Source organism: Rhodococcus sp. Q1, assembly GCF_004153645.1.
Taxonomy (GTDB): domain Bacteria; phylum Actinomycetota; class Actinomycetes; order Mycobacteriales; family Mycobacteriaceae; genus Rhodococcus; species Rhodococcus gordoniae.
In genome coordinates, this window is the sequence record NZ_SDMJ01000001.1 from 575,220 (window position 1) to 632,890 (window position 57,671).

54 protein-coding genes (2 of these 54 cut by a window edge) are annotated in these 57,671 nt (G+C 64.4%); 29 read left to right on the forward strand and 25 right to left on the reverse strand.

Features of this window, described 5'->3' with window-relative positions; all coding sequences use genetic code 11:
- Positions 1-356: the 3' portion of a helix-turn-helix domain-containing protein gene (locus EQ874_RS02745; protein WP_129975404.1), read on the forward strand. It extends 679 nt beyond the left edge of the window; the window shows 356 of its 1,035 coding nt (coding positions 680-1,035); its start codon lies off the left edge, out of view; the stop codon is at positions 354-356.
- Between the two features lie 77 nt (positions 357-433).
- Here EQ874_RS02745 and EQ874_RS02750 read toward each other — a convergent pair whose 3' ends face one another.
- Entirely contained in the window at positions 434-1,504 is a 1,071-nt protein-coding gene (locus tag EQ874_RS02750) for a Zn-dependent alcohol dehydrogenase (RefSeq protein WP_129975406.1), read from the reverse strand.
- Between the two features lie 472 nt (positions 1,505-1,976).
- Between EQ874_RS02750 and EQ874_RS02755 the strand changes: the two genes are divergently transcribed.
- From EQ874_RS02755 to EQ874_RS02815, 13 genes are all read left to right on the forward strand, one after another.
- Entirely contained in the window at positions 1,977-3,014 is a 1,038-nt protein-coding gene (locus tag EQ874_RS02755) for a Rieske 2Fe-2S domain-containing protein (RefSeq protein ID WP_242496611.1), read from the forward strand.
- The gene (locus EQ874_RS02760; RefSeq protein WP_129975409.1) at positions 3,011-4,168 is read left to right on the forward strand and encodes an acyl-CoA dehydrogenase family protein; all 1,158 of its coding nucleotides are present in this window, start codon (positions 3,011-3,013) and stop codon (positions 4,166-4,168) included. The genes EQ874_RS02755 and EQ874_RS02760 overlap by 4 nt, the downstream gene beginning before the upstream one ends.
- Positions 4,169-4,177: 9 nt before the next feature.
- The gene (locus EQ874_RS02765) at positions 4,178-5,260 is read left to right on the forward strand and encodes an acyl-CoA dehydrogenase family protein (protein WP_129975411.1); all 1,083 of its coding nucleotides are present in this window, start codon (positions 4,178-4,180) and stop codon (positions 5,258-5,260) included.
- Positions 5,257-6,060: an enoyl-CoA hydratase gene (locus EQ874_RS02770; RefSeq protein WP_129975413.1), complete on the forward strand. Its 804-nt coding sequence runs from the start codon at positions 5,257-5,259 to the stop codon at positions 6,058-6,060. The genes EQ874_RS02765 and EQ874_RS02770 overlap by 4 nt, the downstream gene beginning before the upstream one ends.
- Entirely contained in the window at positions 6,057-7,631 is a 1,575-nt protein-coding gene (locus EQ874_RS02775) for an AMP-binding protein (RefSeq protein WP_129975415.1), read from the forward strand. The genes EQ874_RS02770 and EQ874_RS02775 overlap by 4 nt, the downstream gene beginning before the upstream one ends.
- A gap of 45 nt (positions 7,632-7,676) precedes the next feature.
- Positions 7,677-9,575 carry an NAD(P)/FAD-dependent oxidoreductase gene (locus EQ874_RS02780; RefSeq protein ID WP_129975417.1) on the forward strand — a complete coding sequence of 633 codons (1,899 nt, stop codon included), beginning with the start codon at positions 7,677-7,679 and terminating at the stop codon, positions 9,573-9,575.
- Positions 9,576-9,607: 32 nt separating this feature from the next.
- Positions 9,608-10,528: a TIGR03619 family F420-dependent LLM class oxidoreductase gene (locus EQ874_RS02785; protein ID WP_129975419.1), complete on the forward strand. Its 921-nt coding sequence runs from the start codon at positions 9,608-9,610 to the stop codon at positions 10,526-10,528.
- 359 nt (positions 10,529-10,887) lie between these two features.
- Positions 10,888-11,781, forward strand: a complete 894-nt coding sequence (locus tag EQ874_RS02790; RefSeq protein WP_129975421.1) for a cyclase family protein — start codon at positions 10,888-10,890, stop codon at positions 11,779-11,781.
- 30 nt (positions 11,782-11,811) lie between these two features.
- A complete protein-coding gene (locus EQ874_RS02795; RefSeq protein ID WP_129975423.1) occupies positions 11,812-12,279 on the forward strand; it encodes a VOC family protein in 468 nt (155 codons plus the stop codon).
- A gap of 116 nt (positions 12,280-12,395) precedes the next feature.
- On the forward strand, positions 12,396-14,240 hold the full coding sequence (locus EQ874_RS02800; protein WP_165369180.1) for an NAD(P)/FAD-dependent oxidoreductase: 1,845 nt from the start codon (positions 12,396-12,398) through the stop codon (positions 14,238-14,240).
- Positions 14,241-14,333: 93 nt separating this feature from the next.
- Complete coding sequence (locus EQ874_RS02805) at positions 14,334-15,128, forward strand: hypothetical protein (protein ID WP_129975427.1); 795 nt, start codon at positions 14,334-14,336, stop codon at positions 15,126-15,128.
- Entirely contained in the window at positions 15,125-16,066 is a 942-nt protein-coding gene (locus tag EQ874_RS02810; RefSeq protein ID WP_242496612.1) for an NAD(P)-dependent oxidoreductase, read from the forward strand. The genes EQ874_RS02805 and EQ874_RS02810 overlap by 4 nt, the downstream gene beginning before the upstream one ends.
- Before the next feature lie 40 nt (positions 16,067-16,106).
- On the forward strand, positions 16,107-16,970 hold the full coding sequence (locus tag EQ874_RS02815; protein WP_165369181.1) for an alpha/beta hydrolase: 864 nt from the start codon (positions 16,107-16,109) through the stop codon (positions 16,968-16,970).
- Between the two features lie 21 nt (positions 16,971-16,991).
- Here the strand turns inward: EQ874_RS02815 and EQ874_RS02820 are convergent, their stop codons facing one another.
- The 5 genes from EQ874_RS02820 to EQ874_RS02840 all read right to left on the reverse strand — a co-directional run bounded on the left by EQ874_RS02820 (position 16,992) and on the right by EQ874_RS02840 (position 20,684).
- A complete protein-coding gene (locus EQ874_RS02820; RefSeq protein WP_242496613.1) occupies positions 16,992-17,801 on the reverse strand; it encodes a TetR/AcrR family transcriptional regulator in 810 nt (269 codons plus the stop codon).
- Positions 17,802-17,924: 123 nt separating this feature from the next.
- Positions 17,925-18,398, reverse strand: a complete 474-nt coding sequence (locus EQ874_RS02825) for a hypothetical protein (protein ID WP_207213462.1) — start codon at positions 18,396-18,398, stop codon at positions 17,925-17,927.
- On the reverse strand, positions 18,395-18,529 hold the full coding sequence (locus tag EQ874_RS23345; protein ID WP_277986173.1) for a hypothetical protein: 135 nt from the start codon (positions 18,527-18,529) through the stop codon (positions 18,395-18,397). The genes EQ874_RS02825 and EQ874_RS23345 overlap by 4 nt, the downstream gene beginning before the upstream one ends.
- 39 nt (positions 18,530-18,568) lie before the next feature.
- Positions 18,569-19,192, reverse strand: a complete 624-nt coding sequence (locus tag EQ874_RS02830; RefSeq protein WP_165369182.1) for an HD domain-containing protein — start codon at positions 19,190-19,192, stop codon at positions 18,569-18,571.
- A 115-nt stretch (positions 19,193-19,307) separates the two neighbouring features.
- The gene (locus EQ874_RS02840; RefSeq protein ID WP_242496614.1) at positions 19,308-20,684 is read right to left on the reverse strand and encodes an MFS transporter; all 1,377 of its coding nucleotides are present in this window, start codon (positions 20,682-20,684) and stop codon (positions 19,308-19,310) included.
- 490 nt (positions 20,685-21,174) lie between these two features.
- Between EQ874_RS02840 and EQ874_RS02845 the strand changes: the two genes are divergently transcribed.
- Entirely contained in the window at positions 21,175-21,939 is a 765-nt protein-coding gene (locus EQ874_RS02845) for a class II aldolase/adducin family protein (protein ID WP_165369203.1), read from the forward strand.
- Positions 21,940-22,022: 83 nt separating this feature from the next.
- Entirely contained in the window at positions 22,023-23,273 is a 1,251-nt protein-coding gene (locus EQ874_RS02850) for an amidohydrolase family protein (RefSeq protein ID WP_129975431.1), read from the forward strand.
- A gap of 39 nt (positions 23,274-23,312) precedes the next feature.
- Here EQ874_RS02850 and EQ874_RS02855 read toward each other — a convergent pair whose 3' ends face one another.
- The 5 genes from EQ874_RS02855 to EQ874_RS02875 form a co-directional block, all read right to left on the reverse strand.
- The gene (locus tag EQ874_RS02855; protein WP_129975433.1) at positions 23,313-24,140 is read right to left on the reverse strand and encodes a GntR family transcriptional regulator; all 828 of its coding nucleotides are present in this window, start codon (positions 24,138-24,140) and stop codon (positions 23,313-23,315) included.
- Between the two features lie 248 nt (positions 24,141-24,388).
- The gene (locus EQ874_RS02860; protein ID WP_165369183.1) at positions 24,389-25,855 is read right to left on the reverse strand and encodes an MFS transporter; all 1,467 of its coding nucleotides are present in this window, start codon (positions 25,853-25,855) and stop codon (positions 24,389-24,391) included.
- Positions 25,852-26,733 (reverse strand): VOC family protein, encoded by an 882-nt coding sequence (locus EQ874_RS02865; protein WP_129975436.1) that lies wholly within the window; start codon positions 26,731-26,733, stop codon positions 25,852-25,854. The genes EQ874_RS02860 and EQ874_RS02865 overlap by 4 nt, the downstream gene beginning before the upstream one ends.
- A 16-nt stretch (positions 26,734-26,749) precedes the next feature.
- Positions 26,750-27,913 (reverse strand): acyl-CoA dehydrogenase family protein, encoded by a 1,164-nt coding sequence (locus EQ874_RS02870; RefSeq protein WP_129975438.1) that lies wholly within the window; start codon positions 27,911-27,913, stop codon positions 26,750-26,752.
- Positions 27,914-27,945: 32 nt separating this feature from the next.
- Positions 27,946-28,782 (reverse strand): alpha/beta fold hydrolase, encoded by an 837-nt coding sequence (locus tag EQ874_RS02875; RefSeq protein ID WP_129975440.1) that lies wholly within the window; start codon positions 28,780-28,782, stop codon positions 27,946-27,948.
- Positions 28,783-29,045: 263 nt separating this feature from the next.
- Here EQ874_RS02875 and EQ874_RS02880 point away from each other — a divergent pair, with 263 nt between their 5' ends.
- The 3 genes from EQ874_RS02880 to EQ874_RS02890 all read left to right on the forward strand — a co-directional run bounded on the left by EQ874_RS02880 (position 29,046) and on the right by EQ874_RS02890 (position 32,138).
- Positions 29,046-30,734 (forward strand): class I adenylate-forming enzyme family protein, encoded by a 1,689-nt coding sequence (locus EQ874_RS02880; protein ID WP_129975442.1) that lies wholly within the window; start codon positions 29,046-29,048, stop codon positions 30,732-30,734.
- Entirely contained in the window at positions 30,731-31,456 is a 726-nt protein-coding gene (locus EQ874_RS02885; RefSeq protein ID WP_129975444.1) for an SDR family NAD(P)-dependent oxidoreductase, read from the forward strand. The genes EQ874_RS02880 and EQ874_RS02885 overlap by 4 nt, the downstream gene beginning before the upstream one ends.
- Positions 31,457-31,550: 94 nt before the next feature.
- Positions 31,551-32,138, forward strand: coding sequence for an HD domain-containing protein (locus tag EQ874_RS02890; protein WP_242496615.1), 588 nt, complete (start codon positions 31,551-31,553; stop codon positions 32,136-32,138).
- 111 nt (positions 32,139-32,249) lie between these two features.
- Here the strand turns inward: EQ874_RS02890 and EQ874_RS02895 are convergent, their stop codons facing one another.
- The 7 genes from EQ874_RS02895 to EQ874_RS02925 are packed head-to-tail and all read right to left on the reverse strand — an operon-like array spanning position 32,250 to position 38,835.
- Positions 32,250-33,428, reverse strand: a complete 1,179-nt coding sequence (locus EQ874_RS02895) for a lipid-transfer protein (protein ID WP_129975448.1) — start codon at positions 33,426-33,428, stop codon at positions 32,250-32,252.
- The gene (locus EQ874_RS02900; protein WP_129975450.1) at positions 33,421-33,837 is read right to left on the reverse strand and encodes a MaoC family dehydratase; all 417 of its coding nucleotides are present in this window, start codon (positions 33,835-33,837) and stop codon (positions 33,421-33,423) included. Before EQ874_RS02900 ends, EQ874_RS02895 begins: the two co-directional genes overlap by 8 nt.
- A 35-nt stretch (positions 33,838-33,872) precedes the next feature.
- Positions 33,873-34,277 carry an OB-fold domain-containing protein gene (locus tag EQ874_RS02905; protein WP_129975452.1) on the reverse strand — a complete coding sequence of 135 codons (405 nt, stop codon included), beginning with the start codon at positions 34,275-34,277 and terminating at the stop codon, positions 33,873-33,875.
- A complete protein-coding gene (locus tag EQ874_RS02910; protein ID WP_129975454.1) occupies positions 34,270-34,806 on the reverse strand; it encodes a MaoC family dehydratase N-terminal domain-containing protein in 537 nt (178 codons plus the stop codon). Before EQ874_RS02910 ends, EQ874_RS02905 begins: the two co-directional genes overlap by 8 nt.
- Positions 34,803-36,548, reverse strand: coding sequence for an AMP-binding protein (locus EQ874_RS02915; protein WP_129975456.1), 1,746 nt, complete (start codon positions 36,546-36,548; stop codon positions 34,803-34,805). Before EQ874_RS02915 ends, EQ874_RS02910 begins: the two co-directional genes overlap by 4 nt.
- Positions 36,549-36,550: 2 nt before the next feature.
- Entirely contained in the window at positions 36,551-37,657 is a 1,107-nt protein-coding gene (locus EQ874_RS02920; protein WP_165369184.1) for an acyl-CoA dehydrogenase family protein, read from the reverse strand.
- Positions 37,654-38,835, reverse strand: a complete 1,182-nt coding sequence (locus EQ874_RS02925; protein WP_129975460.1) for an acyl-CoA dehydrogenase family protein — start codon at positions 38,833-38,835, stop codon at positions 37,654-37,656. The genes EQ874_RS02920 and EQ874_RS02925 overlap by 4 nt, the downstream gene beginning before the upstream one ends.
- 200 nt (positions 38,836-39,035) lie before the next feature.
- On the opposite strand from EQ874_RS02925, the gene EQ874_RS02930 reads away from it, so the two are divergent.
- Positions 39,036-39,587, forward strand: a complete 552-nt coding sequence (locus EQ874_RS02930) for a MarR family transcriptional regulator (protein WP_129975462.1) — start codon at positions 39,036-39,038, stop codon at positions 39,585-39,587.
- Positions 39,588-39,614: 27 nt separating this feature from the next.
- The gene (locus EQ874_RS22815) at positions 39,615-39,773 is read left to right on the forward strand and encodes a hypothetical protein (RefSeq protein WP_165369185.1); all 159 of its coding nucleotides are present in this window, start codon (positions 39,615-39,617) and stop codon (positions 39,771-39,773) included.
- A 186-nt stretch (positions 39,774-39,959) separates the two neighbouring features.
- Here the strand turns inward: EQ874_RS22815 and EQ874_RS02935 are convergent, their stop codons facing one another.
- Positions 39,960-41,567, reverse strand: coding sequence for an ABC transporter substrate-binding protein (locus EQ874_RS02935; RefSeq protein WP_165369186.1), 1,608 nt, complete (start codon positions 41,565-41,567; stop codon positions 39,960-39,962).
- Between the two features lie 527 nt (positions 41,568-42,094).
- Here EQ874_RS02935 and EQ874_RS02940 point away from each other — a divergent pair.
- Genes EQ874_RS02940 through EQ874_RS02955 form a run of 4 tightly spaced genes read left to right on the forward strand, consistent with a single transcriptional unit; the run spans position 42,095 to position 46,206 of the window.
- Positions 42,095-43,048, forward strand: a complete 954-nt coding sequence (locus EQ874_RS02940) for an ABC transporter permease (protein ID WP_129975464.1) — start codon at positions 42,095-42,097, stop codon at positions 43,046-43,048.
- A gap of 22 nt (positions 43,049-43,070) precedes the next feature.
- Positions 43,071-44,147 (forward strand): ABC transporter permease, encoded by a 1,077-nt coding sequence (locus EQ874_RS02945; protein WP_242496617.1) that lies wholly within the window; start codon positions 43,071-43,073, stop codon positions 44,145-44,147.
- 23 nt (positions 44,148-44,170) lie between these two features.
- Positions 44,171-45,217, forward strand: coding sequence for an ABC transporter ATP-binding protein (locus EQ874_RS02950; RefSeq protein WP_242496650.1), 1,047 nt, complete (start codon positions 44,171-44,173; stop codon positions 45,215-45,217).
- Positions 45,217-46,206 (forward strand): oligopeptide/dipeptide ABC transporter ATP-binding protein, encoded by a 990-nt coding sequence (locus tag EQ874_RS02955; RefSeq protein ID WP_129975470.1) that lies wholly within the window; start codon positions 45,217-45,219, stop codon positions 46,204-46,206. Before EQ874_RS02950 ends, EQ874_RS02955 begins: the two co-directional genes overlap by 1 nt.
- A gap of 163 nt (positions 46,207-46,369) precedes the next feature.
- Here the strand turns inward: EQ874_RS02955 and EQ874_RS02960 are convergent, their stop codons facing one another.
- The 5 genes from EQ874_RS02960 to EQ874_RS02980 form a co-directional block, all read right to left on the reverse strand.
- The gene (locus tag EQ874_RS02960) at positions 46,370-47,032 is read right to left on the reverse strand and encodes a TetR/AcrR family transcriptional regulator (RefSeq protein WP_129975472.1); all 663 of its coding nucleotides are present in this window, start codon (positions 47,030-47,032) and stop codon (positions 46,370-46,372) included.
- A 78-nt stretch (positions 47,033-47,110) separates the two neighbouring features.
- Positions 47,111-48,259 (reverse strand): acyl-CoA dehydrogenase family protein, encoded by a 1,149-nt coding sequence (locus EQ874_RS02965; RefSeq protein ID WP_129975474.1) that lies wholly within the window; start codon positions 48,257-48,259, stop codon positions 47,111-47,113.
- Positions 48,256-49,926, reverse strand: a complete 1,671-nt coding sequence (locus tag EQ874_RS02970; protein WP_129975476.1) for an AMP-binding protein — start codon at positions 49,924-49,926, stop codon at positions 48,256-48,258. The genes EQ874_RS02965 and EQ874_RS02970 overlap by 4 nt, the downstream gene beginning before the upstream one ends.
- Before the next feature lie 26 nt (positions 49,927-49,952).
- Positions 49,953-50,684: an SDR family oxidoreductase gene (locus EQ874_RS02975; protein ID WP_129975478.1), complete on the reverse strand. Its 732-nt coding sequence runs from the start codon at positions 50,682-50,684 to the stop codon at positions 49,953-49,955.
- A gap of 31 nt (positions 50,685-50,715) precedes the next feature.
- Positions 50,716-51,510, reverse strand: a complete 795-nt coding sequence (locus EQ874_RS02980; protein WP_129975480.1) for an enoyl-CoA hydratase-related protein — start codon at positions 51,508-51,510, stop codon at positions 50,716-50,718.
- A gap of 297 nt (positions 51,511-51,807) precedes the next feature.
- Here EQ874_RS02980 and EQ874_RS02985 point away from each other — a divergent pair, with 297 nt between their 5' ends.
- Together EQ874_RS02985 and EQ874_RS02990 are read left to right on the forward strand one after the other, a co-directional pair.
- A complete protein-coding gene (locus EQ874_RS02985; RefSeq protein WP_129975482.1) occupies positions 51,808-52,581 on the forward strand; it encodes a PASTA domain-containing protein in 774 nt (257 codons plus the stop codon).
- 941 nt (positions 52,582-53,522) lie between these two features.
- Positions 53,523-54,137 carry a YdcF family protein gene (locus tag EQ874_RS02990; RefSeq protein WP_242496651.1) on the forward strand — a complete coding sequence of 205 codons (615 nt, stop codon included), beginning with the start codon at positions 53,523-53,525 and terminating at the stop codon, positions 54,135-54,137.
- Between the two features lie 85 nt (positions 54,138-54,222).
- Here the strand turns inward: EQ874_RS02990 and EQ874_RS02995 are convergent, their stop codons facing one another.
- Entirely contained in the window at positions 54,223-54,684 is a 462-nt protein-coding gene (locus EQ874_RS02995; protein WP_129975484.1) for an amphi-Trp domain-containing protein, read from the reverse strand.
- A gap of 305 nt (positions 54,685-54,989) precedes the next feature.
- Between EQ874_RS02995 and EQ874_RS03000 the strand changes: the two genes are divergently transcribed.
- Together EQ874_RS03000 and EQ874_RS03005 are read left to right on the forward strand one after the other, a co-directional pair.
- Positions 54,990-56,705 carry an acyclic terpene utilization AtuA family protein gene (locus EQ874_RS03000; RefSeq protein WP_129975486.1) on the forward strand — a complete coding sequence of 572 codons (1,716 nt, stop codon included), beginning with the start codon at positions 54,990-54,992 and terminating at the stop codon, positions 56,703-56,705.
- Positions 56,702-57,671, forward strand: the 5' portion of a protein-coding gene (locus EQ874_RS03005; RefSeq protein WP_064064276.1) for a carboxyl transferase domain-containing protein. Its footprint extends 629 nt past the window's final position; 970 of the gene's 1,599 nt are visible here — the first part of the coding sequence; its start codon is at positions 56,702-56,704; its stop codon lies off the right edge, out of view. The genes EQ874_RS03000 and EQ874_RS03005 overlap by 4 nt, the downstream gene beginning before the upstream one ends.

A 57,671-nucleotide genomic window follows, 5' to 3' on the forward strand; every position in this document is an offset into this window, starting at 1 on the left:
TCGACAACTCCATCGGCGCCGATCTCGACTCGGGTCAGTTCGGCCGGATGTTGATGTGGTCGATCTTCGAAGGGATCGAGCCGGATCGGCTGCTCGGAGAAGCACGGTCGAACGGTTATCGCGCGCAGATCGACGCACTCTGGGAGAACCCGGTCGAGCCGGATGTTCGGGCCGAGTTCGATTCGAGTGTGGTGGCGGGACTTCTCGGTGTCGTCGGTTCGGTATGGGATCTGTACGAGCCGTACATGATCGAGCTCGCCGACAATCGGTGGCGTAGCCGGGACGATCTCCGGCAGGAGGTCACCGAGCTGCTCAAGCTTCTCGTGTACGCAGCCCGGCCCGACCGCGACGGGTGAGGCGTTCAGGGCGTCGACGGTATCGGAGCAGGCGGAAGACCTGCGAGGTCTTCCGCCTGTTCTCGTCGTAGGGTGTATCAGGACGGCATCAGCAGCACGCCGCGGTCGAGCTTCCCGGCTCGGGCGTCGTCCACGAGGGACTCGAAGTTCTCCAGCTCGTAGGTCTTGGTGACGAGCTCGTCGAGGAGGAGCCGGCCGGACAGGTACATCTCCACGTACTTCGGGATGTCCGCGCCCGGGCGTGAGGAGCCGTAGCGGCATCCCAGCACCGAGCGGTCCATGTAGAAGGTGGTGGCCGGGACCGACAGCTTGGCCTCGGGCCCGGCGACACCGAGCATGATCAGCTGCCCGCCCCAGTCGAGCATCTCCATCGCCTGGCTGGTGATGGCCTCACCGCCGACGCAGTCGAAGACGTGAGCGGCGCCGCCGTCGGTGAGTTCCCGGATCGCGGCGACGGTGTCGCCGGCGGTCGCATCGACGAAGTGGGTGGCGCCGAACAGGCCGGTCTTCGCCTCCTTGTCGAGGTTCGTGTCGATGGCGACGATCGTCGTGGCGCCGGCGATGCGGGCGGCCTGGATGACGTTGAGACCGATGCCACCGGCACCGATGACGACCACCGAGTCGCCGGGGGCGACACGGGCACGGTTGAACACCGCCCCGGCCCCGGTGAGCACCGCGCAACCGATCAGGCACGCCGTCGACAGCGGGACCTCCTTCGAGATCGGCACTGCCTGTCCGGCCTTGACGACGATGCGCTCGGTGAAGGTCGACAGGGCCGCGTAGTTGTGGATCGGGGTGCCGTCGAGTTCGAAAGGGGTGTCCCGGTTGCCGAACGACGCGCGGCACATCGTGGGACGTCCGGAGGTGCACGCAACGCACTGGCCGCATGTCGCCAGCGTCGACAGCACGACGTGGTCGCCGACGGCGGGCGTGCTCACACCCGGCCCGACGGCCTCGACGATGCCGGCGCCTTCGTGTCCGAGGATGACGGGGGTGGGGAACGGGATCTTGCCGTTGACCACGCTCAGGTCGCTCTGGCACAGACCGCTCGCGACGATGCGGACCTGAACCTCACCCGGACCGGGAGCACGGACGGTGACACCGTCGACCAGCTTGTTGACGGTGCCGTCGAAGACGATCGCTTTCAATTCTCGACCTCGCTGTCGATGCGAACCCACCCGCACGAAGCGCGGAAGCGTAGTGCGTGGGGCGGGAAACGAAGGGATGGTAGGAAATCCGGGCCACCGCGGTGGCACCTGTATCGATGCTGGTGATGCTAGGGCCGGCGGGTTCGACCGTCAAGCACTCGGCGTGTGCGTCGCGAGCCTGCCCCGGTACACCACCGCGACGCGTCGGCGCCCTCTCTCATCTGCTGAAACGTCGTATTCCGATCGTCTTGTTGACGCAACCGTAGCCAGTGGCTACAGTGATGCCAGTCACGGCATACGGTTGCAGTGACCCCGGCTACCGAGTGGAGGATGCTCCGCCGGGTGCCGGTGAACGGGTATGCCGACGCATGCCTGCCGAGTGCGATCCGTGAAAGCCTTCGTCGTGGATAGTCTTCCGCGAAAGTCCGAAAGTGCCTCTGTTGCAACAGTTCAGGAGGATGAAGTGTCAGCCATGGCGTTATCGATGAAGCCGACGGGATGGTTCCAGATCGGTTGGTCCGACGATATCGGAGCCGGCGACGTCAAGCCGCTGCGTTACTTCGGCCACGACCTGGTCGCCTACCGCACCGAGAACGGCCGCCTCGTGGTCCTGAACGCCTACTGCGAGCACCTCGGTGCCCACATGGGCCACGGTGGCACGGTGGCCGGCGACGACATCCGATGCCCCTTCCACGGATGGCAATGGAGCCCGGAAGGCCGCAACACCTGCATTCCGTACCAGAAGGCCACGAACCGGGTCCGCAGGATCGGTACCTGGTCCACCGCCGAACGCGACGGAATCATGTACCTCTGGCACGACGCCGAGGGCCGCGACCCGCAGTACGACGTTCCCAGCATCTTCGATCTGTTCCCGACCTGCGGTACGGCGGACGACTACCACGAGCTCGGGGAGGCCGGCCGCTTCGAAAGCGACGAGCTGCCGATCCACCCGCAGTACGCCGCCGAGAACGGCGTCGACTTCGCGCACTTCAAGTACGTCCACCGCGCCGACGAAATCCCGACCGTCGTCCACCGCGAGTTCGGCGACACCGACTTCAAGACCGAGCTGGCCCTGAACTTCAAGCGACGTGGCGTCGACGGCGCGTACGAACTCGTCGAAGGCCGCACCCGCGCTTCGCTTCTCGGCCTCGGGCTCGGTTTCTCCCACGCCGACGGCGTCGGCTCCATCTGCTCGCTGACCGCCGTCACCCCTGTCGACGACGAGCACTCGATCGTGCGGTTCTCCGCGTGGGCGAGCAAGGAGGACGGCGAGGACGAGACCCGAGTGGCCAAGCGACAGCGGAACGCCGTCGGACAGTTGAAGGCCGACATCGCTATCTGGGAGCACCAGCGCTACACCGAGCCCCCGGGTCTCGCGACCGCCGAGGCTGCGGGCTTCCGTGACATCCGTCAGTGGGCCCGCCGCTTCTACCCCGAAGGTCACCTCGGCAGCGGTGCCGCCGAGCAGACCGCGGGAACCGACGAATTTCAGGCAGGAAACGCCTCATGAGACCGACCCTGACAGAAGAGCACGAGGCCTGGCGCGCCGAGATCCGGGAGTTCCTCGACGCCGAGCTGCCGAAGGAACACGCCTTCAACCCCGAGTTCGACGACGCGCCCGAACAATGGGCCATCGCCGTCGAATTCAGCAAGAAGATCGCCGCCAAGGAATGGATCGGCCTGACCTGGCCGAAGGAGTACGGCGGCAAGGGGTTGACCCCGATCTTCAATCAGATCTTCCTCGAGGAGCTGTACGCGGCCGACGCGCCTCTGATCAACTCCGTCGGCATCTTCCTCGCCGCCGGCACCATCTTGGTGGGTGGCACCGAGGAACAGAAGAAGCGGCTGCTGCCCGACATCGCGAACATGCGCACCCTCTGGGCCGAGGGCCTGACCGAACCCGGAGCCGGTTCCGACCTCGGCTCGCTGCGGACCAAGGCCGTCAAGGACGGTGACGATTGGGTCATCACCGGCGAGAAGGCATTCACCTCCTGGGGACCGATGTCGGACGTGCTGTACGTGGCCGCCCGCACCGACCCCGAGGCGAGCCTGAGCGCCGGCGTCAGTATCTTCGTCGTCGGCCTGAACACCCCTGGCGTCACCCTGCACCCGATGCGCAACTACGGCGGCGGCGTCCAGTCGAGCACCTTCCTCGACCACGTCCGTGTGCCGGCGTCCTCGCTGATCGGCGAGGAGGGCAAGGGCTGGCAGTACATCATGCGTGCCTTCTACGCGTCGGGGACCGTCGAGCCGATCTACGCCATGCAGGAAGCGCGGCTGCGCGACCTGCTCGAGTACTGCAAGGCGATCCCGGGCAAGCTCGACGACCCGCACGTGAAGGCAGACCTGGCCGAACTCGCCGGCATCGTCCAGACCCAGCGCCTGCTCGCCTACGAGATCATCGGCGACAACGCCCACGGTCGCCAGACCCCGTGGGGCGGTGGTGTCCAGCAGGTCGCCGCCAAGGAGTACGAACCGCTGTTCGCCCAGATCTACGACCGGGTGCTCGGCCCGACCAGCCAATTGCGGTCGGGATCGTCGTACGCCCCCCTCAACGGAAAGCCCGAGGCGTGGTACCGGCAGTCCTTCGCCAACCACGCCGGAGGAACGTCCCAACTCAAGCGGATGGTGCTCGCGACGCGGGGCCTCGGCCTGCCCCGATAGGAGCTGAAGATGGAATTGGCATGGGGCGAGGACTTCGCTGCCCTCGCAGATGTGAGCAAGTCGGTGTTCGCGCGGTACTCGCCGCTCGAGGACCGATCCAACACGGTTCCGTTCGCGGACCAGGTCGCGCAGTTCGCCGAACTCGGCTGGCTGCAGCTCGGTGACCCGACCGGCGCCGACGCCGACAGCCCGTCACTCGCGACGATCGCCGGCATCTTCGTCGAGGCGGGACGGGCGCTGGCCGCCACTCCGCTGCTCGAACTGACGATGTCCCGCGACGCCGCGCTGGTGATCGGCACCGACGAGGCGACGGGCCTCGCCAAGCGCATCGGCAACGGTGAGGCCGTGGTGGTCCCGGTGTTCCCGTCCCCCGAGTGGGGTTCGTCGGTGACCTACGAGAACGGCACGCTCGACGGGGTTGCCCTGGCCGTGGACCACGCGGGCGACGCCGACAGCTTCCTCGTGTACGCACCCGGCGAGGAAAGTGTTGTGGCAGTGGTGCAGGCGAGCTCCGCAACCGCTGTCGGCGCGATGCCGAACATGGGCGGATACCCGATGTTCGCAGTGACTTTCGACAAGCTGCCGCTGCCGGACGGTGCCGTGCTCGCCCGCGGCGCCGACGCCGACCGTGCCGTGGAGGTCGCCGAGCAGCGCGGAGCGGTGCTGCGCGCGGCGCAGCTCTACGGCGCCGGGCTGAAGCTGCTCGACATCACCGTGCTGTACGCGCAGCAGCGGCACCAGTTCGGTGGACCGATCGGCCGCTTCCAGGCGGTGCAGTATCTGTGCACCGACCTCGCGATTGCTGCGCACTTCACCTCGGTGCACGCCCGGTCGGCAGCTACCGCCCTCGACGCCGGTCTCGATCCGCAGCCGCACATCGGTCTGATGCGCAAGCAGGCGGCGAGGGCCGCGCAGGAGATCGTCCACTCGGCGCACGAGGTCCACGCCGGCATCGGATACATGATCGAGTCGAACGTGCACCTGTTCACCGACGCCGCCAAGCGCTGGCAGTTCGATTTCGGTTCTGCCGCACGCAACGACGCGGATATCGTCGAGGCTCTCGACCGCATCTACACCGGGACCGGCCGATGAGCTACATCGACTACCGCGTCGACGACGCTGTCGCCGTCATCAGCCTGAACCGTCCGGACCAGCACAACGCGCAGGACGCATCGCTGTTGCAGGACCTCGACGCCCGCTGGCAGGATGCCGCCCGCGACGATGCGGTCAAGGTGATCGTCGTGCGTGCCAACGGCGACAATTTCTCCGCCGGCCACGATCTGAAGACCGTGGCCCCGGGGTACTTCAAGGAGGGGAAGACGACCCTCGAGAGCGCCTACGGCTGGGAGACCGAGCACTATCTCGGCTTCTCCCGCAAGTGGCGCGACGTGCCGAAACCGTCGATCGCAGCCGTTCAGGGTGCCTGCGTTGCCGGGGCGCTGAACGTCATCTGGCCGTGCGACCTGATCGTCGCGGCCGACAACACCTATTTCAGCGACCCCGTCGTGAAATTCGGTGTCGGTGGCGTCGAATACCACGCGCACACATGGGAACTCGGCGCCCGGCGCGCCAAGGAGATGCTGTTCACCGCCCGGAAGCTCACCGCGGCCGAGGCGTTCGACACCGGCATGGTGAACCGCGTCGTCCCGCTCGACGAACTCGACACGCAGACCATGGACCTCGCGCGGGAGATCGCGCAGATGGACCCCTGGGGACTGGCCACCGCCAAGCGTGCCGTCAATCAGACCCTCGACATCATGGGTCAGCAGTCGGCGCTGCAGTCGGCCTTCGACATCCACTGGCACGGGCACGCGAATGCCCTGTTGCGCACCGGATATCCGCTCCTGACACCCGGCCCGCTTTCCTCGAAGACGAAGGAGGAGAACTCGTGAACTCGGACATCGCGCCGAACGACGCAGTCTCCCTGTGGGATCTGCTGACCCTGCGGGCCGAGGCCACCGGCGACGCCGTCGCCCTCATCGACGAGCACGATCGCCGCACGACCTTCGCCGAGGTCGTCTCCGTGGCCGAACGTGTCGCGGCCGGTCTGCTGGCCCGCGGTATCGTACCCGGCTCCACGGTGAGCTGGCAGCTGCCCACCCGCATCGAGACCGTCGTGCTCAGCCTGGCGCTGTCGCGTCTCGGCGTGACCCAGAACCCGATCATCCCGCTCTACCGGGCACGCGAGGTCGGGGCGATGCTTACCCAGTGCGAGTCGGAATGGCTGATCACCCTGGGAGAGTTCCGCGGCTTCGACCACGGCGCCATGGCCGAGGAGCTGCGTGCGGCGAGCGGTGGCCGCCTGAATCTGCTGATCGTCTCCTCCGAGCTGCCTGACGGCGACCCGGCCGGCCTTCCTTCCGTGCCGGTCGGCTGCGACGAGGTGCGCTGGATCTACACGACCTCCGGAACGACGTCGGCGCCCAAGGGGGTCTGCCACACGGACGGCACGCTCATCGCCGGCGGCGTCTCCCTCGCCGATGCGATCGGCGCGACGGCCGAGGACGTCGGCACCATCTTCTTCCCGTACGCGCACATCGGCGGCCCCGACCTGCTGATCGCCTCGCTCAACACCGGCATGACGCTGACGCTCATGGAGGTCTACGAGCCGCGTGCCGCAGTGGACCTGATGCGTCGTGCGGGCGTGACCATCACCGGCGGTTCGACCCCGCACTACGCCCTGCTGCTCGAGGAACAGCGGAAGAACCCGGGCGCTCGCGTGGTTCCGACCCTGCGCATGCTGACCGGCGGTGGAGCGCCCATGCCGGAGAAGCTGTTCCGCGACGTGCTCACCGAGATGGGCATCCCGATCCTGCACGCCTACGGCATGACCGAGTGCCCGATGATCACCTCGGCGCGGATGAGCGACAGCATCGAGCAACTGGCCACCACCTCCGGTCGTCCCGTGCTCGGTTGCGAGGTGCAGATCCGTACCGAGGAGGACGACGTGCTGCCCACCGGAGAGGTGGGCCGGGTGTGGCTGCGCGGCCCGATGTTGTTCAAGGAGTACCGCGCCGACGGTGAGATCATCCGTCCCTTCGACGCCGACGGCTGGATGTTCACCGGCGACACCGGCAGGCTCGAGGCGGAGGGCCATCTGGTCCTCGTCGGCCGGGAGAAGGACCTGATCATCCGCAAGGGCGAATCGATCAGCCCCACCGAGATCGAAGAGGTGCTCGCGGCGCATTCCGCGGTCGCGGACGTCGCCGTCATCGGCCTGCCCGACGACCGGTCGGGTGAGCGCATCTGCGCAGTGCTGCAACTGCACGAGGGTGCAGCCGATCTCGACGTCGACGAGATCCGTGCGTACTGCCGGGAGGTCGGTATCTCGCCGGCGAAGTTCCCCGAGGACGTCGTGATCGTCTCGGAGATGCCGAAGACCCCGACGATGAAGATCCGTAAGCAGCACCTCCGGCAGTCCGTCATCGACCAGCGGGCGCTGTCCGGCGCGGCCCTCGACTGACACGGCCCCCGTGCCCGCCCCCGAATCCGAGAATTGGAAGTTCCCATGCCAGGACGTAGCTTCATAGAGCGCGCCGTCGAGTGCGCCGACACCAATGCGTTGCGGATGGCGCTGTACCAGGCGACCCGTGACGCGGAGATCGCCGCGATCACCCCCGAACGCGTCTTCGGCCCGACGACGGACGCGGTCGTGTTCTCCGACGAGGACACCGCGCTCATCCGGGCGAAGTCCGTCGAGTACCTGCTCACCGAACCGGACGAGTCGGCGCTGCCGGTCCCGTCGCGGGACGAGATCGTCGAGCTGCTCGAGATGGCGGAAGCCCGCACTCTCGGACCCGACGATCTGATCATGCGGCACAAACTCCCGGCCTTCCCCGACCTGCCCTATCAGGCACAATGGCACGGGGAGAAGGTGATTCCGGAGGGCTACCACGTCGCGATCATCGGTGCGGGCTTCGCCGGTATCGCCATGGGTGTGCAGCTGGCGAATCTCGGCGTCCCGTTCACGATCTACGAGCGTCGCGCCGAGGTCGGCGGGGTGTGGAGCATCAACACCTACCCCGACGTGCGCGTCGACACGGTGAGCTTCACCTACGAGTACGCCTTCGAGAAGAAGTACCCGTGGACCGAGTACTTCGCCCGCCAGTCGGACGTGCGCGCGTACATCGACCACGTGGCACGCAAGTATGGTGTGTACGAACATATCCGGTTCGGCTCCGACGTCACCGAGGCTCGTTTCGACGAGCCGACTCAGCGCTGGACACTGACCGTGCAGGGCGAGGAGTCCGTCACCGAGGTCGAAACGAATGTGGTCGTCGCTGCCAGCGGTGTGTTCGCGACGCCGCGTGAGCTCTCGGTGGAAGGCGTCTCCGACTTCACCGGCCAGATCGTGCACACCGCCCGGTGGAACGAGGACGTCGAGTACGCCGGCAAGAAGGTCGCCGTGATCGGCAACGGCTCGACCGGCGTGCAGTTGTTGTCGAAGATCGCCGAGAAGGCCGAATCCGTGACGGTGTACCAGCGCACACCGCAGTGGATCTCGCCGCGAACCAACTACGGCGTGCCGATCTCCGACGAGCTGCAGTGGCTGATCCAGAAGATGCCGTTCTACTGGAACTGGAACAAGTACGTCGCCGGCCTGGCCACCATCGACCTGCGCAACGTGCTCATGCCGGACGCGGAGTGGATCGCGAACGGCGGGCAGATCAGCAAGCGCAACGACATGCTGCGCGAGATCCTGGTCGGCTACATCTCGGCACAGGTCGACGGCCGGCAGGATCTCATCGACAAGCTGATCCCGGACTACCCGCCGATGACGCGACGCCCGGTGGTCGACAACAACTGGTACGCCTCGCTGACCAGGAACAACGTCGAACTTGTGACGACCCCCATCGAACGGATGACCGACACCGCGATCGTCACCGCCGACGGGGAGACGCGCGAGACGGAACTGGTCATCGCCGCGGTCGGATTCCAGACCGAGAAATACATCTGGCCGACGCAGTACCTCGGCCTCGGTGGTGTGACCCTCGAAGACGTCTGGACCGCGCAGGGTGCGCAGGCACACCTCGGCATGACCGTGCCGGGTTTCCCGAACATGTTCATGCTGTACGGCCCCAACTCGCAGCCGGTGGCCAGCGGTGCAGGTCTGCCGGTGTGGTTCGAGGTCTGGACAGGGTACATCGCCGAGTGCATCGTGGGGATGCTCGAGAAGGGCCGGGCGTCGATGGTCATCCGCAAGGACGCCTTCGACGAGTACAACGAGCAATTGCACGAAGAGGCCAAGAAGCTCATCTACCTGATGCCGAACTCGGCGATGGAGAAGAACTACTACGTCAACGAGTTCGGCCGGCTGCAGATGAATGCACCGTGGAACGGTGAGAAGTACTACGAACTGTGCGAGAGCCCGGACGAGTCGCACTACGACTTCACCGAGGCGCCGTAGGGCCCCGGGTCCACGAACGAAGGACCACCGAGATGCGGTTCACTCTGGAGTATCCCGGCGACGTCGCAGGTGCGGCTCCCTGTTTCCGTGAGGGTCCCGTGCTCGCTCGGATCAGCAGGGAAGCGCAGGATCACGGCTTCGAGGCGCTGTGTCTGGCCGATCATCCGGCACCGTCCGCGAAGTGGTTCGAGGCCGGTGGGCACGACAGCTTCGAACCGGCGGTCGCGCTGGCGTACGCGGCGGCGGCCACCACATCGTTGAAGTTGATGACGAACCTCTACGTGTTGCCCTTCCGCAACCCGTATCTCGCCGCCAAGGCGCTGACCACTCTCGATCTTCTGTCCGGGGGACGCCTGGTCGTGGGGGTGGGGGCAGGTTACCTGCGATCGGAATTCGCCGCGTTGGGTGTGAGCTTCGACGACCGCGCCGCACTCTTCGACGAGGCCATCGATGCACTGCGGCACATCTGGTTCTCGCCGTCGACACCGGTGACCGGTGAAAGGTTCGGCGGTACCGGGGAAATGCGTCTGTACGGTCCTGTGCAGCAACCGCATCCGCCGCTGTGGATCGGTGGCAACAGTCGTGCCGCGATCAGGCGGGTGGTGAGCGCGGGGGAGGGGTGGTGCCCGGTCATCGGGTCCGAGCGGATGACGTCCTCCGTTCGGACGGCTTCGATGGCGGGCGTGGAGGATCTGCGTCGGGGCGTGGTGCGCCTGCGGGACGAGCTGCTGCGCGCCGAGCGCGACCCGGCGCAGATCTCGATCCAGGTGGGCGCCCCGCCGGTCGATCTCGCCGATTCCCGCTCCGTGATGCGGTTCGTCGAGCAGGCCGGCGAACTGGCGGAGGTCGGTGTCACGCATCTGTGTGTGCATGCCGACGCTCGGTCGATGAATGCCGCGTCGGAGTTCGTCGCCGGATTCGGGGAGCAGATCATCCGGCCGCAGTCGGGTTGACGTCGAGGCCGGGGATCTGCGTCGCGTTCTGCGGCCCGTCCCCGCGTGGACACGTGGACGCAGATATGTCAATGGGAAATGTGCGGCCTGTTATGCCAGGTGGATTCTGAATCCTTACTTGTGACCGCTCTTTCGCGGTCCCGTGCTACGCAGTGGCGGAATCCCGCTCGAAGCCGAACCGAATTCGGGCCGAGTTGTTGACGCAAACGTAGCCGGTGGCTACAGTGAGTCCGGTCACAAGTCGTGTGGGTAGATGTCGTCGTTCATGGATTCGATTCGTACTTGCTGTCCGGCACGTCCCGAACCGACCGACAACCACCCCCGAACCTCGTTACCGAGGACCCGATGTTGAGGAGTCGATGTTGAGCACGCGTAAGTCGAACTGGGGCCGCTGGGGCGAAGCGGATGAGCTGGGCGCCCTCAACCACCTCACACCGGAGCGGGTCCTCTCCGCCCTTCGCCTGCCCAAGACGGGCAAGACCTACAGTCTCAGCATCCCGATCCAGCGATCCGGCGTGCCGAACCTCGAATACCGCGGAATCCCGCAGCGGCTGACCCTGACCAACCATCAGGACGAGGCGATGGCGCGCGCCAACGGCGGTGCCCCGGGCGTGGGTGCCAACGAGGACCAGCTCGTCATGCCGTCGCACACCTCGACGCACATGGACGCACTGTGTCATGTCTACGCCGACAACAAGATCTACAACGGCTACCCCGCCGATCAGGTCACCCCGTACTCGGGTGCGGCCAAGTGCAGCATCGACAAGGTCGGCGGCATCGCCGGCCGCGGCGTCCTCATCGACGTCGCCACCTCGAAGGGCGTCGACCTGCTCGAACCGGGTTACGTCATCACCGTCGCCGACCTGCAGAAGGCGCTGGACGATCAGGACGTCGAACTGCAGACGGGCGACCTGGTGCTCATCCGCACGGGATGGCTGGAGGACTATCTGGTCAACCAGGGCGAGATGATGCCGCAACCAGGAATCGGCCTCGAAGCGGCTGCCTTCCTCGCCGAGAAGGACGTCGCGCTGGTCGGTTCCGACAATGCAGCGATCGAGCCGATCCCCTTCGATCAGAATGTCTACCTCGGCGGACACATCATCCTGCTCGTCGAGCACGGCATCTACCTGGTCGAGAACATGAACCTCGCAGAACTCGCCGCCGACAGATGCTACGAGTTCCTGCTGACCATCGGCGCCCTGAAGATCACCGGCGGAACGGCGAGCCCGGTTACCCCCGTCGCCGTCGGCTGACCGCACCCCTCACACGAACAGGACCTCCGGATGACTGCGAACACCGAAGCCACCGTGCACACGTACCGCACTTCCCATGTCGGGTTGTGTGTCTCCGATCTCGCCAAGAGTCTTCGCTTCTACTGCGACGGACTGGGTTTCATCAAGATCATGGAATACGACATCGACGAGCAGATCCCTGAGGTGGATGCACCGTGCAGCCTCACCTCGACCTTCCTGGAGAAGGACGGACTGCGCATCGAACTGCTGTCCTACCGGCAGCCCGGTGTGATCGGTACGCCTCCCACCCGTCGTAACCATCTGGGCATGACCCACCTGTCGTTCTTCGCCGACGACATCGACGCCGCGGCCGACGCGCTGTGCGAATACGGCGGCACGCTGGTGCCGGAGACCCGCGCCGGTCTGGGCGATCCGACCGCGCCGCAGTTCGTGTTCGTGGCCGACCCCGATGGCAACCGCGTCGAACTCATGCACATCCCTGCCGGCACCCCCTGGTGACCGGGCCTGCGCCGGACTACGGCTTCCCCTCGATACCTCGCTGAATGCGTCACAGCGACGAATCCCCTCCGCCGCCGGATCGCGCACTTCGACGCAGTGACGACCAAAGGACTTTCATGACCGCTCCTGACACCACCGCACGCGACCCACACCTCTGGGAACCCCAGCGCAAGGTCGACGACCTCGAATGGTTCCGCGCGAAGTACGCCGAAGAGCGCGACAAGCGCCTGCCGAACACCGGTGCCGATACCTTCCAGGCGATCGACTTCGAAGGCAAATTCGCGGACTACGACGCCGACCCGTACGCGGACGGTCCGCGCACCACGCCGCCGCAGACCGCCGACCTGGACATGCTCGTCATCGGCGCGGGCTTCATGGGCATCAGTACCGGCATCGAGCTGAAGAAGATCGGCGTCACGAATTTCAAGATCCTGGACGTCGCAGCAGATTTCGGCGGCACCTGGTACTGGAACCGTTACCCGGGCGTGCGCTGCGACATCGAGTCGTACATCTACCTGCCGTACCTCGAGGAGACCGGTTACATCCCCACCGAGAGATACACGCGCGGCAGCGAGATCTTCGCCTACACCCAGTCCCTCTGCACGCAGTTCGGCCTGTACGAGCACGCCCTGTTCCAGACTCGGGTCACCGAGATGGAATGGGACGAGGACACCGCGCGGTGGACGGTGCGCACCGACGGCGGCGATGTGTTCCGCGCCCGCTTCGTCTCCACGCAGAGCGGCCTGTTCAGCCGCCCTCAGCTGCCTGGCATTCCGGGCATCGAGAAGTTCGCCGGCCACAGCTTCCACACCAGCCGGTGGGACTACGACTACACCGGCGGCGACACCACCGGAAATCTGACCGGGCTCCGCGACAAGCGCGTGGCCATCATCGGCACCGGTGCCACCGGCATCCAGGCCATCCCGCACCTCGCCGAGCACGCGAAGTCGCTGGTCGTCTTCCAGCGCACGCCCAGCCAGATCGCGCCCCGCGAGAACGCCCCGACCGACCTCGAATGGTTCAAGTCCCTGCCCGCGGGGTGGCAGAAGGAGCGTCGTGTCTCCTTCGACAAGTGCGCGATGGACCGCGCCACCGTCGACTGCGACGTCGACGACGGCTGGATCAAGTTCGCGAAGTACCAGATGCGTAAGATCTACGAGGCCGGCGGTGCGGAACCGACCCTCGAGCAGTACATGGACGCGATGGAGCGCTCGGACTACGAGTGGAACGAGATGTTGCGCGACCGGGTCGACGCCATCGTCAAGGATCCGGCCAAGGCCGACAAACTCAAGACCTACTACCGCACCATGTGCAAGCGACCGGGCTTCAGCGACGACTTCCTTCCGGTGTTCAACAAGGAATCCGTCCACATCATCGACACCTCCACCACGCCGATCGACCGGATCACCGAGGAGGGCATCGTCGTCGGCGACCGCGAGTACGAGGTCGACCTCATCATCTACGCGACGGGCTTCCAGCAGGGACGCACCTGGACCGACAAGGCCGGCTACGACGTGCTGGGCCGCGACGGCAACCGGCTGTCGAAGAAGTTCGCCGAGGGCGCGAGCACCTACCACGGCTTCCTCAGCAAGGACTTCCCGAACCTGTTCTTCCTGGGGTTCGTTCAGTCGACCCAGGTTTCGAACATCTCGAATCTCATCGACAACCAGGCCCGGCACATGGTCTACATGGTCGGCAAGTGCCTGAAGGAGGACATCCGGGCCATCGAACCGACCGCCGAGGCCGAGGCAGGTTGGAACGCGACCATCGCCGAACACGCGGAGATGCGACGGGAATGGAACCTCTCGTGCACTCCGGGCCACTACAACAACGAGGGCCGTGTCGACGACAAGCGCAGCACCCTTGCGGGCGGTCTGTACGGACCCGGCTACGAATATTTCGAGATGCTCGAGAAGTGGCGTGAGGACGACACCTTCGACGGCATCGCCGCGACCCGCTGAGCCGGCGGCATACCGACAGGAATTCTCGAGGACTGCGGGCAGCCGACCTTCCGGCTGCCCGTGCGTCCGGTTCACGAAAGTCAGGAGAGAGTAATGACGTTGACTCCGGTGCGACTCGGTTACGCACTGTTCACCATGGTGGATCCGTCGCGCGGTCATGAGGTCGAGTACAACCGCTGGTACGAGCGCGATCACCGCTACTCGGGCTGCATGGTCGGTCCGGGCTGGTTCACCGGCAGCCGTTGGGTCGCCACGAAGGCTCTGAAGGACCTGCGCTTCCCGGAGACCGGACCGGTCGCGACGAAGACCGAGAATGGTTCGTACCTTGCGATCTACTGGGTACACGAGCCCGATGCGGAAGTCGCAGACGCGTGGGCGCAGAAGCAGGTCGGCGAACTGTACGCCGCCGGCCGCGGCTTCGCCGAGCGTGAGCACGTCCACACCGGCCAGTACCTGCCGGACTCGACCGTCTCTGCGCAGGAGGACGGCGTCCCTCTCGAACTCGCACACGATCACCATTACGGCGGCCTCGTCACCGTGATGATCGAACCAGCAGAGGGCGTCGACCGCGCCGCCGCTATCGACATGATCGACAACGGACCGGCCGAGACCCTGGTCGGCAAGGGTGCCGTCGATCTGATCAGCAGCTGGCGAATGAAGCCCTGGCCCTCCGACCACAATGTGCCGATGAAGATGGGCAACGACGGCGGAACCACCGACCGCATCCTTCAGATGCTGTTTCTCGAAGACGAGCCGACCGCGAGCTGGCAGCACATCGTCGACTACGCAACGGATATCGAGAAGTCGGGTGCGGGCACGGTCACCTTCGCGTCGCCGTTCATCCCGACTGTGGTCGGTACGGACAAGTACACCGACGAATTGTGGTGAGACCTGTGTTGAGCGGTGAGAAGATCCTGGTGACCGGGGTGACCGGTCAGATCGCGTTCCCGATCGCGAGGACGCTGGCGGCCGAGAACGAGGTGTGGGGACTGGCGCGTTACAGCCGGCCCGACGACCGGCAGCGGGTGAGCGAAGCGGGAATCGTCCCGATCACCTGCGATCTCGGCAACGGCGACTTCGACGGTGTACCCGAGGATTTCACGTACGTCGTACATCTGGCGGCGAGTCTGGCTCCGGGTTGGGATTACGACGCCGCGATCCGCGCCAACGCAGAAGGCACCGGACTTCTCCTGCAGCACTGCCGGTCCGCCAAGGGCGCACTCGTGATGTCCACCCATTCGGTCTACCGCCCGCAGGACGACCCGATGTACCTGTTCACCGAACAGTCACCGCTGGGCGAGTGCAACAGCACCCACACCCCGACCTACTCGATGTCGAAGATCAGCCAGGAGGCCACCGCGCGGTTCGCCGCCCGCGCCTTCGGTGTTCCGGTGACGATCGCTCGGATGAACGCGTCGTACGGGCCCAACGGGGGACTCCCGGCCATGCACGTCGACGCCATCGCTGACGGCCGGCCGATCACCACCCGCTGGGATCCGTGCATGTACAGCCCGATCTACGAGGACGACATCAACACCCAGGTCGGTGCCCTGCTCGAGGCAGCCTCCACACCTGCTCTCATCGTCAACTGGGGTGGCGACGAACCGGTGAGCGTGCAGGAGTGGGCGGCCTACGCCGGCGAGTTGATGGGGGTCGAGCCCGTCGTCGACGTGACTCCGATCGAGGGAACGCTGCGCGGATCCATCGCGGACACCACGCTGCGTGCCTCCATCACCGGGCCGTGCACGGTGGATTGGCGTGAAGGCATCCGCCGGACGGTTGCCGCTCGTCATCCGGACAAGCTCATCGAGACCGTCCGCTCGTGAGCATCCTTTCGTAGAACATCATTTGGGAGACGACATGCCGATGACAGTGCACGAGTCGCTGCCTGCCGAACGGGCCGGTAGGCCGGCGGGTCCGGAACTGCTGGACCGCCGCGCGATGTTCGCCGCGACCGAGATCGACCCCGCGCTGGGGGTCACGGCCGGTGATGCAAAGTTCGCGGGTGTGCCGTGCCGGACTCTTCGGGCCGGCGACCGGGCCACCATCCTCTACCTGCACGGGGGTGGATACCGGATGGGTAGTCCGGAGGCATACAACGCCTACGCGGCGAAGATCGCGGCCGGCGCCGACGCCACGGTCGTCCTGCCGCGGTATCGGCTCGCGCCGGAGAACCCGTTTCCGGCCGGGCTGCGCGACGCCATCGCTGTCTACGAGGCACTCACGTCCGCGGCGGAGGGACCGATCGTTCTTGCCGGTGACTCGGCAGGCGCCGGTCTCGCCGCTGCGGTGATCGTCGCGGCAAAGACGGGCGGTCTGCGCACTCCTGACGGGCTGATGCTGCTGTCGCCGTGGCTCGACCTGCACTGCTCGTCGCCGTTCTACGAGACCGCACCCGACGTCTTCTTCCCGCTGGCGACGGCTGAGTCGGCACGCGAGGACTACCTGCAGGGCGCCCCTGCAAGTGACCCGCTGGCGTCGCCGTTGCTGGCCGATCACACCGGATTCCCGGCCACCCTGATCCAGGTCGGCGGCAACGAGGCGCTGGTCGGTGATGCACTCGGGCTGGTCGGGTCACTCGCGAAGGCGAATGTCACCTGCACGCTGGAAGTGGTTGCGGATCAAGGACACACTTGGCCCTTGATCTACCCCGACCACAGCGTCTCCGTCGCGTCGATCGAGTCGTGTTCTCGGTTCGTCCAGTCGATCGAACGGACCGGACAGGGCTGATGACTGTGTGGGCCGAGGGTTCTACCTGTCCGTAGAACCCTCGGTAGTGGTGTCATCGGTCGTGTCGTGCTCTGTGGACAACGTCTCCATAAGGCTCCGCATGGCACGCATGTCGGAGCGCAGTTCGTCGAGTTCGGAACGAAGGCCGTCCAGTGTGTCGGCGGGTGACTCCGGACCGGTACTCGTAGCCGGTACCGGTTCGCGCCGCGCATCCGTCGACGACGGTGGCGTCGGCACATCGGATGAGCCGGTTCGTTCCGGAGCGAACCCGTCGAGGAACACCGAGGTGACGGTAGCCGTTATAGATTCGATGTCGGCTGCGAGCGTGTCCCGGTGCCACCTGACCGACTGGAAGACGCACTCTCGCATCATCCGCTGGAATTCGAAGACGTCGATACCGGACTTGAATTCACCGCCACGCACGCCTTCATCGACTACATCGAACCACACCCGGTGGGAGGACTCTACGGCTCCGGCGATCTCCGCATACTCGGGAAGTGCACCGAGGTTGTCGAACTCGTTCTGATAGATTTCCGTAGCGTAGGGGTGCTGATTTGCAACTTCCAGGGAAACCCGGACTATGAGTTCGAGACGGCCACGGGCCGTTCCGGTGCTGGTCAAGGCGTTTGTGTAACTGCCTACCAGGTCCGTCAGGAAACTCCTCAGGATCTCGGAGACGATCGCGTCCTTGGAGTCGAAGTAATGATACAAAGTCCCGGAGTTCAGGCCCACCGCATCGGCGATCTCGCGGATCGTGGTGGCCGAGATGCCTCGTTCGGAAAATAACCGAGCCGATTCGGCCAGGATCATCTGACGCCGGCTGGCTGTCACTGTTTACCTCTCGTATGCGGACGATTCGTGTAGGTGCCGCCACGAGGCTATCAGCGGGTCAGGGCTGTTTTACCTCGGTGGCGGCGCCGGGTTCCTCGCTCCCGAATGGGGTCGTTGCGTGGCTCAGTCGGCGGGGGGAGGGGCCAGGGCTATCGGAGGGGCGATCTCTGCGGCGGCGTCATCGCCCGAATCGCTTGCACCGCAAACGTCGTGGTCCGCACACTCGCGCGCATCCTCGACCTCCGCTCCTCTGCCGATCTCGGTTTCGAAGGTGGATTTCCACTGGGCGAGCTGCTCTGCGGTCCAGCCGAACTGTGTACGTTCACCGAGCAGGCGATCGGCGATCCTTACAACCATTGCTACCCGGGCCGCGCGTCGCGACTCGACCTGCCCGAGAATGTCTGCCGGGGTCAAGGGTCGTGTGCTCGTGCGGTAATGCGCCCAGGTGGTTTCGAGGGCGTCGGATTCGGAACAGTCCCTGAGGAGTTCGGCCCAGTAATACTCACCGAACCCCTCCGGCAACGCGTACTGTTCGATTCCGGACCGGATCCGCAGGATTTCCCGGCAGGTGAATACGTCGACGGTCTTGACTCTCATGACGCGATCGCAATGCGGGCGACCGGTGTGAGGTAACTGTCTTCGATCGCGAGCGCATCACCCATCGACATCCACCCCTCCTCGGGGTCCGGCTGTGCGTTGGCGTCGTTCTCCACGTCGATCGAACTCATGGACTGGGTCCTCCTGTGCGGAAGCGATGGGTGTGCGGATTATGCGGACTGCGGGTCGTCGGCGGGTTCTTTCGACCACGCCAGGTTCTGGTCACCCCACGTGCGGGGTGGGCGGGAGAAGACCTCCTCGAGCATCGGCATGAAGAACTCGAGAGGTTCCGAATCGTAGTCGGGGTCGAACGACTCCTGGTCCCAGGCTGCGCAGAAGTGGGCGCAGCTGTCGAAGTACGGCGAGTCCCGGTACCGGTCACGACTGTCGGTCGGAATGCCGAGCTTGTCACCGTAGTGGTAGGTCTGGAAGACACCGTGGTGCTTGACGATCCACACCGCCTCGTCGTCGAGGACCGGTCGCAGGATGGCGGCGGCGACCTCGCTGTGATTGTCCGGGCAGAGATCGTCGCCGATGTCGTGCAGCAGTGCGGCGATCACCAGATCGACACGGGCGCCCTCCCGGTGCGCGCGGGTCGCGGACTGCAACGAATGCTCGTAGCGATCGACGCGGTAACCGAAGGTGTAGCCCTTCATCGACTCGAGCAGACGCACCACCGTCCCTAGCCAATGGTCGCGTCGATGAATCGCGGCCTCGTCCCGGATCAGTTCCATCTCCGCGGCAGTGGCGTCGTCCATCCGGGAGAATTCGACGGTACGGGTGTTGTCGACCATGTCAGTTTCCTTCGGTGTCGGTGTCGGTGTCGGTGTCGGTGTCGGTGTCGGTGTCGGTGTCGGTGTAGGTGATCGGTGTCGGTGTAGGTGATCGGTGTGAGTCGGCCCGCGGCAGTCAGGCCGAGCGGACGGTGGTTTCGCTCGGGGCGTCTTTCTCCGCGGTGAGGACCAAACCCTTGGTCTCCTGAGTGAAGTAGGCGGCGGCGGCAACAGCCAGTGCGAGCACGATGACGTACCAGGTGAACAGGTCCGGCGTGCCGCGGGCGGTCAGCCACGAATTGAGGTAAGGCGCAGTACCTCCGAAGATCGCGGCCGCGAGCGACACGGCGATTCCCGTACCTGCCGCGCGGGACTTCGTGGAGAACAGTTCGGCGAACCAGGCGACCTGCGTACTGGCCGCGAGTGCCTGGATGACGAGCGCCAGGGACATCGCCACGACCAGGGTGACGGCCGAGTCGTCGAGCATGCCGGACAGGGGGAAGGCGAGCAGGGCCACCAGCAGTCCCCACACGATGTTGTTGGGGCGACGTCCGAACCGGTCGGCCAGCAGTGCCGCGAGCGGGAGAGCGAGGATGAAGACGACGTTGGCGACCACGCCGGCCCACATCGCCAGTTTGTCGTTCACGTTGTAAAAGCTGATGGCGTACGCGGGCGCGTTCACCGACCAGGTGTACGAGAAGACCGATGTGCCGCCGACAAGGAGGACGACGCGCAGGATCGAGGTGCGCTGCGCCCAGATGTCCCGGAGTGCGGAGCGGGCCGACGACGGTGCCCCCGCGCTCACGGCCTCGGCGGCCTGATCGGTGAAGGCTTCGGATTCCTCGAGGCCACGGCGGAGGTAGAGGGCGAAGAAGCCGAGTACACCACCGATCAGGAACGGGATTCGCCAGCCCCAGTCGGCCATCGTTTGGGAGTCGATCCCGGTACGCATCAACGCACCCAGGAGGGTGGCGAGCACGGTTCCGCCGACGGTGGACATGATGACAGTGGTACCCCACAGCGCGCGGTTGTCCGGCCGTGCCACCTCGGCGATGTAGGTGTACGAACCGCCCTGCTCACCACCGTGCGCGACACCCTGAACGCAGCGGACGACGAGCAGCCACAGCGATGCGAACACACCGATCTGCTCATAAGTGGGCGCGATCGCGATGAGGACGCTCGATACTGCGACGAGGGTCATGGTCAGCACCATGACGAATTTGCGGCCGCGGCGATCGGCGACCAGCCCGAAGAGCAGGCCGCCGATCGGGCGCATGACGAACCCGACCGCGAACACCGCCATCGTCGACAACAGGTTCGATACTTCGTTGGTGGAGTTGAAGAACTGGTTGGAGAAGTAGACCGCGAAGATCGCGAACACGGTCCAGTCGAACCACTCCAACGTGTTTCCCATGTTGACGGCCATGATCATCCGAGCTCGGCCTTTGGCCCGAGGCAGGTTCGGCGGCGTCGGCCTTCCCGAGGGGTCGTTCTGCGTTGGCGAGGCGGTCATGCCGGTTCTCCTTGTCGGGAGCATGCTGTGGGGTTGAGGGGACGGAGGAGCAGGCGCGCGGTGTGCGACGGCTGTTCGAGGGACACAGTGCCGTCGTGGGGCCATCGGCCTTCTGCACCTGACCGATTCGGAGTGCGGTCGGGGGCATGAAATGCCGAGGGGTGTGTGCCGTATGGCGCGCGTCACAAATCTAGGACTATCCGCGAATAATGTCAATCAAGCGGTTGGCTGGCCCCCGGTTCATCGAGGTCGGGGGGTGAATCTCTACCGATTCGGGCCGCTCGGCGGAGTGTATGTGCAGGTCGGAAGAATGCGGGCCTGCGCAGGTCGTGGGTGCGGCCCACCGGTGTTGCTCGCCGAAGGCGACGGCATCGTCCGAAGGGCGGCTTACATTCGTAACTTTTGTAAGATAGAGTTTCGCCACGTCCGACTCTGTGACCCCAATCTCACCCCTGGAGGCGCTGTGACTGTGTACGACGAATCGACTGCGATCGGAGGTGGTCCGGATTCGACAGGTGAGTGGCGACCACGTGCCACGCCCCCGATCGGGGTCGACCTCAGCAATGCGCAGAAACTCGCCTGCGCGTTCCGGATCCTGGCGCACAACGGCTTCAGCGAGAACATGGCCGGCCACATCACCTGGGCCGATCGGGACGACGACAGTCTTCTGATCAACCCGTGGGGGTTGTGGTGGGACGAGGTCAAAGCCTCCGACGTGTGCCGTGTGGACGCGAACGGTGCTGTGATAGAAGGAAAGTGGGATGTCACACCCGCCTATCACATCCACACCGAACTACATCGGCGTCGTCCTGACGCCCGGGTGGTCATCCACAACCACCCGTACTACGTGACCTTGCTGGCCGCCGTCGGTGTGTTGCCGATGATCGCGCACCAGACCGGCAGCTTGTACGACGACGACCTGTCCCTGGTCGACGAGTACGGGGGCGAGATCAACGACGCCGAACTCGGCCGCGGCCTCGCCGACCAGATCGGCGATCGTAACAACGTCATCCTCGCCAGCCACGGCATCATCACAACAGCCGACACGATCGAACTCGCGGTCTACCGCGCGGCCTCGATCGACCGGTTCTGCCGGTTGGCGTATGACATCCTGCTGCTCGGCAAAGACCCACTACCGATCGAGAAGAGCATTCGCGTCGCGATGCAGAAGGCGCTCGTCGAGCGCGCGGCCGGTGTCTACTGGGCAGGCGCCGTACGCAAGCTGATCCGTACCGATCTCGACGTTCTCGACTGACAACATCTGTATCCCAAACGTTTACGGTTGCGTGAGTAGCGCAGCCGGATTCGCCGACCCCCGACAATTGAGGAGCGTGCGAGATGGCCAATCTCGACGAACTGATCCACAACACCGACTTCACCCAGAACGTCAAGGGAAAGGTGACTTTCCTGCCCGAGCCGGAGAAGGCGCACCGGCCCTTCCCCTTCATCTCCGTCGACGACCACATCGTCGAGCCGAAGGACACCTTCGAGGGGCGCCTGCCGGCGAAGTTCGCCGACCGGGCACCCAAGGTCATCCACCGGGACGGCGCGGATATCTGGGTGTACGACGGTAAGGAGATTCCGAACGTCGGCTTCAACGCGGTCGTCGGACGCCCGGTCGACGAGTGGGGCTTCGACCCGCAGCGCTTCGAGGACATGCGCCGCGGTTCGTGGGACATCCACCACCGTGTCAAAGACATGAACCTCTCGGGTGTGTATGCGTCCCTGAATTTCCCGTCGTTCCTCCCTGGATTCGCCGGCCAGCGTCTGCAGCTCAGCACCAAGGATCAGGAACTGGCGCTCGCTGCGACCCGCGCCTACAACGACTGGCACCTCGAGGACTGGGCGGGTCCGTACCCGGACCGCATCATCCCGTGCCAGATCCCCTACTTCCTCGATCCCGAGATCGGTGCGCAGGAGATCTACCGCAACGCCGAGCGCGGCTTCAAGGCGGTGACCTTCTCCGAGGGTCCCCATGCCCTGGGGCTGCCGTCCGTGCACTCGGGTCACTGGGACCCGATCATGCGGGCGTGCGAGGAGACCGAGACCGTCATCAACCTGCACATCGGCTCGTCCAGCACGTCGCCGAGCACGTCGGAGGACGCCCCGCCGGACGTGTCCGGCACACTGTTCTTCGGTTACGCCATGTTCGCGACCGTCGACTGGCTGTTCTCGAAGATCCCGGTACGCTTCCCGAACATCAAGATCGTGATGTCGGAAGGTGGAATTGGTTGGGTTCCAGCACTTCTCGACCGTCTCGACCACATGACCACGTACTCGTCGATGTACGGCACGTGGGACGGCATCGACATCTCCCCCGCGGACGTGCTCAAGCGGAACTTCTGGTTCTGCGCCGTGGAAGACCCGTCGACGATGGTGCTGCGCGACCGGATCGGCATCGATCACATCCTGCTGGAGGAAGATTACCCGCACAGCGACAGCCTGTGGCCGCGGACCATGGAGGTCGTCAGCGAATCCATGAAGGGACTCTCCGCCGACGAACTGCGCAAGATCACCTGGGAGAACGCCTCCAAGCTGTACCGGCATCCGGTGCCGCAGAGCGTGATCGACGACCCGAACAGCTTCTGACCGGATTCTGAACGGCCCCGGCCGGACGGCCGGGGCCGTTCAACCGAAGAACAAGCGGTCCCGCGCGACCGCGGGATCGAGGGCAACGGCAGGTCGTTCCGGGTCGTGCGGATAGGTCTGTACGTCCCGGAGGTGCCGGGCCGCGATCACCCGCGCCGATGCGGCGTCGCCGTCCTCGATGCACTGCAGGATCTGGCCGTGCACGGCCAACGCCTGCGCTCGTTCGGCCGGCGGGATGCTCTCCGGGTCCGCTCGCTCGCTGGCCCAACCCGTCACGTGGCTCGACCACAGGGCTTCGAGGGCTCCCGCCAACACGATCAACGACCGGTTTCCGCACAGGTGCACCACGGATTCGTGAAACCGTCGCGAGAGCGTGGTTGCGGCAACAAGATCGTCGACATTCGAGAGGGATTCCTCGTGCAGCGCGCGAAGGACCGGAACCACTTCGGTGCCCCTGTCTTCACGTTCCGCGCACAAGGCGGCGCACATCGGCTCGACCTCGTGGAGAGCGCGGCCGACGTCGTCGATGTCCGTCCCCGACATCGCGAGCACCATCGAGAGGCTGTATGCGACATTTCCGGGGGTGGGTCGGTGCACGACGGCTCCGCCCCGGTTACCGCGCCGGACACGGACGAGACCCTCGGCTTCGAGGATGCGCAGGGCCTCACGCAGGGACTGCACGTTCACCGGGTACTGCTCGCGCAGTTCGGCCTCCTTCGGCAGGAGGTCACCCTCGTTCAGGTCGCCCCGCAGGATGCGCTCGCGGATCTGGTCTGCCACCATCTCGGCCAGCCGCCGCCAGCGCAGGCTGCTCGGATCGGGACTCTGCGACTTCCCGCCCTGTCCCTGTGCAGGTACTGCCGTCACGTCCTTGTGCCCCCTGGAATCCATAACGGCTGAATTTACCAAATTTACAGAACTTAGCTGCGGTCGACGGTTGTCACCTCGGCGTCCACCAGGGTGGTTCGTCGTGGCACACCCGTGCCACATCGGCCGCTGTCATACCGAACATTCGCCGACGGCGCGGCGCACCGCCCGCTCGACCGGCGGATCCTCCATGAGGATCAGGACTCGGTCGGTCGGGCGGTGCGTCCGGTGCTGATGCTGCGCGGGGATCAGGCCGTCGATGGTTCACCGTTTCTTCCGGGCAGTCGCGTTGCCGCCAGCCCGCCGAGCACTGCGCATGCGGCGATCAACATGTAGGCCCACTGGAACCCGATGCCCTCGTACAACGGAATTCCGCCGGTCATCGCCTGAATGTTCGCATTGAGCACCACGAACACCACGGTCGTGCCGATACCCGCCATCAGGGTGCGACTCACCTCGGTGAGGCTGGAGCTGACCACCTGATGTTCGGGTGGCACCGCCGCGATGACGAGGTTCGGGATCGCGGCGCCCGCCAGTCCCACACCGAGATGGGCCAGGCCGGTCGCGGTGAGCACGAGCAGTTCGTCACCCCGCCCGACGCCCATAGTCAGCGCGCCGACCGCGATGGCCACGGCCGCCGCGACCATGTGCACCTTCGCTCCGAGTCGCCGCACGGTGAGCCCGACGATCAGTCCGCCGCCGACGATGCCGATTCCGTTGATCACGCCGAAGATCGCGAACTCACCGGCAGTCATGCCGAATCCGTAGTCGCCGCCGGCTTCGCGAGGCGTCATCGCCATGATCGCGAGGATCGAGCTGGTCGTGGTGCCGACGCCGTACACCAGACCCGAGGCGAGCACCGTGTACAACAGCGCCGGACGTCGCAGTTGCTGCAGATCGACCAGTGGTTCGGGGACGTGGCCCGCCTGCACGATCCAGGCTGCGAACAGCGCGCACCCGACCGCCAGCAGACCGAGCGTTCCGGCGCTGGTCCAGCCCCACTGCGGCGCCGAACTCACCGCGACCAGAACGGCAGCGACCGAGCTGCCCAGTAGGAACGCACCTACCAGATCGGGACGCGAATCCGTGGACCGCACCGGGGATTCCGGCACCACGAGCAATGCGGCGACCGCCAGTACCGCCGTGAGGACGGTGACGAACCAGAAGGCGCCCGCGACACCGTGATTGTCGATGAGCCAGCCCGCGAGGAACGGCTGCAGCACGACGACGATACCGGTGCCGGTCACGGTGACACTGACCGCGAACGGCACGATCTTCTCCGGGAAGACGTCCCGGATCAGCGAATAGCAGAGGAACGCGACCGAGAAGATCGCACCCTGCAGCGCCCGCCCGAGAAGGAACATCGGGAAGCTCGACGCGACCGCGGACAGCAGGGATCCGACGAGGGTGATGGCGAGCACGATCATCAACAGGCGCTTCTTGCCGTACATGTCGGCGAGCTTGCCCACCAACGGCATCGCGATGCTCGCGATGAGGAACGCGATCGTCATGGTCCAGCCGGCCTGTGCTGTCGCGTACTCGGCCGAGATGGCAGGCAATGCGGTACCCGCGAGGACCGCGGACACCGGGATGATCTCGCTGACGAGAATCAGGACGATCAGAATCGAGACCAACCGGGGCGTCCACCGGTGGGTGTCCTCCGCGACGGCGGCGGTGCCACCCGCCGGCACCGCGCCGTCGACGGTGCCCGTCACTGCGGAAGACCCTTCGTTCCGGCCGGCGGCGGCGTGTACCGGTGGCCCCACACCGCGCCCTCGGTGATCCGGTAGGTCGGGGCCGCGCCTTCGATTCGCTCACCACCCCATCCGATCTCGGTGGCGTGACCCTCGGGGGAGTAGGTGTAGAACGAGAGCATCCGGTCGTTGGTGTGCTTGCCCAGCGACTGCATCATCGGAACTCCGAGATCGTGGGCGCGATCGAGAGCCTTGCCCACGTCGTCGAGGTCGACGGTCTCCACCATGAAGTGCAGCAGCGCAGGGCCCGCGGCAGGATTGAGTCCGAGCGTGTGCTGGCGCGCGTTGCAGCCGAGGAAGTAGCTGGTGCCGCCGGGCAACGCGAGCGAGTTGCGTTCGGCGAATCCCAGTACCCCTACGTAAAATTTGTAGGCCGCTTCCGTGTCGACACAGTTGAGGATGACGTGTCCCATGCCTTGATCGCCGGTGACGAAGCCGGACACGTGCGGAAGCTCCACACGCCGATGGCTCAGCACCGGCCCGTAGAACAGTTCCACCCGGTTGCCGGACGGGTCGTCGAATGCGGCGAAGCCCGTGACCTGCCGCAGCGCACACTCCTCGGCGGTGCCGGCACGGGTTTCGATGCCCATGGCCTCGACCCGGGACACCAGATCCTTCAGGTCGGAGCGGTTGAGTACCTCGAAGCCGACGGCCTCCAGTCCCGGCGTGGCCGATTCGGTGACGACCAGGCGCGGCGGGTAATGGTCCATGCGGTAGTGCAGTGAGTCCGGCGACGGGCCGTCGACCGGCATCATGCCGATGAAATCGCGGACGAAGGTATTCCACCGCTCCGCCGACTCGACGTTGAGCCGTAAGTATCCCAGTGACAGAACAGGCATTGTGTACTCCTCGAGATCAGTAGAGGTTGCCGGGTTCGCCGGTAAGCATGTACCGGCCGTACTCGAAATTGACGATGTCCGGCAGGTTGATGGCGTGGTGCTGGCCGGCATGGACGTCGCGCCAGACCGATTGCAGGGCACTCGACAGCGCGATCGACCGTGGCCCACCCACCTGGTAGGCCTTGTCCGCCGCCGAGACCGCGAGCCCGACGGCCGCGATGTGATCGCGTTTGGTGCGCTGACGCATCGCCATCGAGACCGGCTCGCCGCGTTCGACGGCGTCGAAGGCGTCGGCGAGGTCGGACTGCAGGATTCGGTACGCGGTATCGACCTCGAAGTCCGCCTCGGTCAGGCGTGCCAGTGTGGCCGCGTGCGGCATCTTGGACGCGTCGATCGTCAAGCGGGACTTGTGGATCGAGACAGCTTCGTCGATCACTCGGCGGGCCATGCCGATCAACGGCACTGCGACGGCGTTGACGAACAGGGTGTACCAGGGCAACCGGAAGAGTCCGGCGGTGTTCACCTCGTTGCCGGGATAGCGTTCCGCGTAGAGGTCGACGACGTCGTGCGTGCGATGCTCGGGCACGAATGCGCCGTCGACGACGATGTCGTTGCTGCCGGTGCCGGCGAGCCCGGACATGAACCAGACGTCGTCGATGGTGTAGTCGGCGCGGGGGAGCAGCAGATGGATGTGCTGCCCGGTGCGCTTCCCCTGCTCGTCGGTGACCATCGCGCCCAGGAAGACCCAGTCGCAGTGATCGCTGCCCGACGAGAATCCCCACCGTCCGGTCAGTTCGTAGCCGCCCGGCACGATCTTGGCGGTGCCGGCCGGACTGTAGGACGAACTGATCCACGCGTCGGGGTTCTCTCCCCATACGTCCTTCTGGGCCTGATCCGGGAACAGGCCGAGGTGCCAGGAGTGGACGCCGACGACACCGGTGACCCAACCCGCCGAGCTCGACAGCCGCGCAAGCTCGTACATCGCGGTGTTGAAGACCCCCGGATCGGCCTCGAACCCGCCGTAACGCTTGGGTTGGATGAGTCGCATGACGCCCGCGTCGCGCAGGATTTTCGCGGTGTCCGCCGAGAGGCGGCGCTCCTCGGCGCACTCCGCCTCGAGTGCCTTCAGACGGTCGCCTGCGGCGAGGGCGGTGTCCAGTGCTTCGTGCCGGAACTCCATGTGGGGAAACTCCTTCGATGTCAGAGGGGAAATCAGCGGGTGAGGAAATCGGTGGTGAGCGACTCGAAGTCGTGCTTGCGCTCGACCTGCGCCCAGTGCCCGCATTCACCGAGGATGTGCAGGTCCGCCTTGGGCATGCGCCGGAGCGCGAACAGGGCGCCGTCCGGCGGCAGCATGCGGTCGTCGCGTCCCCACGTGACCAGGGTCCGGTGCGGGATCTCGTCGGTGCGTGCCCACAACGGAGCCTTGCCGGGCAGTGCCAGCGATGCCATGACCGCGCGCATCCGCTCGATGGCCCGGGGGGCGGTGGCGTTGTTCCAGCGTTCGTCGAGCAACTGCGGTGTGATCGTCGCCGGGTCGTAGACCATCGAGTCGACCCAGGCCTCGAGCGCCTCACGGGTGGGGTCGACGAGGAACGCGTTCAGACGCCGGGCACCCTCGCTCATCATCGGTCCGAGCAGCGGCGCGTACAGGCCGCCGGGGCCCATCAACACCAGGCGCTCGACGCGTTCGGGTGCGAGCGCCGCCGTCTCGAGTGCAACCCATCCACCCATGGAATTGCCGAGGAGGTGGGCCTTTTCGATACCGAGGTCGTCGAGCAGCCTGACCATCGACTCCGCGGCGAGTTCGGGGTACGGGCGGTCGTACTCGATATCCGGGCTCGCACCGAAACCGGGCATGTCGACGACGATGGTGCGGAAGTTGCGCGCGAAGACCGGCAGGTTCTTCGAGAAGTTGGACCAGCCGGAGACTCCCGGGCCCGACCCGTGCAACAGCACAAGCGGATGACCCTCACCGGCCTCGTGAAAGTGCAGTTGGTCGGTGGCTGACGGCCCGGAAGTGGTGGCGTCGTAGTCGAGGGTTTCCATGCTATCCAATCTCTTTTGCGGGGAGTGCATTTCGTCCCGGCGAGGCCGAGAGGACCCACGGGGAGGTGGGTCCACCACGGTGGGAACGTGGTGTGAGGCGGGTCACGAATGTGCATTATGGTAGCCGTTGTGGTCGACCTAATCAAGCGATCGATTGGAAAGCCAATCAATCGTTTGATAATTCCGCCTCGAAGGCGTTACCGTGGGGTCCGGCCGTCATGTGACGGCCGACACGATCACGAGTTCGGGCCCGGGAGGCAGCGATGGACAACGCGGTGGCTGCGCGTTACAAACAAGCCGGTTGGTGGGGTACGCGCTCGCTCGGTCGAGTGGTGGCCGACCACGCAAAGAGGATTCCCGCGGCGCCGGCCTTCGTCGCGGGTATGGACCGGACGAGCTGGCGCGACTACGACGTCTACGCCGACGCGATCGCGGCAGCACTGGTCGGCGCCGGGATCGAGCCCGGGGAACGAGTCGGAGTGCTCCTTCCGGACACTGCCGACGTACACGCGGCGTTGGTAGGAACCGAGCGCGCCGGTCTCGTGGCGATGGGCATCGGCGCACGTGCCGGTGACGCCGAGATCACGCACCTGCTGGGCCGTTCCGGTGCGGTCGCGCTGATCACCAGGGCGGACGACCGTGGCCGCGACGTCGAGCAATTGGGGAAGCTTTTGCTCGCGGCCGGGTTGCCGGTCCGCATACACTTCGTCATCGGTAACGGGCAGGTGCAGATGCTGCGTCGGCTCGATTCCGGGAGCTGGCGTGAGGTCCCGATCGAGTTCGCCCCGCACGACGTGGTGCGTCCGCGTGCCCTCGGCCCGGACGATGTCTCGATGCTGAACTCCACCTCGGGGACTACCGGCCTGCCGAAGTGTGTGGTGCAGTTCCAGAATCGCTGGATGCACTTCTCTCAGCTGGCCATCGAGGCCGGCGAACTCGGGCATGACGACGTTTTCCTCGCAGCTGTTCCTGCCCCCTTCGGTTTCGGACTGTGGACGAGCCACTTCGCGCCGACTCTGCTCGGGGCACCCACGGTGTTGCTGCCTCGTTTCAGTGCCGACGAGATGGTGCGAAAGATCGAGGAAGAACGGGTGACCGTTCTGTTCTGCGTCAGTACGCAATTTCGCATGCTGCTCGCGTCCGATCTGGCGGAACAGGTCGACCTTTCGTCCCTGAAGGTCATGTTCACCGGCGGGGAGGCGGTGCCTTACCCCGATGCAGCGCGATTCGAGGACCGGACCGGCGCCACTGTGCTGCAGTTCTTCGGATCCAACGAGAGTGGCGCCTTCAGCTACACGACGACCAAGGACCCTCGGGAGAAGCGGCTGACGACCGCGGGACGGATAGTACCGTCGATGACCGTTCGGCTGTATGACGACGAGGGGCGGGACATCACCGCGAGTGGCGGACCGGGACAGCCGGGTGGGACGGGGCCACTTCTGAGTATGGGGTACTACGACGACCCGGCGGCCAACGACGAGCTCTACGCACCGGACGGCTCGCTGCTCATGGGAGACCTGGTCACCATCGACGACAGCGGCTATCTCACGGTCGTCGGCCGCAAGGCCGAAATCATCATCCGGGGAGGGAAGAACATCTCGGCCGCCCACGTGGAGCGAGAGATGGAGACTCACCCGGACGTAGAGATGGCGGTGGCCGTAGGGCTTCCCGACGACGTTTTCGGTGAACGGGTTTGCGCAGTCATCAGCGGAAGTTCCGCTGCCGGTCCGACACTTCCCGACCTGACCGCGCATCTGGTCGAGCACGGGATAACCAAGGAGTACCTGCCCGAATATCTACTCGTCGTCGACGAGATACCTCGATCTTCGGGAGGCAAGCTGGCCAAGGGGAAGGTTCGAGATCTGGCTCTGGCAGCGCTCGCCGCCGGTGAACTCGAGGTTGCGGCGAGCGTCGGCCGCCTCGAGCCGGCAGGCAAAGGTGCACAAGGATGAATCCATCCGCGACCGTACTCGTTCCCGGTGGGACAGGCGGTCTCGGAGTGGCGGTCGTCGAACGGCTGCTGCGCGACGGCTGGCGCGTGGTGGTGCCGTCTCGTTCCGAGGCCGCCGATCGGCGACTGGCCGGGCTCGCCGACAGCGAGCTGGAGCTGGTTCGAGCCGACCCGCTGGACGAGGCAGCGGTCGGTCGCGCGGTCGAGGTGGCAGCCTCGCGGACCGACGCACCGCTACGTGGGCTGGTGAACTTGGTCGGTGGCTTTGCCATGGGTGGACGAGTCCACGAAACCAGGGTCGAGGATTTCGATGCACAACTGTGCCTGAACGTACGCCCGACATTCCTGGCCAGCCGGGCCGCGCTGCCGCACATGATCGCGACCGGTGGCGGGTCGATCGTGTGTATCTCCAGCGCAGCTGCCCGCGCCCCGTTCCCGGGAGCATCCGGCTACATCACCTCGAAGGCTGCACTGCTCGCGTTCGTCGACGTGCTGGCCACCGAGTACCGCGCCGAGGGAGTGCGGGTCAACGCCTTGCTGCCGACGGTGATCGACACCCCCGCCAACCGCACGTTGCAACCGAACGCGGACCGGTCCGCGTGGGTGACAACCGACCTGGTAGCCCGGACCGCCGCGTTTCTGGTGTCCGAAGAATCCGTGCCGACGACCGGCGCTCATATACCGGTGTCGGCGATCGGCCCCCGTGAGAGATCAGCCCGATGAGAGGGAAAGCCGTTGCGGTAGGGGCCGCTGCGTCAGTAGGAAGAACGCACGTCAGTGGGCCACGATGCTGTATTCGCCGAAGAAGGGAATCCCTGTGACCGAGATCGGCCAGCCGAACCGCGTTGTCAGCTTCACTCGAATGGACGAGTCGACGAAGGAGGACATCGATCTCATCTTCACCGAGTCGAAGAAGTTCCTCAACGATCGCTTGGTCGACACCATGATCGACTTGCTCGACTCCCTCAAAGGACCGACGCTGGGATACCAGGTCGACCGCTATGAGCACTCGCTGCAAACGGCTTCGAGGGCTCTCCGCGAAGGCGCCAGAACAGATCTGGTCGTCGCGGCCCTGCTGCACGACGTCGGTGACGCCATGGCACCGGCGAATCACGCAGAACTGGCAGCGTCGATCGTCCGTCCCTATCTGGACGCGGAATCGACCTGGGTCGTACAGCACCACGGCATCTTCCAGGGTTACCACTACTGGGACCGGCTCGGGCTCGATACCAATGCACGCGAAAAATTCCGTGGCTCTCCCTATTTCGATACCTGTGCCCATTTCTGCGCCGAGTGGGATCAGGTGTCCTTCGACCCGGCATACCCCACCTTGCCGATCGATCACTTCGTGCCGATGTTGCGTGAAGTCTTTGCCCGCCCGGCATCCGGTTTCGGTACGGACTGACAAGTGGTGCGACGGTCGGTCTCATACATCTGCAGCGAATCGTGTCCAGAAATTCGATGACCGTGTCGCCGGCAACTACCAGCCGGCGACACGGCAGAGGAACCCGTCGATCTACTCGTCGGTTCCGAGAATCATGGCGCTCGTGGGCACACCGGTACCTGCAGTCACCAACACATTCTCTACTCCGTCGACCTGGTTCACCGACATCCCGCGAACCTGCCGGACACCTTCCGCGATGCCGTTCATGCCGTGAATGTAGGCCTCACCCAATTGCCCTCCGTGCGTATTGATCGGGAGACTGCCACCGAGTTCGATTTCACCGTCACGAATGAAATGCTTGGCATCCCCTCGTTCGCAGAAACCGAACTCTTCGAGTTGGCACAACACGAACGGTGTGAAGTGGTCGTAGAAGATCGCTGTTTGAATATCCTTCGGGCCCAACCCGGTATCGGACCACAACTGTCTACCTACGACGCCCATTTCGGGCAGGAACGTGTCCTTGTCGGCCCGGTAGTAGCTCGTCATCGAGTGCTGGTCGTATCCCGAGCCCTGCGCGGCGGAACGGATAACCGCGGGCTTTGACACGAGGTCGCGTGCTCTTTCCAGACTGGTGATGACGAAAGCTTGACCACCATCCGATTCCTGGCAGCAGTCCAGAAGATGCAGCGGTTTGGCAATCCACCGCGAGGCCTGGTGATCTTCCAATGTGATGGGCGCTTCATAGAACCATGCGTTCGGGTTCGTCGCTGCATGGCGCCGGTCGGCTACCGCGACGCGTCCGAAGTCCTCGCTGGTCGCGCCGGAGACGTGCATGTACCGACGAGCCAGCATCGCAACCCACGACGCGGGGGTGAGCAGCCCATGGGGGACATACCAACCGAAGTGCGCCGCCCGGGCGTCCGGTGCCAATCCCTCCACGCTCATAGCTCTACCGAAGCGCCTGCCGGATCGTTCGTTGAACGCTCTGTAACACAGAACCGTTTCAGCAGCGCCTGTCGCGACTGCCATCGCAGCATGTAGCACGGTACCTGCAGCGGCCCCGCCGCCGTAGTCGACCAGACTGAAGTAGGACAGTTCCTTGCACCCCAATCCGCGAGCCACCTCGATCGTCGGGTTGGTGTCCATCGAGAAGGTCACCATACCGTCGACTTCGTGCGGCGAAATCCCAGCGTCATCGAGAGCCGCTTTGCATGCTTCGAGGGCAAGCTGCAGCTCGGAACGACCCGATGCTTTGGAGAATTCGGTAGCCCCGATGCCGACGATCGCTGTTTTGTCGACGATGTTATGCATGTGCAGTCACCTCGTTACTGTCCAGGGCGAGCACGGCAGTTCCCGACACGTGGACCCCCAAGGAGTTTCGACCCTCTATCGACACGCGAGCCGTTCCGTCCTCTGAGAGCTCGTCTATGTGCCCTGTGAATGTCAGACAGTCACCGGGAAAGTTCGGTGCTCCGAGGGTGATATCGAGCTTCTTCAATCGTGCTTCGGGGCCGGCCCAGTCGGTGATATACCGGCCCACGAGGCCGTTCGTCGTCAGGATGTTCATGAAGATGTCTTGTGTACCGGCCGCTCGGGCAGCATCGCGGTCGTGGTGAACGGGCTGGAAGTCTCGTGTGGCAATGGCGCCGGCGACCACGAGGTACGTCGTAACGGGAACGTCGGAGGCAGGAAGACGATCCCCGGCCTGGTAGTTCTTCACGGCAGTACTCCTGTTCGGGGTTCGGTGGCGGACGGCTACGCGCACAGTGACGCCGTCGGCAATGTCAACTCGTCGTCTACCGCATGTGCGGTTACCTCGACTTTCATGCCGATCTCGACGTCGTCTTCCCTGGTTCCTTCCAGGTTCATCACCAAACGTGGACCCTCGGTCAGCTCGATCAAGGCAACGATGTACCCGTCCTGGAAAGGTGGCACGATGGGATGATGCATTACGACATAGCTGATCAATTCGCCCTCGCCCGACATCTGTCTCGGCGACCAATCCAACGAGTGGCAGTTGGGACACATAGGCACTGGCGGGTGGCGCAATTCTTCGCATGAGTTGCATCCTTGAACTGAAACCCTCCCGGCCTTCAGTTCGTCGTAGAAGAACTGGTTGTCACCATTGATCGGGGGACGAGGTCGTATCGCGTCAATCATCTTCTCTGCCTTGAGTATTGGTGTACCACAATGTTCGGAAACGCATCGAACCGACAAATTGCTCCGTCTGGTCCGTATAGGTGGTGAGGGTCGTGACAAAATAGCCGGAACCGAGTTTCGTCGACTTCCGCGTTGACAGATGTTCGACCTTCTCGGCGCAGGTCAGCACATCACCCGGAATCAGGTATCGCGCGTACTCCTGCGCGCAGTTCACTGCAACGACGTTTGCGAAACCTCCCTCACGTAACAGGCTGTAGACACGTTCGACATCATTGGGACGCGACGCATCGATCTCACCGGGGCTGGGCATGTTCCACACCTGTAGCGCACTGGGCGGAGCCACGACATCCGGGTGTCCTGCTTGTTCCGCCGCTTTCCGGTCCAGATATACCGGATTCCGGTCCCTGATCGCATCACACAGATGATGAATCATGGGTTCATTCACCGGATCCCGCGCAACCGAGACCCGTGCATCACCCGACTCGATGATCAGGTGTATTTCCTTTTCCATACGGTCTTGGTCCATCATCTCCCCCTCGACCGCGCGTAATCGGATGTGCGCAGGGCAGTGAGAAGGTTGGTTCGGCTGTTCTTGTCGAAGTCTTCCGATATTCTGTCCACATCTTCCTGCGTCAGAAGTCGATACTGCAGATCTGCGGACGGCCGGTAGTAGATGACATCGTCCACGTACCACAATTCGTTGCGCAACTGCACTTTGTCGATCTTGCGCGTCGCAGTGACGGGAACGTTGGTGACGATTCGGACATATTTGGGAGCCCACTTGGTCCCGAGGTCGGGTTGGTCTTCCAGGAACTGCGCAAAGCCGCCGGGGTCGAAGTGTCGGGGATCCGCGACTTGCAGTGTCGCCATGACCTGGTCCCCCGTCCGCTCGTCGGGAGCCGGATACACTGCTGCAAGAACGACCTGAGGGTGGCGTGAAAGGATGCGCTCTATCGGCGCAGCCGAAAAGTTCTCGCTGTCGACTCGCAACTTTTCCCCGGCCCTGCCCGCGAAATAGAAGTAGCCGTCCTCGTCGCAGTATCCGAGGTCGCCGGTCAGGAAAATATCTCCTCGGATCCGTTCGTCGGCAGCCGAGGGATTCTTGTAATAGCCCTCGAATTGTCGGGCACCGGTCAGATTGGCCATCTCTCCGATGGCCTCGCCTGCATTCAGGAGGCGACCGTTCCGGTCGAATCTGGCGCGGGCGCATTCTTCGAGCGTCTCCGGATCGAGGATTGCTGCCCCCATCTCGTCTCGGGGACGTCCTAACGCGTCTTCGGGCGTGTCCGTTGTTCTGACGATCGCGAGACCGCCTTCGCTGGCTCCGTAGCTTTCCGTGGGAACTATTCCGAAGCGACGTTCGAACTCCTCACGGTCGACTTTCGACGCTTCGGTGCCGAATGCGAACTTGAGGAAGGTTTGCTTCTCCTCGGGGCGTTCGGGTCGGGACAGGACGTACGCAAGTGCGCGGCCGACATAATTGAAATACGTCGCCTTGAACTTCAGAAGGTCGTCGACGAAGCGCGAAGCCGAGAATTTTCGGGCCAGCGCAAATGTTCCGCCGGTGTACAGAGGATTCGACCAGCACGCCATGAGTGCGTTGCCGTGGAAGAGTGGCATGGCGTTGTAGGAGACGTCGTCGCGCCCGAGGTTCATGTGCGCACGCGATGCAATTCGCGCAAATCGACCCGTCGAGCAAATTACTGCCTTCGGTTTTCCCGTGGATCCGGAAGTGAAGAGGAGCAACAACTGTGTCTGTGGGTCATGTGCTGCAGGAACATCCGGTATTCCGCGATCTCGATACGAGTCGAGCCGATTGCTGTACTCCGACGAATCGATCAGGATGATCTTGTCCGGGTGTAGCCCGAGTTGGAGACCCTCCAGGCGTTTTACGAGAACGCTGTCGGTGATGATCATCTCGCAATCGGTGTAGCGGATATCCGCGGCCAGTTCCTCACCGTTTCGAGTCAGATTGATGCCGACCGCCGTCCCTCCCGCGAAGGAAGCACCGCCTATTGCGAACAGGTAGTCGGGAACGTTCTCGAGCATGATGCCGATATGAAAGGGCCGGTCAGGGTCATGGAGGTCCTGGAACAAATGGGCTCGTCGGCTCGATTCGGCGACGAACTCTCGCCACGACCATTGCGAGTCCTCGAAAAGGAGGGCGGGATGGTCATCCGCCGCCCGCCTCCGTAGCAAGTCCGCCGTGGTCAACGGGGCATCGTGATTCAACAGAACTCCTTTCGTGGCCACCATTCTGGGATCGGTCATCTTCAGATCCCTGCGGTGAGGACAGCACTGAGCTCGTCGAGCAGAGCGGGCGCCGGCCCTGCGACAATGTCGAGTTCTCGAACCCAGAGAAAAAATCGATGGATGTGGTTGTCGACGTCGGCGCCCATACCGCCGTGAAGGTGTTGAGTCGCGTGCACTACACGGACACCTCCTTCACGTGCCCACCATGCCGCCACCAGAGCGGCTGTCGCTGCGTCTTCACCCTGGTCGAGTTGCCAGGCTGCGTCCAACATCGTCAACCGGATGGCTTCGGTGTCGATGTAGGCGTCGGCCGCCCGCATTGCCACCCCTTGATTGGTCGACAAAGGCCGGCCGAACTGCTCCCTGGTAGATGTGTACTCCGCGGTGCGCTTCACAGCCTCTTCGCACAGACCCAACTCGAGCGCCGCGATCCCGGTCAGCAGCCGGGTGCGTATCCACCGTGCCGGGTCTCCGGAATGTGAGGGGCGGCCCACGAGATCGCGATTGTCGACGTGAACCGAGTTGAAGTCTATGGAGGCGTGGATATTACGGCTGATGCCTTCGAAGCGGTCGACCTCGAGTCCGTCGCGCTCGAGGGACAACAGAAATGTTCGAGTGCATCGTGAATCGTCAGCGAGAACGAGGACGTGTGTGCACGATCCCGCCAGGTAGACCTGAGGGAGGCTTCCGTTCAGAACCCAGCCGTAGTCATGCCCTTCGGCACGTACGCTGCCCCACGGATCGGAAACGGCCACTGCGATACGGGCGCTACCGTCCCGGATCGACGGCAGGGCCGGGGAGTCCACATCACCGAATTCCGCTAGGGCAGATGCGGCGATGGACGTGGACACGAGGGGGACTCGGCTGAGATGTCTGCCTTGTTGTTCCAGCACAATCGCCAGTCCCACCGTGCCCACGCCGCCTCCACCGATCTCGGCGGGCAGGACGACATCCAGCAACCCGGTGTCGATCAATCGAGTCCATAGTTCGCTGTCGAACGCCTGGCCGGCGCGTTCGAGTTCTGCAACCCGCTCGTCGGTGCTGTGTTTCGCAAACACCGACACTGCGAGTTCATGGACGATCTGTTGTTGCTCGTCGAACGAGAAGTCCATGCTGCGCTCGGTCATCGAGTCCTCCGTGCCATGCCAAGTCGGTTCCATGCAACGATTTCTCGTTGAATCTCTGCTACGCCTCCGCCGAACGTGTTGATCTGTGCAGAAAGGTTCAGCAGAGCGAGGCGTCCGGAGTCGCTCCGCCATGGTTGTTCTGTGATGCGCATCGCTGTCGAACCACGCACTTCGAGTAACATGCGATAGACGTCGATTGCGGTTTCGGTGGCAAACACTTTGGCGGCGGATGCGTCTCCTGGGAGTGCAGATCGGTCTCCGGTCGCGTCCACGAGTTGCCAGTTCAGTAACTGCATGGCTCGTACTCGGGCGTACGATTCCGCGAGCTTGGTTGCAGCCCAAGGGAGCTCGATCACAGCGCGATCGTCCGGCGTCTTTGCGCATCGGGCCCATTCGATGGTGTCCTCGAGCATCCCTTCGCACACGCCGCTGAGTGCTGCGAGACCGATGCGCTCGTGGTTCAACTGGGTGGTGATCATTTCCCAGCCGCGGTTCTCCTGGCCCACGACGTTCGTGACCGGAACCCGTACATTGTCGTAGTAGGTCGCTGTCGTCGTCCCGCCGCCGACCGTGTGTATCGGCGTTGCCGAGAACCCGTTCGAACTGGTCGGTACGAGGATCAGCGAAATGCCCTTGTGTTTGGGCGCCTCCGGGTCGGTGCGGGCTGCAAGCCAGATCCAGTCGGCGCCGTCGGCTCCGGACGTGAACACCTTGTTCCCATTGATGACGTATTCGTCGCCGTCGCGGACCGCGCGTGTGCGCAACGATGCCAGGTCGGTGCCGGCGGCCGGTTCCGTGTAGCCGATGGCAAATATCAGTTCTCCGCGAAGAATTCGGGGCAGAAAGTACTCCTTTTGGTCTTCCGAGCCCTTGGCCATGAGTGTCGGGGCCACCGTGGTGAGCGTGACCATCGGTAGCGGTGCTCCGGCGCGATAGGCCTCGTCGAAGAGGACATATTGCGCGTCCGGCCCTTTGCTCTGACCGCCGAAGTCCGTCGGCCATCCGATACCGAGCCAGCCGTCGCTTCCCATCTGCCGCAACACTCGGCTGCGGGTCGGGCCACCGGCCGCGCCTTCCGCGCGGAGTTCGGCACGGACCTCTTCTGTGAGTAGGAGATTGAAGTACCGGCGAAGTTCTTGGCGCAGCTTGTCGGTCTTCTCCGACGTTCGTAGATACACCCGCTGCCTCCTTTCTGTCGTGGGCTCGGTCCCCACGCTGCGGCGCTGGGACGATCGCGGTGTGTATTGAGGCTAACGACTACTCGTTGCGCATACAAGACTTGTATATGCAACAGTTGTGTCTCACCACTATGGGCAGCGCATGCAGTAGAATGGGCGCGCAAGAGGCGTGGGAGTCGACGTGTTGAGGAGATACGAGAATGCCTGTTCCGCCGAACTCCGAGGAGCTCGTGCCCGATCGGATCACCACGCCGGTATGGGGCGACCTGCAGCCCGAAAGTGAATCCGTGGTTATCGGAGACCGCTTGATCGACGTGACCCGCCGGTTTCTGCATACGAAACGGCGGGAGTGGAACCAGACAAAGTTGTACACGGTCGATGGTCAGGGACTCGGCGTCGCTCAGATCGATGCTCTGGAGGTGGTGGCTCAGCACGGCGAGATGCACATGAATCAGCTTGCAGCGAAGCTGAGGCTCGACCCCTCGACAGTCACACGCGCAATCAACCCTCTGGTTGAGATGCAGCTCCTCGAGCGCTATACCGATCCTTCGAACCGCAGGTACGTCGTCCTTCGATGTACCCCGAGCGGAGAGGCGGCCGTCGGGCGCTTCGTCGAGGAGCGCCGGCGTGTGATGCGAGAAATGCTGGACCCGATGGACCCTGCTCGCCGCTTGTTGCTCGTCGAGCTTTTCGAGGAGTACACGGCTCTTCTCGAGCAGAATCAGGCGAGGAGAGAAGATGCGGCCGGCTGATCGATTGCGAGTTGTCCTGGTGTGCCAGTGCCGGCAGTACTCATGGGGCAGGTGCGGTCGGCTCGCAGAGTCGGTCGAGCGGCCGCAACGGTCTGCGTGCTCATGATGGTCTCGGCCTCGACGAACCTCGAGGCGCTGAGCCGGGGTTGGGGGTATCTGCTCGACGAGCAGGCCGCGCTCGGGTAGTCGTATGTCACTACCCGAGCGCGGCCCGCTCGGCAAAGGGCGCGTGATCGACCATCGAGGTAGGTGAGCGACCGGGCGTCCTCGCGTCACCTGTGAAAGAAGAATCATCTTCTGCAGCGGTAGATCTCGAATGTCAGGCCCGGATATGCCACATCATCCGGCAGATCCCGAAGGGAATGTCCGAGATCAGTCGCGGATGAACGCCTTGTCGAACAACATGATGTGGTCGATCGACGGATTCATTCGAAAGACGTTCGGGGACCACGCGACGTAGGTATTGCTGGCTCCCCATGCGAGGAACGGCTGTTCCTCGTTCACGTACGTCTGGATGTCGTCGATTGCCTGCTTCTTCGTCTCGGCATCCGGAGCGGACAGTACCGCGGCAAGGAGGCTGTCGGCCTTCGGATCTGCAAGACCCACAAGGTTGTTCGCCTTGCTGTGCATCGCATTGAACATGCGGATCTCGGGGTCGATGTCGGAGGCATTGTATGCGCCGTGTGCAAGGTCGAAGTCACGGTCGACGTAGACGCGCCTGATCATGTCCGGGGCACTGTTGGTGTACTCGATCGAGGTGTCGAATCCGACTGAATCGAGTTGTGCCTGTATTGCCAGAGCGAGCTTCTGGGCATCGGGGTCATTGATGCTGACGTAGGTGACTTTGCCGTCGAAACCATCCTTCTTCGCCTCGTCGACCAGTTGCTCGGCCCTGGAGGCTTCGGGCGTGACGCCGGTTTCCTCGCCGTGCCATTGCGACCACGGCTGGAACAGGTCGGTACCGGGCAGGCCTTGCCCGTCCCGGGCTCGCTGGTTGAGGACTGTGGGGTCGAGGGCATAGGCCATCGCCTGACGTAGCCGTCGATCCGCGCCAGGACGCCCTGGTGCTTGGTTGATCTGTCCGATCATCGCTTGGCTGTGAGCCTCGATGAATCCGGGAAACTCTTCCTTCGCGGCATTGACGGTGGCGGCGTTTCGGAGGTAGATCGCCTGTACGCCACCGGTCCTCAGTGTCTCGATCTTCGCCTGCTCACCTGCAACGGCGACAAACTTCAGACCGTCGAGATTGGGTTCCCCACCCCAGTAGTCGGGCCGGGCTTTCAATTCGAGTTCTTGCTGGGGAAGCAGTTTGACAACGCTGAAGGGTCCGGCGCCGATAGGCGTGAAGGTGTCACCTTGCTGCGCGGAAGGCGCCACGATCATGCCGTGTCCGTAGCAAAGGATGGCGGGAAAGTTGGACCACGCTCTGTTCAGCTTGAACTCGACGGTGCTGGAGTCCTTCGCGGTGACGCTCTGGACGATCTCGGTGAACAGCTGTGAGTAGAGCCCTCGATTGTCGTTGTATCGCTCGATGCTGGCAACCACCGCGTCGGCATCGAAAGGTGTACCGTCGCTGAACCGTACATCGGCCCGCAACGTCAAGGTCCATGTCGACCGATCTGTGCTCTCCTCGAGAGACTGCGCGATCTGAGGCACGAACGTTTGCGAATCCGCGTCGTATCGCATGAGCACGTCGTACACGGCTGCCATTTCGGTGCCCCCAGTGGGGCCCGCTCCCTGAGTCTTCGCTGGGTCCAGGTTGGTGACAGGGGAGTACGAGGCGAAGCTCAGCGTTCCACCCTTGGTGGGTGTGCCCGGATCGCCTTGGTCGCCCAGGACCCCACGCGGCACCGAGGTGGAATCCGCTTGTCCGCTCCGGGCATCGTCGCCCGCGGTCGTGTTGGCGCAACCCGCCAGGACGACGGCGGTCACCGCCATGGTCGACAGGAGCCTGCCGAACCTAGAGTATTTGATTGTCACTGATTGACCTCCATGCTCTTGGAACACTGCTCGTCGGTGCGAAGGTGGTACGCCCAGTTAGGAGAAGCCGCTTGCGTACGGTCCGGACCGTCGTCACTGGGTTTGTGCGTGTGCCGCATTACCGGGCTACCGAGGGCAATACTTCGCGCGCAGAGAAAGATTGAGCTGACGGGTAGAGGCGTGCGTGGCCTGATCGCGTCAGTGGTCTCCACTTCTGCCGCTCTGCCGGCCTCGGCGCATCACTTTCGATGTGGCGACGGTAACAATCGAGGCTTGGCTGTGCAATAGTTGTAGGGGCCATGAATGAATCTCGCCTCGGCGACAGCGACAACAGGTGTAACTTCCGGAGTTGCTCGGCCGGGACGAACTTCGTTCCGTACGAACGGGAACGCACGGCATCCCGCCAGGCACGGCCGGGGTTCATTCGGCTCGGAGAACCTGATCACCTGCGATTCCGTGTGGTGAGCACAAAGTCATGCCAACACAGAGATTGGGACCCATGAACACAGTGAGGAGGGGATAACACGATGGTGAGAACAGTGATCGACAAGTTGACCGAACTGGTCGTGGTGCTCTTCATCGTCAGCCTCGGCACCTTCGCTCTTGTATCGTTCATCCCCGGCGATCCGTCGGTCGCGATACTCGGCGAGGGCCACGCGCCCGAGGACTACGCGCGGGTGCGCGCCGAGATGGGCCTCGATGATCCCTTCTTGACTCGGTACTGGCACTGGTTGTCGGGTGCGCTTCAGGGCGATCTCGGAACTTCCATGGTCCCGCCACAGGGGCCGGTCATCGACAGCATCGGCAGGGCGATGCCCGTCAGCCTCCAACTGGCATTGATGGGCCTGGTCATCGCGATCGTCGTCGCGGTGCCGTTGGCTGTGTACTCCGCTCGTCACCAGGGCAGCTGGATCGATCGCGCGATCGGGGCCGGCACGTTCGGTGTGTTGTCGATCCCGAGTTTTCTGTCCGGTCTCCTGCTGATCATGCTGGCGGTGAATCACCTGGGATGGTTTCCCCGGTCCCAGTGGGTCCGCATCTCGGAGGGGTTGGGGCAGAACCTCTACCACGCCATCCTTCCGGCGATCGCCATCAGCCTGCTGGAGATGGCGATGTTCACCCGTATTCTCCGCAGCGACCTGGTCATGACACTCAGGGAAAAGTTCATCCTCGTCGCCAAGGCGAAGGGTATGTCGAACACTCGGCTACTCTTCAGCGACGCGTTGCGCCCGTCGTCGTTCTCGCTGATCACGATGCTCGGCGTCGTCCTCGGTTCGATGATCGGCAGCACCGTTATCGTCGAGACGCTGTTCTCGTTGCCCGGGATGGGTTCGCTCATCGTCCGCGCGGCGCAGCAGGGTGATATGCCGATGGTGCAGGGTGCGGTGCTGGTTATCGCCGTCATCTACGTCGTGGCCAACGGCGTCATCGACATCGCCTACGGATACCTCGACCCAAGGAGCCGACGAGCCCATGTCTGAGACCACAACCGACGAAATCGAGATGCCGGCCATCACAGGGCGCGTCCTCGACGACGCGAATGCAGGGAGGTCGGCCGACGCGTCCGACCTCGTGGAACGCCGCAACCTGTACCGGATCGGAGCGTTTCTGACAGTGGTGGGCGTCGTCGCCATCGGTATCGGTCTGGCGCCGCTACTGGTCATCGGCGTCCGGACCGTGCTCTTCGTGGTCGGACCGGTCGCGCTGTACATGGGAATGCGCCGGCTCGGGCTGGCCCGGTTCGGCGCGGACTTCGACCTGACCTTCGTCCTGTCCTGTGTATGGCTGGCGGCTCTCATCGCGGCGGCGCTGTTCGCCCCACTGCTACCGCTGGCCGAGCACGAGGACACTACCAAGACCCTCGCCGCCGAGAGCTATGCCGAACCGAACTTGTTCTCGTCCAACCCATTGGGAACCAACAATTTTGGTCTCGACTTGCTCGCGCGTTCCGTCTACGGTGCCCGGTCGTCGCTCATCGTTGCTGTGGCAGCCGTGCTGATCGGTATGGTCATCGGCGGAGCGATCGGCATCGTCGCAGGCTACTTCGGAGGCAAGGTCGACCGCATCATCGGTGTCATGACGAACTCGCTGCTCGCGGTACCAGCTCTGATCCTGCTGATCGCGCTCGCATCGGTGCTCGAACCGAATCTGCGAAACATTGCGCTAGCTCTCGCCATACTGGCGATTCCCAGTATGGTCCGTATCGCCAGAGCGAACACGCTTGTGTACTCTCAACGCGAATTCGTGCTTGCCGCAAGGTCTATGGGAGCAACTAAGCTGCGAGTGATGCTCCGTGAGATCGCACCGAACGTTGCACTGCCGCTGGCCTCGCTCGGCATGGTGATGATCTCGGTAATGATCGTTGCCGAAGCATCGCTGAGCTTCCTCGGGCTCGGCATTCAGCCACCGTCCCCGACATGGGGCAACATGATCTCCGAAGGGCAGGGGAACGTCTTCGAGCAGTATCCGTACGTCGTGCTGGTGCCCGGCTTCTTCCTTTTCTTGACCGTGTTCTCGTTCAATATGGTCGGTGAGAAAGCTCAGAGGAAGACCGGGGGCACTCGGGAGGTGAAATTGTGAGCAGTAATGAACCGATCTTGACGGTGGACAACGTGTCCACCAGGTTTCGCACCAAGCGCGGACAACTCCGGGCGGTCGAGCAAGTCTCCTTACAGCTCGCCGCCGGGGAGACGCTTGGCCTCGTCGGCGAATCCGGATCGGGTAAATCCGTTCTGGCGCAGACGATCATGGGTCTCGTATCGAACGATAGCGGTACCACTGTCACGGGCGAGGTGCGCTTCATGGGCCGGAACATGCAGACTTCGACCCGCAAGGAGCAGCAGCAGCTGTGGGGCAAGGATATCGCGATGGTGTTCCAAGACCCGATGTCGGCACTCAATCCCTTCAAACGGATCGGTACCCATATCACCGAGTCCCTTCGCACGCACCTCGGCCTGGGCAAGATCCAGGCGAACGAACGCGCGATAGAACTGCTGCGCAAGGTGCGCATTCCCGAACCTGCGCGGCGCATCGACCAGTACCCGCACGAGTTGTCAGGCGGTATGCGCCAGCGCGTGGTCATTGCGATGGCACTCGCGTGTGGCCCGAAACTGACCATCGCAGACGAACCGACGACCGCGCTGGACGTCACCGTCCAGAAGCAGATCCTCGAGCTGCTCGATTCGCTGCGCACCGAACTCGGGATGGCCACTATTCTGGTCAGTCACGACCTCGGAGTTGTTGCCGGACAGACGGACCGGGTTGCGGTGATGTACGCGGGACGGATCGTCGAGATGGCACCCACCCGAGAGCTGTTCACCGGTCCGCGACATCCTTACACCGAGGCTCTCCTGGCGGCGGTGCCTCGCCTCGACCAGCAACCGCACGCCCGCCTCGAGTCCATCGACGGCGGCCTGCCGGACATGACCGAGCCCCCCATGGGATGCGCCTTCGCGTCCCGGTGCAAGTACGTGCAGCAGTCGTGCCGGGAGGTGGTGCCGGTCCTGACTGCCACTCTGGATACCGTCGGAGCCCGCCACCCGCATGAAGTGGCCTGCCATTTCCCTCTGGGCGGTGTGGCTGTGAGCGACCTCGGAGCGCCGGGAGCCGCCGACACCAACGATGTCGAGCTCGAAGTGGAGACCATCTGATGGCCGGTAGTGGTGTTGCGCACCTGCGCAAGAACGAGAAACCTGTGCTCGCAGTCGAGAATATGGTGGTGGAGTTCCCCGTCGGGCGGGGACAGACGGTACACGCCGTCTCGAACATCAGCTTCGACCTACTCCAGGGCGAAACACTCGGCATCGTCGGTGAATCGGGCTGCGGCAAGTCCACTGCCGGGCGCGCCGTTCTGCAGTTGCCGGCGCCGAAGTCCGGCAGTGTGGAGATCGACGGAACCGAGCTGACCACGCTGAGCGCGTCGGCACTGCGTAAGATTCGAGCGCAGATGCAGATGATCATGCAGGACCCGGTCTCGTCGCTCAATCCGCGCCGCAAGGTCAAGCATCTCGTCACGGAGGGCCCCCGCATGTGGGGCCAGCGCAACAAGGAGCGGCTCGACCGATTGGGTCGGAACCTGCTGCAATCGGTCGGGCTCGATCCGGACATGGTGTGGGAACGGCTTCCGGGCGAGCTCTCGGGCGGTCAGTGTCAGCGGGTGTGCATCGCGCGCGCCATGATGCTCAAGCCGAAGGTTCTCATCTGCGATGAACCCGTGTCCAGCCTGGACGTCTCGGTGCAGGCCCAGATCCTCAACCTCCTCGAGCAGGCCAAGGCTGAGTTCGAGCTTACGATGATCTTCATCGCCCACAACATGGCGGTGGTGAAGAACATCAGCGACCGAGTCATGGTCATGTATCTCGGCAAGGTGTGTGAGATCGCGCCGAGCCGAGAAATGGAAAGCCTGGCGTTGCATCCGTATACACAGTTGCTGTTGGCGTCGATCCCCGATCCTGACATTCTGCGCGGCGAATCCGAGGCCGTACCTCTCATCGAGGGAGACCTTCCGTCTCCTCTCGATCCACCATCCGGTTGCCGGTTCCGCACGCGATGTCCACTGGTGACCGACCGCTGCGCGGCGGAAGAACCGTTGCTGCGCGAGATAGCGGAAGGTCATTACGTGGCGTGTCACAATGTCTGACGCGTAGTAGTGCGAGCGATGAAAGTCCTGTGCGGTCCGATCGGTGGCCGGCAGCCATCCGTGCCCAGTCGGCGAGTCGACCTACTTTGTCACGGGTTCGGCATCAATGCGATGCTTGCAATCGCGCACGACTATAGCATCATGCGCGGCGCAAACGACGTGCCTATCGGAGGAAGCGCGCATAGTCCGCACGCCGCTCTGCCTTCAGTGTCGTGTTGAGCACCAGCCGGGTCTGGAGGCGGATGTAGTCGTCGAGGGTGTAGATGGATCCGAAGTGCCAGTGCTTGAGCGCCCACCCGTGGGCGAGCAACAGGATGTCGAACACCATCAGGTCGACGTCGATGGGCTCCATGATTCCGGCGGCGATACCGTCATCGAGGGCGGAGCGCAGCGGCGCCGACGTCTCGACCTCCAGTTCCTTGATCCGGGCGCGACCGTCGGCGTCGAGCGTGCGGCTCTCCCGGTAGGTGAGGACGGTGGCGTCGAGGTTCTCGTCGACGATCTCGATGTAGCGACGGATGCCGGCGGCGAGCCGTTCGACGGGATCGTCGCCGGCGGCCTCCATCGCAGGTTCGATCTGGTCGCGGAAGGTGTCGAGGATCGAGACGATGGTGGCGAGGAGGATCTCCTCCTTGCCACCGAAGTACTTGTAGATCAATCCGACGCTGACACCGGCCTCGTCGGCCAGCGCCTGCATCGACATCTGGTGGAAACCGGTGCGCTGCATGACCTGCACGGCGGCGTCGAGGACCTGCTTGCGGCGGGAACTGGTACGAACTGCCCGCACGGCCTCTTCCACGGGAAGTGCATCGTGGTCGGTGGTCATAGGGGCTCCTCGTCGCTTTTCGGTCCGATTCACAGTACCGAGTGCTCAGCGGTGTGAATCGTGCAGCTGGGACGGTCGTCAGATCCCGAGATCCTTCGCAACGATCGTCTTCATGATCTCGGTGGTTCCGCCGTAGATCGTCTGGATGCGGGCGTCGACGAAAGCGCGTGCGACGCCGTATTCGCGCATGTAGCCATAGCCGCCGTGCAGTTGCAGGCAGCGATCGGCGACACGCACCTGCAGTTCGGTGGCCCACCACTTCAGGCGCGCGGCGCGGGCGGCGGTGAGCTGCCCGGCCACGTGCTCGGCGATGCAATCGTCGAGGTAGGTGCGGGCGATGTCGAGCTCGGTGGCCAGCTCGGCGAGCACGAACTGGGTGTTCTGGAAGCTCGACACCGGCTTCCCGAAGGCCTTCCGTTCGCGGACGTAGTCGAGGGTCTGCGCGAGGACGCCTTCGGCGGCTGCGACCGCGCCGATGGACAGCGACAACCGTTCCTGCGGGAGGTTGTGCACCAGCTGGTAGAAGCCGCGACCTTCGTCGCCGAGCCGGTTCGCGACCGGCACCCGCATGTCGGTGAACGTCAGCTCGCTGGTGTCCTGGGCATGCAGACCGATCTTCTCGAGATTGCGTCCGCGGGAGAAGCCGGGGGTGTCGGCCTCGACGACCAGCAGCGTCAGACCCTTGTGCGGGTCGTCGGAGGTGCGGGTCGCGACCACGAACAGGTCGCCGTTCTGACCGTTGGAGATGAACGTCTTGGCTCCGTTGACGACGTAGTGGTCGCCGTCGCGCACCGCGGAGGTGCGGATGCCGGTGAGGTCGCTGCCGGTGCCGGGTTCGGTCATGGCGATACCCAGCACCGTCTCGCCGCGGACGACGCCGGGCAGCCACCGCGCCTTCTGTTCGTCGTCGGTCAGCTCGGTCAGGTAGGGCAGCACCACGTCGTTCTGCAGGGAGAACGCAATGCCGGCTGCGGCGTTGCCGGCGCGGTTGACCTCCTCGATGAGGATGGCGTTGTAGCGGAAGTCGTCGACACCGGGACCGCCGTACTCCTCGTCGACGGAGAAGGCGAGCAGTCCGAGCTTGCCGGCCTCGGTGAACAACGACCGGTCGAGGCAGCTCGCGTGCTCCCAGTCCTCGTGCACGGGAGTGATCTTGCTGTGCACGAAGTCGCGTGCGACCTCTCGGAACTGGTTGTGCTCGGTCTCGTATTCGAGGCGTGCATTCATCGGGTGATCCTCGAGTCGGTGGGTGCGGTGAACAATCCTGCGGCGAACTCGTCGGCTGCCGTTCGGGTTGCCTTGTAGTGCAGTTTCTTTCCGGTGGCAGAGACCGGCAGCGACTCGACGAACCGGTAGGCACGCGGTCGCTTGAATGTGGAGAGCATCGGATGCTCACGGCAGTGCGCGTCGAGGACGTCGGCCGTGACATCGGAACTTCCGGCGACGATGTATGCGACGACGACGCGTCCCCAGCGCTCGTCGGGCACGCCGACGACGAGGCAGTCGGACACACCCGGATGCGAGTTGAGCGCTTCCTCGACCTGCACCGGATGGACGTTCTCCCCACCGCAGACGAGCATGTCGTCCTTGCGTCCGACGATCGTGACGAACTCTTCGGCGTCCCATGTGGCGAGGTCGCCGATGTGCAGCCACCCGTTGTTGAACTTGGCCTTCTCCTGGTCGGGGGAGTCGAAGTAGGCGTTCGAACCCTTGGGGGAGCGGACGATTACCTCTCCGACCTCTTCGCCGTCCTTGGCGACGACGTCGTCGTGGTGGGCGAGTCGGTCCTCGTAGATGTGGACCACGCGCACGTCGTCGTCGGTGCAAGCGCGACCCGCGGTGCCGGCATGTTCGGGCAGATCGGTGGGGCGCAGGAAGGTGTTCCAGAACCCTTCGGTGCTGCCGTAGCCGTTGAAGATCCGCGGGTTGAGGACCTGTTGGTAGCGCAGTGCCGCTTCGCGTTCGAGCGGCGCACCCATCGTGACGATGCCGCGCAGCGATGACAGGTCGCGCGGACGGGCCTCCTGCGCGGTCGCGAGCATCGCGAGGTTGGTGGGCGCTCCGATGAGGAAGGTGAGGCCGTGCTCGGCGACGAGGTCGAGGACACGGTCGGCGTCGAAGGTGCGCAGCGGCAACACTTCTCCGCCGATGTAGAAGACCGGGTTGGGTCCCCCGGAGTACAGGCCGCCCCTGTGGAACCACGGCGTCATGTTGAGCGTCTTGTCCTCGGGGCTCAACGGGAAGTGCATGATGACGTCGTGCGCGCTGAAGATCTCGATCATGCTGTTGAGCGGCACACCCTTCGGCATGCCGGTGGTGCCCGAGGTGTAGAGGCGGGTGGTCTCGTCCCACACCGTCCGGTGCAGCGGCGGGAGCGCGACCCGATCCGCCGCCAGGTGCCGGTACCGCACGACGGTGGCGCCGGGAACGGAGACAGGGTCGCCGTCGCCCACCGCGACGATCACCTTCGGTGTGTGCGCCGAGCGTTCCAGCGCCTCCGTCACCATCGGGGTGAGCTCGGTGTCGTAGACGAAGACCGTGGGTGCGGACTTGTCGAGGATGAACGAGGTTTCGCCGGAGGCGAGCCGGAAGTTGATCGGCGAACCCACCGCGCCCACCGCCTGGGTGGCGAGATACAGCTCGGCGAACTCGACACTGTTGAACAGCTGATAGGCGACGACATCCCCGGCCTGCACACCTGCATCGGCCAGACCTGTGGCGACTCGGTCGACACGCTCGCCGAGTTCGGCGTAGGTCAACCGGGTTCCGGTGTCGGGATCGGTGATGGCAACGCGGTTCCCGTACCGTCCCAGGTTGCGCCGGAAGCCGTTGAGATACGTGAAGTCGTTCTCGAAGTACTCCCGGTAGGCCCGGGCGTTGTACGACGCGCTCATGATTCGATCTCCCCTGACGATGTCGATCAGCCGGCCATGGTGAGGCCGCCGCTGACGCTGATCACCTGGCCCGTGATGAACGATGCGGCCTCGGATGCGAAGAACAGGACGGGTGCGGCGACCTCCTCGGGTCGCGCGAGTCGCCGGAACGGGATGGCCTTGATGAGAGCAGCTTTGAGCTTCTCCTCCTGGGCCTGGAACAGCGGTGTGTCGGTGGGGCCGGGGCACACGCAGTTGACGTTGATGTTGTGCCGGGCCATCTCGCGGGCGAGCGACTTGGTGAGGGCGATGACGCCGCCCTTCGCTCCCGCATAGATGGATTCGCCGGAGCTGCCGACCCGGCCGGCATCGCTGGCGAGGTTGATCACGCGACCACCGTTGCCGGCGTCGATGATGCCGGGCAGGAAGGCACTGCAGATGTGCACCGGGCCGAGATAGTTGATCGCGACGACCTTCTCGGCGAACTCCGGTGTGGCGTTGAGGAACTGATCGGTGCGGTCCCAGCCGGCAGCGTTGACGATCACGTTGGGCACGCCCACTTCTGCGTGGGTGCGGTCGCGGAGTTCGTCGACCTGGGCGCGGTCGGAGATGTCCACCGGCAATGCGGTGATCAGCTGGGGGTACTCCTTGGCCGTGGCTTCGGCAGCCGCCAGGTCGAGATCGGCGGCGACGACGCGATCACCCTGCGCGGCGAAGGCGAGAGCGATGGCCTTGCCGATTCCGGAACCAGCGCCGGTGACCAGTGCGATGTTGCTCATGGGAGGTCCTTACGGGTCTGGGAAATTCGGATCAGGCCTTGACGTACTTCGCGAAGTCGGCGGGACGCTTCTCCGCGAACGCCTTGGCGCCTTCGAGTCCTTCGTCGGACTTGCCGAACAGGTCGAGTGCCGACATCGCGAGGTTGCTCAAGCCGGCCTGGTGGTCGGTGTCGGCATTGAACGACTGCTTGAGGAACTTGATCGCGGTGGGGCTCTTCTCGGCGATCTCGGCAACGACCGCCTTCGCCTCGTCGAGCAGTTTGTCTTGCGGGACAACCCAGTTCACCAGTCCCCAGCGTTCGGCGGTGGCGGCGTCGTACTGGCGGCACAGGTACCAGATTTCTCTCGCGCGCTTCTCCCCGACGACGCGGGCGAGGAAGGCAGAGCCGAATCCGGCGTCGAACGAGCCGACCTTGGGTCCGGCCTGGCCGAACCGGGCGTTCTCCGACGCGATCGTCAGGTCGCACAGGACGTGGAGAACGTGTCCGCCGCCGACGGCGACACCGTTGACGGCTGCGATGACCGGCTTGGGGATGTCGCGGATGAGCTTGTGGAGGTAGCCGATCTCGAACATGCCGCTCTCGGTGGGGCCGTAGTCGCCGGTCTCGGCGCGCTGCTTGACGTCGCCGCCCGTGCAGAAGGCTTTCTCACCGGCGCCGGTGAGGATGACGGCCGAGACCCGGCTGTCGGCCCAGGCCGACCGGAATGCCTTGATCAGTTCCTCGACGGTCTTGCCCCGGAAGGCGTTGTAGCGCTCGGGCCGGTTGATCGTGATGATGCCGGCTGCGCCGTCGGTCTCGTAGGTGATGTCTTCGAAGTCGGTCATGGGATCCCCTTCATCGCTGCAGGTAGGAGTCTTATCGAACGGACATTCTCTGCGAGTGAATGGATATTCATTTTCCATGAAGCTACATTCACGAACAGGGTGTGTCAACCATCACATGAAGGCTTCGCCGACTTGGGTGGATCTGCCCCCGGATTCCGGGGCTGAACACACTGAAATCGCCACCCGAGTGTCGTAACGACGAGGGGTGACGCTCCGACACCAGTTCAGGAGGGCATTCAGCGCGTGTGCGATCGGGAAAGCGGCACACGGGGCCTGGTGCCGGGTTGAAGGAGAAACATGAAGTTCGTCGTCCCCTACCTGCGCGTTGTAGCGGGGATGTTCGCCGCCATCACGCTGTGGCTGGCGATCGTGGAAGTGGTCAACGGCAACGTGGCCGACGCCATCCTGTTCCTGGCATTCGCGGCCGGCCTGGGATATCTCGCGATCGGCAAGCCCCTGCGCGATCGGCGTAAGCGCATCAAGGCCGAGCAGGACGCGATCGCCGCACGCGCCGAAGCCGGCCACCGCGCGTTCCTCGCGGGGGATGTGCGGGCGGCGATGGCACCGCCGCCCGAGCCGCCGAAGCCTCCGAGGATCCGTCGCGGGGTGGTCATCGCCGCTGCCGTCGCCGGACTGATCGTCCTCATGGGAATCATCGGCGATATCTCGGACGGTCTGGACTCACCCACGAAGGACGACGCGAGTACGACTCCTCGCGCTGCCGCACCGACGACCACCACGTCGTACACGACGTCGGCTGCCACCACGGCGCGGACCGTCGCTCCGGAAACCGCTCCCGCGACGAAGGTCTCCACCACGCAGGTCGCGGCTGTCGCGTCCACTGCGGTGATGCCGAACGTCGTGTGCATGGATCTCCAAGCGGCACAGGACACCATCCAGGCCGCCGGCGTGTTCTACTCCACGAGCGTCGACGCGACCGGTCAGGGGCGCGCGCAGGTATGGGACAGGAACTGGGTCGTCGTCGACCAGGCTCCCTCGGTGGGAGCATCGATCGGTGAAGGCGGCCCCGTGCTGTCGGTTCTGAAAGAGGACGAATTCAGCGGGTGCTAGGTCATCGGCTGTTCCGTGCGGGAGAGATCCTCGGTGGTTGCGGGCGGCTGTCCCCGACCGATCGGAGACCCTTCGGGTCCCTGAGTCGTCGTCCCCTTCCCCAAGGCTGCCCGGTCGCCATGCCCCGATAGACCATCTCGGCCAGCACGGATAGCCCCACGTCGCGGAGGACGTGCGGCTCGCACTGGACCCGGTCGTTCGTGTCGACCCTCACGAGCGGGTGCTCCACCACCAGCTGTGGAGACGAGGGGTACTGGTGCCCAGTCGGTTTCGAGACAGGGAACGGCCCCGGCTCGCAGCGTCGGCGCGCTGACGTCGGACTGTGGGAGACGAGCGACGAGCTGCGTCGACGAGCCTCGGCTACCGGAACGGCCCTCGTGCGCGACGATGCAGGTGAAACGCCTCGAGCCCTTCGATCACGATCGGATCGGAGGGCTGAAAAGTCAGGACGTCGGGGGTGAACCCGGGGGAGCGGGTAGATGGCGGCCGGCGCGGACGAATGCGCTCACAGCTCGTTGCTGAGGTACGCCTCTCGGGGGCGTGTGGATAGACTCCACCCTACGGTGCATGACAGTCCTGTCTGTCTTGTGCCCAGACCCCGGTCCGGTGTTGGCGCACCTGCCGGGGTCGACCTGTTTTCAGGTCGGTGGAGGGATGGTCGCACGGGTGTGCGACGTCGTCAACTCGAACACACGTTCTGCTCGTGCGCATCGTGGGAACATCGGTGTGTCCGAATGGAGCGCCTTGCAACGATCGTCGCTGTTGTTCATGGACAGTCCAGTGGTGCGGATGTAAAGCCGATTGTCAGACGTCATCGATCCGGCTGCGGCATGCGGTGAGACTTCCTCGCGTCGGGCTCGATCTCCCCCAGGCGCGCGTCCAGATGGCACAGTGCGGCACGGCCGACATCCGAGAAGACAAGGGGGACTCGCATGGGAGCTGTGCGACGGACGGTGGTGGCGACGGCAGTCGCGGCCACAGCTGCAGTAGGAGGATCGACAGGGCAGGCGGCGGCGACGCCGGCAGTCGACACCGTGGTGAACGGCGTACTGTCCATCACCCCGCTGTGCCAGGGAACCATCGACGCACTCATTGTCGCGTGCACCGAGCTCGAGAAGCTGACGCCGCACTTTCCGCTGATGCTCGACCTGAATCCGAGGGGTACGCATCTCGTCGTGCTCGGGGCCGGACTCACCGAGGACGGCAAGATCAGGCCGGTGCTCGAAGAACGTCTCGACACGGCTTTGCGTGCAGCGCACCGCTATCCGGAAGCGCCGATCGTCGTCACCGGTGGTGTGCCGCGCAACGGCGTCACCGAAGCGCGGGCGATGAAGGACTGGTTGGTGGCACGGGGGATTCCACCGGAACGCATCACCGAAGAATCAGAATCCGGTTCTACCGTCGAGAACGCACGCTTCACCAACGATGTTCTGCTCGAACGTCGCGCAACAGGCGCTGTACTCGTGACGAACCGCGACCACCTCGAACGCGCGATGATCAACTTCCGGCAGGCGGTCGACGCGCGTATTCCCGTCGCGGGCATCGTCGCAGCGTAAGTCCCGGAAGAGGGAGTCGATCAGTTCTGGAACGGCGGGACGGGCGTAGGAGTGGCGTCTCATCCGGGGGGAAGGCGCAGGTAGATCAGTCGGCGGTCCTCTTGCGTGGCCGGCCGCGCCGCACCGCCTTCTTGATCGGGGCTTTCGGACGCGAAGTGGTGTGCGGCGGTTCGTCCTCCTCCTCTTCGTCCTCGTCTCGAACCCTCTCCTCGTCTCGAACCCTCTCCTCGTCTTCGCCCTCGCCTTCGTCCTCGTCCTTGCTCTCGTCCCTCTCGTTCTCCTCTTCGTCCACATCCGAATCTTCTTCCGAACTCTCGGAAGGGGTGTCGCTCCAGCTGAATTCGATTTCGATCTCGACTTCGTCTCCGTCCACCTCGATCTCGAGTTCCCATCGGAGCCGGTCGGGGACATCGACCGAAATCGAGCCTCCGTCCGAGTCCAGGTCCACTTCGGATCCCGTCGCCAGGGCGCGTCCGAGTGCAATCAACCGCTCGGAAACCTGGTTGCGGGAGAGTTGAGATTTCTGCTTGATTTCCAGCTTCGGCACAGCGACTCCTGACCTCGGTGCAGTATGCATCTACGGTATCTGCCCCGGTGGGGGTAGGTGTTGTGAAGGAGACGTCTCGGCGACGAGTTCGTGCAGTGGGAAAGATCGAATTCGCCGGGTGTCCCGACGTGCTCGCCGCAACCGCTTCCGGGCGCGGGTAGCGACCATGCGCCCAGGGCAAAACAATCACGATTGCTTGCTTTGAGGGCGATGACATGTGACGCTGACCGCATGATGGAGTTGCCGCGACTATCGAGTCGGACATATTCGTCGCCGACAGGGCGTCCGGTCCAGGAGGGGACCGCGTGAGCAATCCCGTGCGTATCGGCAATTGCTCCGGCTTCTACGGCGATCGTCTGTCTGCGATGCGCGAGATGCTCGAAGGCGGGGAACTCGACTATCTGACCGGTGACTACCTTGCCGAACTGACGATGCTCATCCTCGGTCGTGACCGTCTGAAGGATCCGGGTCTCGGCTACGCCAAGACGTTCCTGCGGCAGGCCGAGGACTGTATGGGTCTCGCCCTCGACAAGGGGGTGCGGATCGTCGCGAACGCCGGTGGGCTCAATCCCGCAGGCCTGGCCGCGGCGCTACGCACGGTTGCGGATCGGCTCGGCCTGTCGCCGCGCATCGCCCATGTCGAGGGCGACGATCTCGTCGCCCGCATCGACGAGTTCGGTTTCGCCGCCGACCCCCGCCCGCTCACCGCCAACGCCTATCTCGGTGCGTGGGGCATCGCCCGGTGTCTCGAGGCCGGAGCCGACATCGTCGTGACCGGGCGCGTGACCGACGCGTCCGTGATCGTCGGTCCCGCCGCCGCTCACTTCGGCTGGGCACCCGATGACTTCGATGCACTTGCAGGTGCCGTCGTCGCCGGGCACGTCATCGAATGCGGTACCCAGGCCACCGGCGGAAACTACGCGTTCTTCACCGAACTCGACGATCTCGTCCGCCCCGGATTTCCCATCGCCGAGATCGAGGCCGATGGAGCGGCCACCATCACCAAACACCCGGGCACCGGAGGAGCCGTGACCGTCGGCACGGTCACCGCGCAACTGCTGTACGAGGTGGCGGGCGGACGGTACGCGAACCCCGACGTCACCGCGCGCATCGACACCGCCCGGCTGAGCCTGCACGCACCCGATCGTGTCCGCATCACCGGAGTGAGGGGCGAGCCGCCCCCGCCGACGCTGAAGGTGTGCCTCAACGCGCTCGGCGGGTTCTACAACGAGGTCGTCTTCGTCCTGACCGGATTGGACATCGACGCGAAGGCACACTTGGTGCGATCGCAGATGGAATCGAACCTGCCCAGGCGGCCTGCCGAACTCGAGTGGATCCTCGCTCGCACCGATCATGCCGATGCCGATACGGAGGAGACCGCGAGTGCGCTGCTGCGCTGTACTGCACGTGATCCCGATCCGGACGTCGTCGGACGCGCCTTCACCTCCACGGCGGTCGAATTCGCCCTCGCCGGATATCCCGGTTTCTTCGTCACCGCTCCGCCCGGTCCGGGCACCGCCTACGGTGTCTACACGGCCGAGTACGTCGAGGCGACACGCGTGCCGCATGTCGCGGTGCTGCCCGACGGCACCCGCCTCGACATTCCGGTCGCGGCGGTCACCCGTGTCCTCGAGCCGTTGCCGGACCCGGGTGTGCCCGCGCCGTTGCCGCCCGGACCGACTCGCCGCGTTCCGCTCGGCACGCTCGCCGGTGCCCGCAGCGGCGACAAGGGCGGTGATGCCAATATCGGAGTATGGGTCCGATCCGACGACGAATGGTGTTGGCTCGCACATTTCCTCACCGTCGACGTTGTGAAGGATCTGCTTCCCGAAATCGAGCCCCTGTCCGTCACGCGGCATCTGCTCCCGAACCTGCGGGCCGTGAACTTCGTGATCGAGGGCATCCTCGGCCGTGGCGTCGCTTCGCGCAACCGATTCGACCCGCAGGCCAAGGGACTCGGTGAATGGTTGCGCGCCCGATACCTCGACATTCCCACCGTCCTCCTGGAGAAGCGCACGTGAGCATATTGATCTCGACCCTCGACCGCGGTTCCACGGAATACGGCGCGGCCGCCGACACGATGCGCGCTCGCCTGGCCGACCTCGACGCCGAACACGCCAAGGCCCTCGCCGGCGGTGGTGAGAAGTACGTCCGCCGACACCACGATCGAGGCAAGTTGCTCGCGCGGGAGCGCATCGAATTGCTCCTCGACCGCGACTCGCCGTTTCTCGAACTGTCGCCGCTCGCCGCCTGGGGCACCGACTTTCCAGTCGGCGGCAGTGTCGTCACAGGTATCGGCGTGGTCGAAGGCGTCGAATGTGTCATCGTGGCCAACGACCCCACCGTGCGCGGCGGCACCAGCAATCCGTGGACGTTGCGTAAGACCTTGCGTGCCGACGACATCGCCCTGCAGAACCGGATGCCGCTGATATCCCTCGTCGAATCGGGCGGTGCGGATCTGCCCACGCAGAAGGAGGTGTTCATCCCCGGCGGACGGCTCTTCCGTGATCTGACCCGGTTGTCGGCGGCGGGCATCCCCACCATCGCGCTGGTGTTCGGCAATTCGACCGCCGGCGGCGCATACATTCCCGGCATGTCCGACCACGTGGTGATGATCGAGAACCGGTCGAAGGTATTCCTCGCCGGACCGCCTCTGGTGAAGATGGCCACCGGTGAGGAATCCGACGACGAGTCGCTCGGCGGTGCCGAAATGCACGCGCGTATCTCGGGTCTGGCCGACCACTTCGCCGTCGACGAACAGGACGCGGTGCGCCTCGGGCGCAGCATCGTGCGGCGTCTCAACCACCGCAAGGCCGGTCCGGCGCCCCGTACCGGGGTACGCGAACCCCGGTACGACTCCGAGGAGTTGCTCGGGATCGTCCCCGAGGATCTCCGGCAGCCCTTCGATCCGCGAGAAGTCATCGCCCGTATCGTCGACGATTCCGACTTCGACGAGTTCAAACCGCTGTACGGGTCCTCGCTCGTGA

Excerpts from the sequence above, each read along its gene's own strand:
- EQ874_RS02905 (WP_129975452.1), bottom strand. The coding sequence starts at position 34,277 with ATGATTGACGCGATACGACCTCGTCCCCCGATCAATGGTGACAACCAG.
- EQ874_RS02755 (WP_242496611.1), top strand. The coding sequence starts at position 1,977 with ATGGCGTTATCGATGAAGCCGACGGGATGGTTCCAGATCGGTTGGTCC.
- EQ874_RS02825 (WP_207213462.1), bottom strand. The coding sequence starts at position 18,398 with ATGAGAGTCAAGACCGTCGACGTATTCACCTGCCGGGAAATCCTGCGG.
- EQ874_RS02795 (WP_129975423.1), top strand. The coding sequence starts at position 11,812 with ATGACTGCGAACACCGAAGCCACCGTGCACACGTACCGCACTTCCCAT.
- EQ874_RS02805 (WP_129975427.1), top strand. The coding sequence starts at position 14,334 with ATGACGTTGACTCCGGTGCGACTCGGTTACGCACTGTTCACCATGGTG.
- EQ874_RS02880 (WP_129975442.1), top strand. The coding sequence starts at position 29,046 with ATGGACAACGCGGTGGCTGCGCGTTACAAACAAGCCGGTTGGTGGGGT.
- EQ874_RS02870 (WP_129975438.1), bottom strand. The coding sequence starts at position 27,913 with ATGGAGTTCCGGCACGAAGCACTGGACACCGCCCTCGCCGCAGGCGAC.
- EQ874_RS02930 (WP_129975462.1), top strand. The coding sequence starts at position 39,036 with ATGCCTGTTCCGCCGAACTCCGAGGAGCTCGTGCCCGATCGGATCACC.
- EQ874_RS02970 (WP_129975476.1), bottom strand. The coding sequence starts at position 49,926 with ATGAGCGCGTCGTACAACGCCCGGGCCTACCGGGAGTACTTCGAGAAC.
- EQ874_RS02770 (WP_129975413.1), top strand. The coding sequence starts at position 5,257 with ATGAGCTACATCGACTACCGCGTCGACGACGCTGTCGCCGTCATCAGC.
- EQ874_RS02895 (WP_129975448.1), bottom strand. The coding sequence starts at position 33,428 with ATGCATAACATCGTCGACAAAACAGCGATCGTCGGCATCGGGGCTACC.
- EQ874_RS02980 (WP_129975480.1), bottom strand. The coding sequence starts at position 51,510 with ATGACCGACTTCGAAGACATCACCTACGAGACCGACGGCGCAGCCGGC.
- EQ874_RS02800 (WP_165369180.1), top strand. The coding sequence starts at position 12,396 with ATGACCGCTCCTGACACCACCGCACGCGACCCACACCTCTGGGAACCC.
- EQ874_RS02780 (WP_129975417.1), top strand. The coding sequence starts at position 7,677 with ATGCCAGGACGTAGCTTCATAGAGCGCGCCGTCGAGTGCGCCGACACC.
- EQ874_RS02865 (WP_129975436.1), bottom strand. The coding sequence starts at position 26,733 with ATGCCTGTTCTGTCACTGGGATACTTACGGCTCAACGTCGAGTCGGCG.
- EQ874_RS02975 (WP_129975478.1), bottom strand. The coding sequence starts at position 50,684 with ATGAGCAACATCGCACTGGTCACCGGCGCTGGTTCCGGAATCGGCAAG.
- EQ874_RS02830 (WP_165369182.1), bottom strand. The coding sequence starts at position 19,192 with ATGGTCGACAACACCCGTACCGTCGAATTCTCCCGGATGGACGACGCC.
- EQ874_RS02960 (WP_129975472.1), bottom strand. The coding sequence starts at position 47,032 with ATGACCACCGACCACGATGCACTTCCCGTGGAAGAGGCCGTGCGGGCA.
- EQ874_RS02760 (WP_129975409.1), top strand. The coding sequence starts at position 3,011 with ATGAGACCGACCCTGACAGAAGAGCACGAGGCCTGGCGCGCCGAGATC.
- EQ874_RS02915 (WP_129975456.1), bottom strand. The coding sequence starts at position 36,548 with ATGACCGATCCCAGAATGGTGGCCACGAAAGGAGTTCTGTTGAATCAC.
- EQ874_RS02765 (WP_129975411.1), top strand. The coding sequence starts at position 4,178 with ATGGAATTGGCATGGGGCGAGGACTTCGCTGCCCTCGCAGATGTGAGC.
- EQ874_RS02850 (WP_129975431.1), top strand. The coding sequence starts at position 22,023 with ATGGCCAATCTCGACGAACTGATCCACAACACCGACTTCACCCAGAAC.
- EQ874_RS02955 (WP_129975470.1), top strand. The coding sequence starts at position 45,217 with ATGGCCGGTAGTGGTGTTGCGCACCTGCGCAAGAACGAGAAACCTGTG.
- EQ874_RS02945 (WP_242496617.1), top strand. The coding sequence starts at position 43,071 with ATGCCGGCCATCACAGGGCGCGTCCTCGACGACGCGAATGCAGGGAGG.
- EQ874_RS23345 (WP_277986173.1), bottom strand. The coding sequence starts at position 18,529 with ATGAGTTCGATCGACGTGGAGAACGACGCCAACGCACAGCCGGACCCC.
- EQ874_RS02940 (WP_129975464.1), top strand. The coding sequence starts at position 42,095 with ATGGTGAGAACAGTGATCGACAAGTTGACCGAACTGGTCGTGGTGCTC.
- EQ874_RS02910 (WP_129975454.1), bottom strand. The coding sequence starts at position 34,806 with ATGATGGACCAAGACCGTATGGAAAAGGAAATACACCTGATCATCGAG.
- EQ874_RS02790 (WP_129975421.1), top strand. The coding sequence starts at position 10,888 with ATGTTGAGCACGCGTAAGTCGAACTGGGGCCGCTGGGGCGAAGCGGAT.
- EQ874_RS02885 (WP_129975444.1), top strand. The coding sequence starts at position 30,731 with ATGAATCCATCCGCGACCGTACTCGTTCCCGGTGGGACAGGCGGTCTC.
- EQ874_RS02875 (WP_129975440.1), bottom strand. The coding sequence starts at position 28,782 with ATGGAAACCCTCGACTACGACGCCACCACTTCCGGGCCGTCAGCCACC.
- EQ874_RS02920 (WP_165369184.1), bottom strand. The coding sequence starts at position 37,657 with ATGACCGAGCGCAGCATGGACTTCTCGTTCGACGAGCAACAACAGATC.
- EQ874_RS02815 (WP_165369181.1), top strand. The coding sequence starts at position 16,107 with ATGACAGTGCACGAGTCGCTGCCTGCCGAACGGGCCGGTAGGCCGGCG.
- EQ874_RS02985 (WP_129975482.1), top strand. The coding sequence starts at position 51,808 with ATGAAGTTCGTCGTCCCCTACCTGCGCGTTGTAGCGGGGATGTTCGCC.
- EQ874_RS02965 (WP_129975474.1), bottom strand. The coding sequence starts at position 48,259 with ATGAATGCACGCCTCGAATACGAGACCGAGCACAACCAGTTCCGAGAG.
- EQ874_RS02785 (WP_129975419.1), top strand. The coding sequence starts at position 9,608 with ATGCGGTTCACTCTGGAGTATCCCGGCGACGTCGCAGGTGCGGCTCCC.
- EQ874_RS02840 (WP_242496614.1), bottom strand. The coding sequence starts at position 20,684 with ATGACCGCCTCGCCAACGCAGAACGACCCCTCGGGAAGGCCGACGCCG.